Here is a 57671-nt window from a genome sequence, read left to right as displayed (position 1 = left end):
CTAGAGTCACAAGCATGGTTCTGCGCTAAAAGTGAGTCAGTCGTCACTTCGCTTCAGGTCAATTGGTCTCTAGACTTCATGGGCGAACCAACGTCGCATAGGGGTCACGACCGTATCGCTCAATCTGCTGACGCTCGAGCGAGCACTATAGGTGGATCATCCTAGCGCTTCCCATTGAGTCACAATCCTGATCCGGCTGGCCTGATCGAGCTGTCAATTCTCGAGAGCAACCGCATCAGATGCAGACCAGCAAAGTCGGACTCGCGCACCAGGTTCGGGCCGTGACTCGGCACGGCCCGAGACAACTTTGGCGGTGATATTCAGGCCATTATCGGTCTTAATCAAGAAGCGGGTCATACCGCCGATGAACGAAGTGGTTGTCACCTCGCCGGCCAGAAGATTGCTATCGTCTGCAACCGGCTCATCGATCCCGCAGATCAACACTTTCTCGGGGCGGACCATGATCGAGAACTCCGAGCCCGCGGTTTGTGGTCCACTGGTAACCAAAAGGGACTGGCTTCCAGCGATCACCAACCGACCGTCAGCGTTCATTCGTCCGCTAATCAAATTGGACTCGCCGATGAACTCAGCCACGAACCGCGTGCGCGGCTGAAAGTACAATTCGTCAGGCGCCCCCAGCTGAGCAATCTCGCCCATGCTCATCAGGCAGATGCGGTCGGACATGTTGAGCGCCTCTTCCTGATCGTGGGTAACGTAGATGAATGTAGTTTTCAAATCCTTGTGGAGGCGCTTGATCTGCCCTTGCATCTGCTCGCGTAGGTTCTTATCGAGGGCGCCCAGCGGCTCGTCCATCATGATGATTGCTGGTGAATAAACGATGCAGCGTGCGATACCTACCCGCTGCTGCTGACCACCGGATAACTGGCGGGGTTTTCGATTTTCAAAGCCGCGCAGCCCGACGCGCTCGAGCGCCTCTGTCACTTTGGCCATGATCGTTTTACTCATTTCCCGCCGCACGCGGAGCGGATAGGCAACATTATCGAATACAGTCATGTGTGGCATCAGGGCATAGTTCTGGAACACCATCCCGATTCCTCTCTCGCGGGGCGGCATCCTAGTAATATCCCGTCCATTCAATAGAATCACGCCGGTTGTTGGCGCAGTCGCACCTGCAATCAGGTTGAGCAGCGTGGTCTTGCCCGATCCTGATGGTCCGAGCAGGGTCAGGAATTCGCCTTTCCGTACGCTAAGATCCGTCGGATACAGTGCCGTCCCCGAACTGAAGGTCTTCGATATGCCCTTCAGCGCGATCGCGTGAACGATGTCATCGCCATGCGCGGCGCGGTCCTGCATGCGATTCACTCCTTTCGCAAAACGATATAGGTGACGGGCAGAGAGGGGGCCGTCCGCCTCGATCGTCTGGTCGCAAATGTGGTTGGACATCTTGAATCCTTGATCTGAGGCATCATGAGCAGTGACATCCTTCTGCTGGTCGATCGAACTTATGAAGTGCGCCGATCAAGCTTCGATTGGTGTCCATTTTTTCAATGAGATCGTTACAGTGCAAACGAGCAGAGAAATGGCCATCAGGAGAGTCGATACGGCGGCAATAACGGGCGACACTTCCCATTCCAGCGCGCTGTACATTTTTACCGGTAGAGTCACGGTGTTGCTGCCCGTGAGAAACCAGGAGATCACGATTTCGTCGAACGACAGCAGAAAAGCAAAAAGCGCAGCGCTCACAAGCGAGGGAATGAGTTGGGGCACAACGACCGTGAGAAACATTCGTATCGGTCCGGCCCCCATCAATTCGGCGCCGAACTCCAGATTGCGGTCGAGCTTAAGGACGCCCGCTATGATCATGAGCATGATGTAAGGCAACGTGACCATGATATGGCCAAGAATGAGAGATAGGGTCGTGGCGTCGATCCTCAGATACGAAAAATAGAGATAAAGTCCGAGACCTGAAACAATGGTCGGGACCACAAGCGGGCTCATGATGATGCCCGTGATCGCTCCTTTTCCAGCGAACTCGTGTCGTGCGATCCAGTAGCCCGCAGGTACCCCGACGAACATCGCCAACGCCGTGGATCCGAGGGCAACCTGGATACTTTCAAAAAGCGGCTCGAGCCAGGCGGGAGAGCTGAAGAATATCCTGAACAGTTCAAAGGAGTAACTCGCTGGTGGGAAAGTCAGCGCATTTGTCGGCCCGAATGCCATAGGTACAGTTACCAGCAGCGGAGCCAAAAGAAACAGATAGACGGCGGTCGCAAACACGGTACCGATTGCACGGTAGCGGCGCGTATGCGGGTCAAGAATGGTGCTAGACATGAGCGAATCCTACACTTTGCGTCGACGCCAGAGCGCCAGAGGGGCGGCAAGGATGAAAGCCATGCCGAGCAGTACTACGCTTATGGCCGCCGCTTTGGGCCAGTCCAATACCTGTCGGTTGTAAAAATCGACAAGGTTCGAGAGCATTTGATCCTGGGAGCCCCCCAGTAGCGCTGGAATTACAAAGGCGCCGAGAGACATCACGAAGATGCTCAACAGAGCTGCGACTACTCCAGGCAGACTCATGGGAACTGTGACCGTCCAGAATATCCGAGCGGGGCCGGCTCCCATGATAGAAGCCGCTCGGTAGATCGCAGGATCTATTGCGAGAAGGCTCGCAAGAACGGGCAGGACTACGAAGGGGATGAGAAAGTTCGTCATGCCGACGAGGACTCCGACCCGATTGAGCACCAGCGGCAACTGCACTTTCGTATCGAAAGTCCAACTGAGGACAGTGTTGATTATTCCTTCACGGCCCAAAATCACGTTGAAAGCGAAGCATTTCACGAGCACGCTTGTCCAGAACGGAAGGAGGACGAGTACCATCAGGATGGTACGACGCCTCGCAGGCTGACGAGCAAGGTGCAGCGCGACGACAAATCCCAAAAACAAGCTGAGAGAGGAAGCCGAGCAGGCGACCACAAGTGTCGTGCCCAGTGTTCGCAAAAATAAATTGCTTCCTAGAACTTCCCCGTAAGAAGCTAACGACAGAGCTCGCCCATCGACGCTTGTATAGAACACATACAGAAGCGGCGGCAGCACTATGCCGATCGCAACCAATACGGCTGGCGACATGAACTCTGCGTGCGCGCGGATGGTACGAATTCGATTCATGAGCCTCCTTGACAGTTCACCCGAAGGTACTTGATTGGCCACTTGGGGCTGCCGAGCCGCCCCAGGAAGCCGAGTCACTCCGGTCATAATCCACTCTTGGAAACGGCGCAGCACTGTCTCGTAATTGTTGGTCCAATAGCCGCTGTCAACCAAGAGGTTGTTCGAGTGTCACAAATCTGGCTGCCACTTACGCACCAAAGCAGACAACATGCCAGCAGCCTTCTTAGAGTTGGGCCCAAACTGATTCTCCAGCCGCGCTGAAACTTCCGGGCGGAGAAAGTAAGCAATGAGCTTCATTGCATTTTCCTTGTTTGGATAGCCTTGAGAACCGACAAAGCGCCCTCATAGAGCAGGTTTTGTTCGAAGGAAAATTCCAAGGGCACTCCGCCGCCCGCCTCAGTGGTGGCCTTGACGCGATTGCAATAGGTGGCGCTCGACTTCGCGTGTCTGCACGAGGGACATTGATTGAGGAGCCGCAACCGTCGAAGCAGCAACGCTCGATTTTATCCGATCAGGCGTCTTGAAGGCGCGACGCCCAAGGGATAGATATCCTCCGGAGCAACACTGTCCGCAAGAAGCGCCGATTCCAGCGTCCCGGAAGCGCTTTTCCTGAGCGCGCGACGACCCGGGAACTTCTCCAAGTCGAAAAATTCTGCGGAATTTGCCGGATGCTTACCAAGGTCGTATCTCTTTGGATCCCATTTTATTCCGCCAGCATACATATCCGGCGTGACGCCACCGACTTTCGGAGGAACGGCCAAATCGGCAAGATTGAAAATTGCATGATCCAGCGGCTCCCAAAAACCTGCTTATGCCCAATTGCAGCTTCTGAACCGTCCATATTGTGAACGCCCCCGCTTAACATCGCTGGGGCTTTTGACTTTCGAGAGTTCCGGCGTTGGCGCGATATTGACCTCGATTCCCGCTTCCTCCGGGAAGGAGTTGAATACCTGATTTTGCAGGAGCTCCTGAAGATCCAGCCTGACCGACGAATGTGACCGAACCGGACTTAACCGCCGCAGGCGACGACCTCACCACCATAGGCACAGCCACTCCGCCGGCCGCTCAGCAATTAACGAACGGCGCGAGATCTTCGAGGCGGACCTGATCATAGATACCCCCCTTATCGGCGTCCGCCCTTCGGCAGCGGACGATCCAGCAAAACAATATCGGCCCACCCGTGCGTCATTTCACTGATTTTGTGTCAATATCGCAGAATTCCTGCTCACCTGTATGTCTTCGAGCAGTGAAAGCCCCCCTTGCAGGCCTCATCAAACAGAAGGTGCACTTTTGGCTCACAGTTGTGCTCGAGATTCTGCTCGGGAGGGCATCACGAACATCGCCGGAGCCTGACTTTTCGTCTTTCCTCGTGCGTTCATGGGACCCACCACTTTCTTCTGGTGGTGCTCGTCGAACGAGCGCTGCGACCTGCTAGTCGCTGTCAACACAGATAAACTATGAACCGGTCAAACGGCGCGGTGAGCCCGCCGACACTAATCAGGATTGAAGTGGACGCCGCAAAATGTGTGCTGGTTCCCGCCCTGCCCACAAGCCGCGCCACCTTGGAGTGGGCATCGGCTGGCCTTCACGTGAGTGGCGGCCCTGCTCATCGCACGTTGCGTAGACTAAGGGCGCGCCTACCTTCTATTGATGCACCGGATCTGACGCCGGCACCGCCGACGCGAAAGGTAAGCTGTAGGAAGGTAACGCGAGACAGGGTACCTTCCCGGAAGGTTTGCGACCGTTCAAACTGCCCTGACAGATGACGCCGGTTTCGACATAGGCATTCTCGTGGGCGGACCGCTGCGGAAACCTAACTAGAGTTCGAACAGCTTCCGAGGCGTGCTCGTAAGCACTTCGGACCCGGTCTCAGTCACCCGGAATGATTCGCCGATGACGTAGCCGAAATCTTCGTCCACCCAGTTACCCAGCATCAGATGGAAGGTCATATTCGGCTTTAGCTCCGTCATGTCTCCGTCTCTGAGACTTGCGGTTTTCTCGAGCCAATTGATTCCGAGAGAGTAGCCACAGCGCGACTCCTTCGCGAGGCCGTGCTTCTCCATGGTACGATAGAAGGCATTTGCGACATCGCTGCAGGTTGCGCCGGGCCGAACCGTGGCAAGAGCAGCTTCGAGGCCAGCCACCTCCGCCTCGTGCATGCGACGCAAACGATCTGAGGGCTGGCCAATCGAGAATGTGCGCATGATTGCGGCACAGTAACCCAGACGCTTGCCGCCAAGTTCGAGATTGATCTGCGAGCCCTGACGAAAGACATCGTCGGTCCACCAAACATGCGCCGTAGAAGTCCGCGGCGAGGCACACAAATAGAAATGCTGCAGTCCGGTTCCTGCCTTGCCATTGGCGCCGCGAATGAGAGTGCCCACGATCTCCGCAGCGGCGTCGGCTTCGCGCATACCCGGACGGATCACTTCAACTGCCCGCGCGATTGCCGCGTCCGTGATTGCGGCAGCTTCCTTCATGATTGAAATTTCTAGGTCAGACTTAACGATGCGAACCCAAGCGACCAGGTTTGAGCAATCGAGGATTTTCGCATTCGGCAGCCGCGCCTTGAACTTCTCTATCGTCGGCGTCGGAAGAGCACTCTGCTCAATTCCCAAGCAGCGGTTTGAAACACCGAGTTCATTGATAGAATCAATAACCGCGTCGTAGCCGTCCTTGTCAGGATTGGCGACGAGGTTCTCCGGATAGCCAATGACGCTGCCGCGCTGAAGGAAGGTCTGATGGTGGGCCGCCGGCACATCCATCTTGCGCACGATAAAGGCCGGCTCCTCCTCGCGAAGCGAAACGATAAGCCCCTGCGGAATGGTGGTTGGCGCACCCCAGTGACCCGTCAGATATGTAAGGTTCGCGACATCAACCACGAAGAGCGTCTCGATGTCGAGCCGCGCCATCTCCGATTTGACTGCAGCGAGCCGCCGCAAATACTCGCTCTTGGGAAAGCTTTGCGGTCCCTTAGTGATTGCCATATGCTCGTCCTTGCTGGCAGTTTTGCTCCGGGTTCCCGAGCGGAGCGCCGGATTTCAGTTGATTCTGGTCATTTTCGGTCGTTCTTTTTCAGCTTGTTTCCCCTTCAGGCTTTTAAAATCTGCATGCGCGCCCCCGCCGCCGCCTGTTTTGTGCGCGCGACCGACGATCTCCGTCTTGGCGCGCTGGAACTATTCTACTCGCGCCGCAAAGCCGCGGTTGCCGGGATCGACGCAATGGCTCCGTGCAGGGATCGGATCGACTTACGATCACCAGCGAGGCGGTGGCGGGCTCGGGCTTGAGCATCCAGCGCCCCCTCAGAGGCGGCGATGCGGGCACCCGCATGTCGGGGACTGAAGGAGCCGAGCACTCACTAGGACACCTATTTCAATGAACTGCGCACGTTCGGTCACGACGAGAGTCGCGACCGACGCGATCAAAGTCAGCGAAATGCGCTCGCTTGGATCATCTCTGGCGCTTTGAACAGGCGAGCCCCTCGCCGGCCAGACACTCTTGACGATGAGGCGCAATGGGCAGGGTTTTGACGAGGGCTTCGTCTACAAACCTCGAAATCGCGCCAGACTCGCATTAGCTGTGTCGGCGTTAGGTCTCCAGCTCCATGATCTCGAGACGTGAAGCCGGCGTTGACCACGCAGCTTCTGCTAGGACTTCCGCCGTCAGACTGCCGGTTCAGCTCATTCTGGCTTGAACTCGCTGCTCTTCTTCACATTGTATCGTTCGCGGCGCTGCCGCCAAAGCTGCTCGCCAGCCGCTCCGCATCAGGCGCCGCAACACAAGACAGAGCACAACCTCCGTTCGTTTAGACCAAGCCGCGCCGATCTGTGGAATGCGCCACAACTCTTTTCCTTCCGCGGCCTCCGCGATTTTCGTCAAAGCGTCGGAACTGACACTGGAGAGTTTGCGCCGAGCGGCCGTTCCTTCGCGTCAAAACCGCGCGATTCTTGGTAATTTGCAGTATTTCTCCGAGCCCGGGCTGCTCTTCGGCTATATTGTGCGTAGAGCCACATCTACGATTACATGATCGCCCAAAATGTATGTGGCCCATGTTCTACCGTGTCGATCAATCGTACGGCGACGCAGCAGGGGCGCTGCATGAGAGCGATGGCGAGGATGTTCTCGAAGTTGTCAGGGTTCGTTCGGACGCGCCCGTACCCAAGTCCTTTCCGTAGAATCAATTCCAACAATTGAAGGGGGTAGCTACATGAGGAAGATCGCACCAGTGATCGAGGCAAAGGATGAGCCGGTGTTCATCCCGTGGACTGAGCGAGAGCTGAATTGGCGCGAGTCACCTATACCGTTTATCGAGAAGAATGGCTGGCATGGTGCGCTGATTAGCCCGAGCATTAACGGCACGAATTTCAGATTTTTTCCTTATTACCTGCCATTCGGTCAAGCTCGTCCCTTCCATATAACTGAGAATCTGGAGCTCATAATATTTGTACTCGAGGGTCAGATCGAGTTTGGCGTCGGCCCCAGCGAGGATCAACTACAATATTTTCAACTCGGGAAGTACGACACTCTGTTCGTTCCTCGTGGCCGGGGAGTTGACTACCGCAATAGCGGTCCATCGGATGCTCGATATATAATGGCCAACAGCCATGTCGGCGGATGGCCGACGGAATGCATCTACAACATTCCGGGCCAGAAAGAGCCGTTCGTTCGGAAGTTTTGAAATAATGTGAATTGACGAGTCGCATGCTCGACCCGGCGGGGCCGACAACGATACATCTAACAGCCCCGGAATAGGGCTAATTAAAGATATGGACCACATGATGACTGCATCAGATGAAACGCTGCTTTTTAAGAATTCTGAAATGGTATTTTCGCGAGGATATATTCATGCCGGAGGCCATTTCTCGGCGTGCAGATTGCTCACTTTAGCAAACAGCAACTCCCTCTGTTCTGGTGTTACCACCTATGACGGTTGCTCGATCGAGAGCACGATGAAATACGACGAGGTATTCATCGTTCTCGGTGGGAATGTTCGAATTCTTTGGGGCCCGGAGTATAGCCGTGCAGTTGAAGCCAAGTTTGGCGACGTGGTTTGGCTTCCCAAAGGCAATCGGGTCAAATACCAAGGAGAGAAGGGAATCATATTCTACGTTCTGTATCCGGTTGATTGGCGAACTCGGCCCGAAGACCCACAAACTGATGGTGCGGTCGGTGATGTGCGTCTTCTGAAGAGCAAGGATATGGTCTACGAGCAAATGTATCCTGAGAGCGGAGGATATGGGTCCAGATGCCGCCTCATCACTCCAGATATGAGCAAGACGATGGGCGCGTCGATGCATACTTACGATGCTTGCTCTATCGAGTGGACGACACATTACGATCAGGCAACCGTCGTTCTCGACGGTACTTTGCGGATCGTCACCGGCGAAAAGTTCAACCGTGTCATCGAAGCAAAGTTCGGCGACGTAATTCGGCTACCTAAGGGGACTCATTTCAAGTACGAAGGTGATAAGGCGAAGACGTTCACCGCCCTGTATCCGGTGGATTGGGCCGCGCGCGCCGAGAAGTGATCGGATCTCAGCTTCGATGACGGCTCTTCCAATCTAGAGCCATGTTAGTTTCTCAAGAAGGCCAAATCGGAGAGATTTGGCTTTTTTGTACTTTGGGTAACCTGGCTGACCGCGATGAAGAACGTCATAAGCTGGAGCGGGATCGGTTTTCGGGCCGGGATCGGAAACGTTGTTCTCACGATCTCGTCGATGCTGATCGCCCGTTCGTCAGGTGACTGAATGAAGCCGAGGATACGCGCGAGTGCGAATGGCGCCTGCGGCGGTGCTCGATGATCGACACTTGCCCACAATTAGCAAAGCGAATCGATCTGTGCGTTTCCGAGCAGCGGGATTTGAGCGCGATCGGGCGGATAGATCGCTCGACGGTGTTGTTGTTCGAGCTCGATGCGGCCATCGTCGATGAACCGCGTCATCCCTTCCCAGTGAGATAGTGCGAAGCGGATGGCTCGGCAAGCTTCCTCTTCTGACTGATCAAACCAAGCTTTGCATGCAGCCCAAGGCTCGAACCCGTCGACTAGCGGACGGCTTCTCTGTTGCTGACGGTTCGACGCTCGTCAGCATCACGACCGCGGTGTCTTTCTCGACAGCATAGACCGCGGCGATACGTTCGAGTGCTTCGCTGACGATGGCCGACGGACCGGGACAGCGAGTAAAAGTAGCGGCGTACATGCAACGAGCAGAACGCAAGGCGGACGTCGCCACGATCGGCCAGCCCGCGGTAGCCGGCATAGCCGTCGACCTGCAAGATGCTCTTGAAGCCGTCCAGATCCGCTTTGCGAAGCTGATCAAGATGATGCTGAACAAATCGCAAGGCTTGGCGACTATCGTGATCCGAGGTGCAAGGGAGATGACCAACAGAGGAGAACCGTAGTCAATCAGCATTTCTTGGCCGGTCCTACTCAGAACAATATAGAAGTTTGAGCAGATGTAGGGCCCAGCCCACAGCAGATGCTCCGTAATAGGCCGCAGGCCGCAGTCTGCTCTCACGCAAATTCAGCTTGTCATCGAAGTGGCTAATGCGACCCGACGTAAAAAGCTTGCCCATATTGGCGAGTGCCTCGAGCCTCGATCCAAACGTTTCGATATCTGAATGGATCTCGGTTATCGGCTCCCCGTGCGAGGGATAAGCAATCCCGACTTGCTCCTTTTTCAAGGCAAGAATCGACTGCAATATAAATTCTTCCGAGCAGATCGCCATAGTCATACTCCATGGCGTGAAGTTGATATTGCCGGCCGCCGGTTGTCATCAGATCGCCGGTAAAGGCGATCCGCTTGCCGTCCACTTCTACGATCAGGCTGATCTTGCCATAAGTGTGGCCCTTGGCCGGCAGGACATGGAGCTTGAATTCCTTCCATGCAAACACGCCGTAGTCTTCGAAAACCGCATCAGCCGGAAGATTTCGCCTAACGAGAAAGATGTATTCTGTAGTTGTCATACAGGCGCCGAGCTTGCCACTGAGCCTCGACATTATCGAACAGGTGACGTTCGTATTCGGGCATGGCAGTTGTTGCACCGACCCTTTGCACCACCGGCGCTCCTCAGCACTGATCCCTGTGATGGTGAGTGTGCTAGTCGGCACGTTCGACGCCGATAGCGGCGAGGTGGTGCAAGACAGCTCCATAGGAGACATTCTGCTCCGCTCTTTAGAACGTAAACGTTACGCGTATCGCGAAATTCCCAAAGGTTTTCGGAACGCCGCACCAAAGTCATTTGATTTTCTTCTAGGACTCAATTCTTGTTGGGCTCAGTGTTGATCCCCACATCCAAGCGTACGGCGCCGTCACTGTTCTGGTGATCGCTTCCGAATGATCTGGACGTGTTCCACGCGAGAACACTATCGTCTGACACTTCGGGTGGCTCAATTGACGAAGAATGAAGGGCGTGTCTCACTTTGTTTTTGCGGCCTGAGGTTGAAGAGAATTGAACCGCGTCATTGTTCTTGCCATCCAAGCTGGCTCGCGAATATCCGATCTTTCTCAACCATGCACAATATCCGATGCGCGATCATGAAAAGAGCCGTGCGACCACGCGCAAATTGCGCGTTGGGGGGACGTGGTCAAACGGAATCTACCAGATCTGGTGCCACTAAATCCGTTTCAACCTCTGAGCGCGCAACATCCTCCTTGCTTTTACCTTTGGCTCTGACGCTGAGCTCGCTGGAGCCGTCTGAGCCGGGAGCACAGTGCTGTTCGCGGATAAATGTGGCGGAAACTGAGATCGAGTATTGAACGGCGACCGAGAGGGCGACAATTGGACATGAAGCTTGGTCGTGCGCCGCGGCAAGCGCTCGGCTCCGGCGATTAGGAGGGGGACGGCAAGAGCAGGTGGTTCGTGGGATCGCCGGGCTTTTCAAGGCGGAATCTGTTGCGATCATTGGGACGCCTCAAAAGGGCGGCTTCGTCACAGACTTCTTGAAAACCCTCCCGAAGTCGGACAACGCGGGAAAGCTCGTAGCAGTGAACCCGCGGTACGAGCAGATTGAAGGCGTGCCATGTTTCCCGAGCTTGACGACGATTCCGCATCCGGTCGAGCATGCCGTCATAGGTATCGCCGGCCACGCCATCCCGTCGGTTCTTGATGATTGCGCTCTCGCCAACGTGGGCGCGATCCAGGTCAAATCGAGCGGCTTCGCCGATCAGGGGAGAGGATAGCGGAGCAAGCCTACCTCGCCGATTGGGCCGCGCGGATCGGTATTCCGGTTCTTGGTCCAAACTGTTACGGATTGCTGAACCCCGCGAACAGGCTCAACGAGCCGGGCGCGCCATTCCAGACCATGAAGGCTGGCGGTTTCAGTGCCGTGCTGCAGAGCGGGATGCTTGTCATGGGTCTGCTCCAGCCGCTGCTCGCACGGGGAATCGGTATGGCCCGCGTGGTCACCACAGGCAATGAAGCCTGTCTCGATGTCGTAGATTTCATCAATTACCTCGTCGCGAACGAGGATACACGCGTCATCGCTTGCTACTGCGAGCAGTTCAAATGCCCCCGAGAGTTTATGAAGGCCTGCTAGCACGCGGCCGATAAGGGCAAGCCGATCGTGATGATCAAAGTCGGTCGCTCAGAGGGGGCTCGTCGAGCGGCGTTTGCTCATACCGGTTCGCTAGTGGGGCGGACGTCGCGATCGATGCGGTGCCGACGAAGCTCGGCGTGATCCGGGTCGATACGATAGATGATTGATCGAGACAGCGGCGGCGCTATCCTCGACAAAGCGCTCACGTGGAGGGCGCCTAGCCTTGGCCTCCTTGTCTGGTGTCGCGAGCGGTATGCTATCGGATCTCGCCGAACGTTGCGGTATAGAGTTTGCCGCCCTTCCCGCTACAGCGAAGGCGCAGCTGGAAGGAATCGTTCCGGAGTTCGGGAGTGTCAACCCGCTTGACCTCGCGGGGCAGAGTTACGACACGCATGTGATCGATGAATCCCAAAAAAGTCCTACCATCAGCGCTTATGACGTGATCATCTGGGCGCACGGCTACCCGGGCCAATCGATATGCGTTCGTCGTTCGGGCAGGCGCTGAAGGGTGCCGTAGAGGCGGCGTCGGAGGTGCTCTTTCCAGTGATGAGCTTGGCTAGTGGCCATATCACTTCATCCATCGATGAACCGCAATTTGCAATGGTCGAGCCAAGGACCGATTTCGATGGCATTCCATTCTTGCAGGGGATGGGCGCTGTTTTAAAGGCGCTCTCATTGCTGATTGGATACTCGCAGTTCTTGCGCACGCGCAAGCCGAGCAATCGCCTCTCTGCGCCGTTGGGGTAAGCGAAGTGCCTCCTATGCAGAGGCGGTACGCGTCATGCGTGATGCCAAAAACGAGATCCTAACGGAATGTGAAGGAAAGCGCCTCCTTGATCTCTACGGCATCCCTGTTGCCCGCGAAGCGCTGGCGACTAGAGCGGATGAATCAGCGTTTGTCGCGCAGCAGCTCGGGTTGCCCGTGGCCATGAAGATCGTATCACCTACGAATGCACACAAAACAGATGTCGGTGGTGTCGTGTTGAACGTCTCCTCTTCCAACGAGGTTGCGGAGCTCTTCGACAGCATCATGGCTTCGGTTCGGTTGCGCTGTCCCGAAGCGGAGCTTGCACGCGTTCTTGTACAGCAGATGGCCAAGTCCGCACGAGATGATGCTCGGGGCCACTTTCGATCCTCAATTCGGCCCAGTTATCGCCTTTGGCTTGGATGGGATCTGGGTCGAGGCTCTGAAGGATATCCGAGTATTGCTGCCGCCCTTCGATGAGGCCGACATCCATGCAGCAATCGGGCAGCTGCGTGCGGCAAGCGTTCTGCGCGGCGCGCGCGGTGGAGCAAAGGCAGACCTGGACGTTTGGCCGATTGCATCGTTAAGTTCGGAGCGCTCTGCTGAGATCTTGCCGACGAGATCGATATAAACCCTATCATTCTTGCAGCGAACGGTGCAGAGCTTATCGCGGTTGATTGCCACACCACCAAGGAAATCTCGACAGATGGCAAATGAGCTCCATGTTCTGTTTTTGGCCCTATGCAATCCTCCAGGGTGTTCTTGCTCATCGCTCGGAGCAGTCCGACCAATGTAGAAAGCTCTAACTTCAGACGCGCCGCGATCCGCGTTTACATGCGATGATGAGCGTCTCCCACTGGAGTTCGGGTGACCACGCGGGCGGCGGATCGTACCCTGCGAGAGTAGAGTTATTCCGTCGCTATGATCGCGACCTGCTTCGATCCGCTCGGTGAGGGGCCTGATCGTCTCGGTAACGAGATCGACCTCGATGCAAGAAGCACCAGATCGGGGGAGATCGGATTCGTCTTCAAGGCCGTGAGGATACGGCGGCAAACGCTTTTCGCCAAAGTAGAATCGGCGATTAGCGCGGCGCGATCTGAAAGTAAGCATCGATCACATGCAAGTGAGGTCGAGACGAGCTGCACTAACAGGGAAGCGAATGAACGATGTGGTTAGCTATTTGGCAGACGACGCGTCGCGATTGTCACGATCAACAACCCGCCGGTCAATGTGCTTAGTCGCTCACTCCTGAGCGGCATCATTGAAGCGCTAGATCGTGCCGGCGATGATCGCGCCATCAGTACGGTCGTGCTCGCCGGGGGAGGTGCCAGCTTCAGCGTCGGTGCGGACATGCCGGAATGGGAAAGCTGTATACAAGGGGCCTGAGCTGGCCACCGTCAACCGACGCTACAGACACTCCCGAAGTCCATTGTAGCGCCGGTGTACCGCTGGGTCGTGGATGGCGGCTTCGAGCTAGCGCTTTTCTGCCGCGCCAGCGTGGCGTCTCATGATGCGCGATTGACTCCGCCCGAGGTGAAAATAGGCATTATTCCTGGCGACGGCGGCACGCAGCGTCTACCGCGCCTTACAGGTCCGGAAGCAGCACACTCGATATCACCGTCGCGGGCAAGCCAATCACCGCCGCTTGAGAAGCGGAATTAGGGGGCATCGATCGCATTTTTGAACTCGATCTTATCGCGGCGGTGCTAAACGCTATGCGCGTGAGCTCGTTTGCCGCGGTAACTTGCCCTCCTGGTGCGAGACTGTGACGAAAAGCTGGCGGCGACGCGTTCCGATCTATCGGCGGTCGAGGCCCGCGCGAAGGAGCTGACCAAGAGAGTGCGCGGGCTCGAAGCGCTCGCGAGAGCGCGCGATTTGCGTCGAGCTGGAGAACGAGTCCCAGGCCAAGGCACAACGTCATCTATTCTTCGCTGAACGGAGAGCTGCTAAGGGCGTGGGCGCGGGGAGAGTCCAGAAGCTCCGCGACATCAGCAAGGTCGCCGTGATCGGCGGCGGCATAATGGGCGGCGGCGTCGCCATGTCCTTCGCGAACGCAGGCATTCCCGTTACCATTCTCGAAGTCGAGCGCTGGATCGAGGCCTTGCTGTCATCCGTAGCAACTACGACGTCTCGGTCGGACGTGGTTCAATTGCTGCGGCAGCCCGTGATCAGCGCATGGCCCTTCTCAGCGGCACGACGCATTATGAGGACGTTCCGACCGCCGACATAATCATTGAGGCGGTTTTCGAGGACATCGCGCTGAAAAAGCGGGTGTTAGCGTCATTGACAAAATTGCGAAACCTGGCGCCATTCTAGCCACCGATACGTCCTTCCTGGACGTCAACGAGATTTCGGCTGTAACCAGTCGCCGAATCGACTTCGTTGACATGCATTTCTTTTCCCCAGCCAACGTCATGCGGCTGCTGAAAATCGTGCGCCGCGCGAAGACTGCGCCAAACGTGCTCGCTACCGCACTTTCCATTGGCAAGCAGATCGGCAAGGTGCCGGTCCTCGTCCGCGCCTGTTAAGGGTTTGTCGGCGATCGCATGCATGTCGCTCAACTCGCGCAGCTCGAAAATCTGTTCCTGGAAGGCGCGCTGCCTCAACAGGTTGACAAGGCCTATAACGACTTCGAGTTCCAATGGGCCCCTTTGTTGTGCACGACCTCTCCGGCAACGATCTCGACTGGCGCATTCGCAAGTCGGTCGGCAAGACGCTGTAATAGGAGACGCGCTGTGCGAGGCGGGACGCTTCGGGCTGAAGGGCGGAAAGGGTTTTCAAGCGGGCGTTCCTCCTGAAGAAACTCGCGCAATCCCGCGGCTCATTTGCAGGGATGCGGGGGCAACCGGTACCGCCCAGCAGCATGGTTCGCTTGTCCACCTTGCACGTTCGCGGCGAGCAAATGCACAATAAGGGACCTGGGGGCACGACGACACGCGTCCGTCGCGCTTGGCACCACGCTTGTTCTTAAATCTCCCATGATGGAGGTTTGTTGCCAGGTACACGTTCTCCTTGCTTCCGAGTCGTTGAGGCCCGATCTCTACGTTAGAAGCTGCTGCACGATTTCGGCGGCGTTCGGCTTTCGCGTCTCAAAGTATCTCCTAACCGTCTGATCCGATGGTGATGATCGCGGTCGTCGGAGGGAGCGATACGGTAGCATCCGGTTTGCTTGCTTGGTTGTATACGATCGTCGACCGTTCACCCGCGCGGATCGCGTGATTCCAGCGCGTTGGCGGCTTTTGCGCAGTATTCCTCAGCGATGGTGTTCGAGTTCGGGCAAAACCAGCAGCAAGCTCGGTTAAAGCTGAAGATAAGGATGAAAACTCGAGCTCCGTTGCAACGGGAATCGGTACCAAGGGGACTGAGCTATGACAATGTTCAGAAAGTGCGATTGGAGTTCACTGGAACCGTCAGTTTGGGGGCGGCGATCTGGCTTGCCCTTGAACTTCTCGACGTGCCTTTTCGCCTATCGCCAGGGGGCCGTTGAGGCGTATTCTAAGATGCGGAAAATCCAGAAGATCTGAGGCGGCGCACATGTTGGCCAGCTATATCAGTCGCAGAGTATTATCGGCCATCGCAGTGATGGTGATGGTCGGGATTATTGTATTCCTGCTGCTTCGGCTTGCGCCAGGAGACCCCGCTGGGGTCATCGCGGGCCCGAATGCCTCGCTTCAAATGGTCGAAGCCATTCGTGAGCGCTTGGGATTGAACGCCCCGCTGCCGATTCAGTTTCTGCATTGGGTGTGGGCTATGCTCACGGGCGATTTTGGCACATCGATCTTTGCCGACCGACCGGTTCTCGAGCTCATATCGCAGCGACTGGAGCCGACCATTTCGCTGGCAGTCCTGTCGATGATCCTTTCAGTAACAGCCGGTGTCTCGGTGGGCATCCTTGCTGCTTGGCGATCCGGCGGCTTCATCGACCGCACACTGACAATGTTCTCGGCGCTCGCCTACTCTGTACCTGGGTTCGTCACAAGCTATTTTCTTGTCTACTTTTTCGCAATCCAGGCGCACTGGCTTCCCGTCCAGGGCTATGCGCCAATTGCTCACGGCTTCGCGCCTTGGTTCTGGCGCTTGATCCTGCCCACGCTGGCATTGAGCCTTCCACACATTGCTTTCTTCGCCAGGATCACGCGGGCCAGTATGCTCGAGATTCTATCAGAGGACTTTATGCGAACGGCCGCCGCAAAGGGCGCTTCCACCTATGCCATGCTCTTTCATCATGCCTTGAAGAATGCTGGCGTTCCTATCCTGACCGTGCTCGGAATGAGCTTCGCCCACATGGTCGGAGGGGTCGTTATCACGGAAACGGTGTTCAACTTACCCGGCATGGGTCGCCTGATCGTCGAGGGGATCCAGGATCGCGACTATCCCCTAATTCAATGCGTGCTCATCCTGGTCTCAGGCTTGTACGTCCTCATAAACCTTGCTGTCGATCTCGCCTATACGCTGATCGATCCTCGCATCCGGTACTAATATGGCTCTCATCTCCGATACAGCTGCTTCCGCACCGATCGGCCGGTTGCGGCTATCCGAGCTTGCTCGAATACCAAGACGTCACCCTCTCGTCCTGATTGGCGGTACCTTGTTGGTGCTCCTAATCGTCATGGCGTTTGCCGCCCCGCTCGTTGCCGGCGATCCCTTGACCATGGATCCGCTCAAGCGGCTTCAGCCGCCTTCTGAATCAATGTGGTTCGGGCGCGACGATTTGGGCCGGGACGTGTTTGCACGAACAATCTTCGGTGCACGAATCTCTCTCTTGGTCGGGCTGCTATCGGCGGTGTGCGCGACCGTAGGCGGACTCGTGATAGGCATCGTCGCGGGCTACAACCGTAACCTCGACAGCGCTGTCATGCGGTTCATGGATGCATTGATGTCAATCCCGACGATGCTGCTAGCCATTACGCTCATTTCTGTAACGGGCGCCGGGATCGGCGTCCTCATTATTGCGATCGCGATAACTCAAACACCAAGCTTGGCAAGGCTGGTTCGCTCGGTGGTCCTGAGCGTTCGCGAGCGTCCTTATGTGGAGGCCGCGATCTGCGGGGGGGCCCGCGTGCCGAGAGTGCTCTGGCGGCATATTCTGCCCAGCACACTTCCGCCGCTCATGGTTCAAGGAGCCACTGTCTGTGCCAGCGCGATCCTGACCGAGGCCGCACTGAGCTTCCTCGGCGTGGGCGTTCCCCCCGACATTCCGAGCTGGGGCAACATGATTGCGAGTTCGCGTCTGTATCTCGCAATCACCCCGATGACGGTCTTCGCCCCAGGCATCTGCCTTGCCGTCACGGTTCTTGCCGTCAATCTACTCGGCGACGGCCTGCGAGACCTGTTTGATCCCCGCGCGCACCGGAGGCGCTGACATGCCGCTGCATGAAATGGCCAAGGATGGCGTGCTTCTCGATGTTCGAGACCTGGAAACACATTTTTTCGGCGAAGAGAGCGTGACCCGTGCTTTGGGCGGAATCAATTTCCAGGTCATGAAAGGCGAGACGCTCGGCGTCGTCGGCGAATCCGGTTGCGGGAAAAGTGTCACCGCGCTGTCGATCCTACGTCTGCTGCCGAAAACGGCCAAGACCGTGGGTGGCAAGATCCGCTTTCATGGACGTGATCTACTTGAGCTGTCTGACCGGGAGATGCGGCGGATCCGTGGTGACAGGATCGCCATGATCTTCCAGGAGCCGATGACCAGCCTCAACCCAGTCTATACGGTCGGGCACCAGATCGCTGAAGCTGTGCAGATTCACACGCAAGCGTCCCGCTCGGAGGCCATGGATAAGGCAGGAGAGATGCTCCGTCTCGTCCGCATTGGGGATCCCGAACGCCGTGTCAAGAACTATCCCCATGAGATGTCGGGTGGCATGCGACAGCGCGCTATGATCGCCATGGCCCTTGCCTGCTCGCCCGAACTACTGATTGCCGACGAGCCGACCACCGCGCTTGACGTGACCATCCAGGCGCAAATTCTGCGGCTGATTATAGATCTGAAGGAGCGCATGGGAACAGCTGTGGTATTCATAACCCACGATCTGGGCGTCGTCGCCGAGACTTGCCAGCGCGTGATCGTCATGTATGCCGGCAAGATCGTGGAGCACGCGGGCGTCAGGGAGCTGTTCGCGCGCCCCGCGCATCCCTACACCCAGGGTCTCATGCGATCAGTGCCGGATCGACGCCGCGGTCAAATGCGCCGACTTCCCGAAATTCCCGGGATCGTACCGAGCCTGCGCGAGCCAATTGTCGGCTGCAGCTTCGCGCCGCGTTGTCCGCTCGCGATAGGAATTTGCCACGAGAGAACGCCTACCCTTGGTGATCTTGCCCCCGGCCACGCCGCCGCTTGCTGGCGCGCAGAAGAGGTGGTGAGCGCATGAGTGGTCCTCTGCTGAAGGTCGAGAATCTGACCAAGCACTACGGGCTGGGTGGACGTTTTCTGAAGAACACCGCCGGTTTGGTGCGAGCAGTGGAGGATGTGTCATTTTCCGTTGAGGCCGGCGAGACGCTCTGTATCGTCGGCGAGTCCGGCTGCGGTAAATCAACCGTGGGGCGGCTGCTGATGCGGCTTGTTGCACCGACAGGCGGGCGAGTGATGATCGATGGGACCGACATTGCGGGCCTCAAGAAGGGCGCGCTACGTGCATGGCGCCTCCGGATGCAGATGGTCTTCCAGGATCCATATTCGTCTTTGAATCCCCGCTTGACCGCAGAGCAGATCATCACCGAGCCGGTCGAGAATTTTGAGCGTCTCGACCGCAGGCAGCGCAATGCCCTTGCCGCTGACCTTCTTCGAAGGGTTGGAATGTCACCGGAGATGATGCACAGGCTTCCGTCCGAAATGTCCGGCGGTCAAAGGCAGCGGCTTGGCATTGCGCGTGCGCTGGCGCTCCGGCCGTCACTCATCATCGCCGATGAAGCGGTCTCGGCGCTTGATGTTTCGGTTAGAGCGCAGATCCTTAATTTGCTGATGGATCTGCAACAAGAGATGGGCATCGCGTTCATCTTCATCTCGCACGACCTCAGCGTCGTGGAGCACATTGGGCATCGTGTAGCTGTCATGTATCTGGGGCGGATCGTCGAACTCGCTTCTTGCGAGCCGCTCTTTACTAGACCCGTCCATCCATATACTGAGGCGCTTATCGCGGCGGCTCCGGTCGCAGATCCCACCCGGGTTCGACCAGAAGTGCAGCTAGAGGGCGAGGTGCCTAGCCCCGTGAACCCGCCGAGCGGCTGTGCATTTCACCCGCGCTGCCCGCTGGCGGTTGAGCGCTGCCGCCTCGAAGTGCCGCGCTTGGCGCCCATGGAGGACGGTCGAATAGTCGCCTGTCATGTACGGGCTCCGGCGACCAACCCGAGCGCCCAACCGATTGAGCTGGCCAACCCTTTACTCGCTGCCTCAAATTGAGGCGGACTACGACGCGAAGGAAGCAAGCGCGTGAGATGGTCTTGAGGCGCATCTTGAACGACGGCAGAAATCTGTAGTAGCAACCGCCGGCCGAACGCGCCTTTACCCGTTATGAAAGCCTTGCACGCATGAGAGTTCGGCTGAGCGGGGCCGCCGCATGGAACAAGGAAAATGCTGATCATGACGGGCCCCGCGTTGCGCGACATAGCCAGCTTCATGCTGCCGCCTGACCATGTCAAATGCGCGTGTCTTCCCGCATCTACCGTGAGTGGTGTGTATTCGGATCGGCACAGGTTGTGTTGTTCCTGCGCTTTGGGATAGCAAGACGAGCCAATCGATTTCCACGAACACGTGCTGAATGGTAACTTCAGTAAAACGAGAAGCAGTGTAGGTCATCTAACCAGATGATCGGGCGACGCGCTAGGTTACGGTGCGATCATGCGGTTTGTTGTAAGCATCCAGGCTCGCGGAATCGCCGTACTGACTGATCGCAGTTTCGGGGCCAATGGGCGTATGGACGACAAGGTTGTGGGCACTCTCGAATTTGAGGGAACGCAACCTCGGCTTGATGTGCGGTGCGCCACCAGCATCCGACAGCCACGAGCCCGTGTGGTGATTGCTACGCATCTCGTCCGCATCGACTAGCTGCGCAAATGCTGAGCTGCTTCTAAGGGGAGCACGACGAGCGGAAGGAGCGTCTAGTATTTCTCATCGATATCCGAGCACCGGAGACGGGACGCGGCTCATCATGCGCGACAAGGATGCGGTCGACCACCGAAAGATGACGCGAGTAGTCGATCGGGACCGTCCAGCTTCAATGAGCGCCCTTGCCCGACCACCAGCCGTTATGTCGCTCGCTCTAGCAGCCAAAACGTTGGCGTCGAGAGTTTGGTATGATGAACGCTGAGCTGCTCCTGGCAGTCATCCCTGAAACCGGCCGGTCGTCTATCAGGTCGTCAAAGAATGATTTCGGCGCGAGCGGCAAAGAAGCTAGTTAATTCGTTGGTCGTGTGGTGGTTGCGTGCGGCAGTGTCTCGAGGTCCGTCGCCCAAACGCGAACTTGCATGATTGCAGCGTGCCTGCTGCTGTTGTGCAGGATTTCTAAGAATGGACGGGTAAATTCGCGCAAAATCTGCGCCGAGCGTGGTCAAAGCTGAAACCATGGGGAGAAACTGCGGCTTTCCAAGGTCGCTGGCTATGCGGACAAAAGAAACCGAGTGCGATACCACAAGGGGACAGAAAGATGACGATCACGCGACGTAAACTCTTCAAAGCGAGTTTGGCCGCCGGAGCGGCATGCTCGATGCCAGCAATTCTGAGGGCGCAAACCGCACCCACGGCTGCACGGACAGCGCGCATGGTTCTGGCATATCCTCTCGTGGCGTACGATCCGGTATTTACGACGTCTGACACGACGCAAGATCATGCCTTCGCTATCTACGACACGCTCTTCGCGTTGGACTCCAATCAAGTGCCGCAGCCGCAGATGGTCGGAAATTGGGGTCTTTCCAGCGACAAGAAGACCTACAAGTTCGAGCTCCGCGATGGCTTGGCGTGGCACGATGGCTCGCGCGTGACCGCTGCAGACTGCGTGGCTTCGATCCGCCGGTGGGCTCAACGGAGTCCTTCCGGACGCGTTATGATGGACAGAGCAAGAGACATCTCGAGAACAGACGACAAGACCTTCGCGATCACGCTAAAGGAACCGCTGGGAATTCTCATCGACATTCTGGCGACCCAAGCGGGGTCGCCATTGTTTATCATGCGCGAGAAGGATGCAAATCGGTCCCCGACCGAGCAAGTAATCGAGAACATCGGGTCTGGGCCGTTCAAATTTAATGGAGCTCTCGCTCGACCGGGCTCAAGCTTCACATACGATCGGAACGCGAATTATGTTCCACGCAAGGAGCCGCCGAGCGGATCCGCGGGAGCGAAGGAGGTCAAGGTTGATCGCATCGTGTGGGACATCATGCCGGATCAGCAGACAGCCATGGGAGCCTTGCAAGCCGGTGAGATTGATTTCATCGAAAATCCGCCAGTCGATCTTTTCCCCGCCATCGAGAGCGACCCTAACCTGGCACTTCAGGTTTTGAACACGGCTGGTAGTATCTGGTTTCTGCGCATGAACTTCCTACAAAAGCCGTTCGACAACGTCAAGGCGCGGCGGGCGATGCTTCACCTGATCGATCAGGAAGCATTCATGCGCGCCGCAGTCGGTAATCCAAAATTCACTGGCCCGAACACGTCTATGTTTGGGGCGGTATCGATCTATGCCAACGACGAAAACACTGGCTGGTACACGAAGAACGGTGATCCGGAAGCAGCCAAGCGGCTCTTCAGGGAAGCTGGCTATAGCGGCGAGAAGGTCGTCATCATCACTTCAAACAGCAACAGCATCTCCCCCCTGCTGACGCAAACCCTGCAAAAGATCGGGGTGAACGCCGAGCTGGCCATGAGCGACCGAGCCGGGATCGTCAAGCGCCGGGCAAACAAGGGGCCTGTTCAGGACGGTGGCTGGAATATCTTTATGGGACCGTGGGGCGCAGGCGATTTCGATGATCCGATTGGCTGCGATCTGCTCGTGGCAAATGGCGAAAAAGCTTGGATTGGCTGGCCGAAGGATGACACGTTTGAAAGTCTTCGAAACAAATGGCCGGAAACTAATTCTCCTGAGGAGCGCAAGGCGCTCGCGCGCCAAATGCAAAAGGCGTGGTGGGACTTCGTTGGAATGGTCTACTTGGGCCGCTCTATGTTGCCGGCCGCGCATCGGAAATCGCTATCGGGTCTAATTCCGGATCCAACGACCTATATCAAGATGTGGAACATGCAGAAAGTCTGAGCGACGCGCGGGCTGGTTAGTTGCTAGTCGCTGTTGTCGTAAAGCACACGCGTAGCTTCACTTAGCTGACGGCGAGTCGCTCTGGTCCCACAAAAGACGGTCCCCGCGGCGCGTTTGCCGAGCTCGGTTCTCTTGTGCCGAGCACTGGGCTAGCGACTTAACTCATTTACGGAAAACCTTCGTCTTTTCGCAAGTAAATGCACAATTTAAGGAACTAAGCGGATTATGAAGGGAGTTCGAACTTACAAGTCAGATAGCATTGCGAGAGTAGGAGCAAACGCATGAACGACAAGGGGGTGTCCAAGGGTATGTTCGACTTCGACGGAAAGCGCTATCTGAACGATCGCCTGTCGGATCCAAATGAACTCCGCTGGATGCACGGCGCGCCCCCGCCAGAAGACAAGCGCATCACGTTTGAGAGCGACACTTTCATGGATTTCCCGCAGATCCGGTGGTCCTTGTCGCACATGCGCGAGCTTTGGCCAACCGCCAGCGTGTGGCACGGCGGGAAGGTGCCATCGCCACTAGAGCACAGTGATAAAGCTGCCGACATCGACGCGCTGACCTTCGCGGACATGAACGGCCGCACCCGCCGATTCGACGAGGCGCTGTTTGATACCTATGTCGATGGCCTCTTGGTGCTGCATCGCGGTAAAGTGGTGTACGAACGCTACGTCGGCGCACTCTCCCACGAGCTACCCCATGCGTGTATGTCGATGACGAAGTCATACGCCGGTATCCTTGTTGCTTCGTTGGCGCAGGAAGGGGTGCTCGACGAGAGTAGATTGATCCCGCACTACATTCCAGAGTTGGCCGGCACTGCATGGGGCGACGCCACGTTGCGCCAAGTGATGGACATGGAGACAGGTGTGGCCTACACGGAAAGCGACTCCGGCGAAGGTGCCGCGGCGACAATGTATTCGCGAGCTACAGGCTGGCAACCACGACCAGCTGGTTATTCTGGGCCGCAGACGATGTGCGACTACTTGCGTACGGTGCGTAAGGCGGGCTCGCACGGCAAGATCTTCGCCTACAAGAGCATCAATACGGGCGTACTTGGCTGGATCATGGGGCGCGTGACGGGGCGTTCCTTCGCCCAGCTTCTGCATGAGCGCCTGTGGGCGCCGCTCGGTTGCGAGCAGGACGGCCACGTCCTCGTCGACTGCGTCGGCATGCCAGTCGCAGGCGGTGGTCTCAGCGCGACCCTTCGTGACCTCGCGCGTTTTGGTGAGTTGATGCGGCGCGAAGGCGAATGGAATGGCAGGCAGCTCATTTCGGCGGCGGCCGTCCATGAGGTCCAGCGCGGGGGCGCCCCCGAGAAGTTTGCGAAGGCGGGTATAAGGCATCTGCCCGGCTATTCTTATCGAAGTCAGTGGTGGGTGACCCATAACGAGCTGGACGCTTTCGAAGCTCGGGGCATTCACGGCCAGCGCCTCTATGTCGCGCCGAAGGCAGAAATGGTCATCGCGCGCTTCGCCTCTCACCCGGTGGCTGGGAGCGCGGTCAGCGACGCCGTCGTTTTGCCCCAGATGCTAAAACTGGGGCAAGTGCTTCGCACTTGACCGTTAGCAACGAGCGACCTCGATCCGGTGGTGTTTACTCCTCGAGAGGATCTCAATGCCATCGACAGCCTAGGCGAGCCGTTAGGCAGGATGGAGTGTTGGACAGATTATAGCTCGTTGTCGGATCATACTTTGTAGGTGGATCTCGCGAATGAATGTCTGCTATATTGAATGTGTGGCAGGCCTCTCGTCTTTGCGTCTATCAGATCGGGTGTCGGAGTATACGCTCACTAGTTCCGCAGAAACTGCGTTGCTCTTTACACGCGAGCGCCGGGGTCGGAAGCAGTGCACGCAGACCAAGTCTTGGGACCTGGGCCGCGCCTCTGGAACACGAAAGTTCGCGAATGGTGCAGAAATTCCGCAGCTTCGAAAAAGATCAGGTCAAATACTGCGCAGACGTTTCGTTCGTATGTTTGCGCAATCCGACGCCTGCTTAGCGGTCGGCAGAGAGGGAAAACGACATGAACAGGTCCTTACCAAGAGTCTCACGCCGCTCCTTCCTTGCTGTAACGGCCGGCACACTTGCGGCGCCCATGGTGGTTCGACCCGCGCGTGCCGCGACCAATTCAGTCAAGTTCGTCTCTTACGGTGGAAGCTATCAAGACGCCTTAGCAAGGTACGTGATGAAGCCGTTCGCCGAAGAAACGGGAATTAAGGTCGGCTTCGTTCCTGCACCGGAGCTCGCGAAAATCAAGGCCCAATTGCTTACAGGTAACGTCGATTGGGACATCTTTACCGGCCCGCGCTCGAGAATCATTTTTGGATCAAAGCAGGGATTTTGGCAAAAACTCGATCTTTCCTTGTTTGACGTCGATGATCTTGCCATCGCACCACAAAGCGATAACATCGCCTCCGTCACCTATTCCACCGGAATAACATGGGATCCGGAGAAATATGGACCGGGACAGCATCCGGTGAATTTCGTCGAATATTTCGATATTAAAAAATTCCCAGGACGTCGTATCCTGCGCAATTCCCCTGATCTTGTCCTGGAGCTGGCTCTATTGAGCGCCGGCGTGTTGCCTGAGAACATGTATCCTTTGGATTTGAATCGCGCGTTCGAAGCGCTCGACAAGATGAAATCAAGCGCCGTCAGAGTGGATGCGACGCCTCAAGCAGTCTCGCTTGTGCAGAACGGTGAAGTTGATTTCAGCTACACTTATTCAAATCGGGTCAAGGCAACGACTGAGTCGGGGGGCGGAAAGCCATTGGCCTATTCCTTCGAACAGAATCTGATCTCTTCCGAGGGCGTGGCAGTGCTCAAAGACGCACCGAACAAGGAAAGCGCAATGAAGCTCATCGCATATTACTTGCGTCCAGATGTTCAGGCAAAGATAGTGAATGAGACTGCTGTTGGTCCGGTGTCCAAAAATGCTCAAAAAATGTTGTCGGCTGAAGCTCAGAAATGGCAGTCGAGTTTAAGCAATACGAACAACCTTCTCATCAACGATACCTACTGGGCCGATAACTTTGAGGGCGTTTCCCGCCGTTTCAAGGAATGGATGCTTGGCTGATCGCTGCTACTTGAGGCCGATCCGTCCGAGTAATCACAAGTGGGTGCGCAACTTACCCCATCGTGCGTATCGGGCTTCTCTGAATGGCACTATTTCCATTGATCATCTGTGTTTATCCCCTCGCGTGTCAGCCGGGCTGGAACATGCGCTCCTCGTCAGCGAAGCCAGCTTCGGATGCTGGAGCTCGAGGCACCAACTTAGAGGCCGAAGCCAACATCGCCTAAGGCACACGACGTGATTGTCGGGGATTGCGACCAATCGGGTTAGACTCTTTCCAACACCGCCGTCCGCGGTGCACGTCGCGGCCGCGGGGCTACCGGGAATAGCCGGGTCGACTACGCAGCCCGGTGAGCCATGAACGCTCCGATTTCGGCTCGGAATATTAGGGGCGAGGATGGTGGTGCTTTCGCTCCACTGATCCCGAAGCTATGCGAAGATTTCTCTCTCGATGAACCCAGACTTTCAGGAAGAACTTCTGTGCCAAAGCAAGGAGATTTGCTGGATATATGCACACCCGGACAGGGTTCAGCGTTTTTCGTCCTTGCGGCAGGATAGACCTTTAGCTGTAGGTGCGAAATGGCTGACATAGAACACCGTTTCGCCCGCTATGATGTGGAAAAGAGATGATTGAACGAATTGCAGTCGTGGGTGCGGGCCTAATGGGACATGGAATTGTGCAGCTTTTCGCAAGACATGGGTACCCGGTAGCGCTTTGCGACATGAGCGCCGATGCATTGGTCAAAGCGCGGCATGAGATCGAGGGAATCTTCCATCTTCTCGGGCAGGACAGCACCGATGCTGGCGCGGTGAGTTTTTCGACCGACTTGCGAGAGAGTGTGACTGGTGCGGATGTGATCATTGAGGCGGCGCCGGAGAACTCGGCGCTTAAGCAGGAGATCTTCCGGTCGTTAGACGTTTATTCCAAGCCTGAAGCACTCTTGGCTTCTAACACCTCGGTCATTCCGATTACGACGATTGCGCAGCCAGTTCGGGATAAGGGGCGAGTGCTAGGTACCCATTTCTGGAATCCGCCCTATCTGATTCCCCTTGTAGAGGTCGTTGAAACTGCCGCAACCCGCCGGGCTGCTTCCGATCGAATGATGGCTCTGCTTGCAAGAGTTGGCCAAGAACCTGTCCGCGTGCTGAAGGACATACCCGGGTTTATCGGCAACCGGCTTCAGCACGCGCTCAAACGCGAGGCAATCGCTCTCGTCGCAAATGGCGTGTGCGACGCAGAAACCGTGGATCGCGTCATCAAGCTCGGCTTCGGTGCACGACTGGGTGTGCTTGGCACCCTCGAACAATCCGACATGGTCGGCCTGAACTTGACGCTGGACATACATCGCAATGTCATGCTCGACTTGGACATCACGCGGGGGCCCCATCCCTATCTCGAAAAGCTCGTCTCCGATGGACATCTCGGCATGAAAACTGGAAAGGGCTTCTATGAATGGACGGACGAGAAAGCAGAAGCGGTACGTCAGCGGCTTAGAACCTTTCTCGCGCATCAGCTTCAGCGCAAAGTTGACGAAGAGCGTGAAACCGTGGCGCCGTTCGCTCACAGCGCTTTCGACGAAGGTCGCGGGACAGGCACCTAGCTTCCTCAAAGAGTTGGAAAAGCCTCGATATGCGTACAAAGGATCAGGGGCAGACCCTCGGTCTGTCGGATCGGCGCTTAACGGTGTGGGCTAGACTAGTCGAACAGACCGACAGGCCCCGCAGCTGTCCTTTAATTGTCGATTGTTGTCAAGCTTCCTTTTTGAACTCTCCAACGGCATGTCGGTAGCGCTCGTGCCGTCGGAGCTGGTCAGGTTGCGGAGACGGCGCGAGCGCGGCTGAGGCATTGGGTAAGCCTATGGTTGACCTGTCGATGCCATCGCTGGGGTCATGATCCGTTCCAAGGTCGCGCAGCGCCTCATGATGATGTCCGGGTCGGGCGCCTCAACGTGTACAGCGGAGTGCGGACGAGCTGCCACCAGCCGATTGACCGAGGTCGCCACAGCCACCGTCCCAGCGGGACATCGCCAGCCCGGCGCTCCGGGCTGGGAGCTCGCAAGATATGATCAGGTCGGGCAGCCTTTGCGTGGCCCCAGTCGAACGATGTTCCGTGAATCCAGACGAAATGGAGGATCACGGCGATCTTCCGGGCGATGGCGACCTTCGCCTTGTTCATGCCGATCCGCTTGGCAAGCTTCAGTCCCCAGGCTTTGAGGGAGGACCATTTCTTCGTTCGATAAAGCAGAACAGTCGCTGCCTCGAACACGTACGCTTGGAGAAGCCTGTCGCCGAGTGTGATATCTTGCCATTGATGTCAGCTTCGCCAGATTGGTTGCGCCGAGGTGTAAGATCCAGATAGGCGCCGACGCTCGCTGCTCATCGGAAGCGCGGCGGGGCATCGATCGTATGGCCGAACGTCCCGACACCAAGAACCGTCATCAGGCGACGCGTCGTCTCATCCGACCTCGCCAGCTAACGGACTTCATCGTCGACTTGGTTTGCTGGTTGCAGATCTTTCATGGATGCACAGAAGCGGATTGATTACGCCGAGGAGCCGATGACCTTCGCTCAACAGCTCACGACAGGTTGCGGAACTGCAGGCTATCGCGCGTAGAAACAGTAACCGGTATTCTTTGATTAGGCTCCGAACCTGGTTCTCGATATCACGAGGGATGGCTACGAGTCGGGATCTTGCGACGAGCAGCGCGCGGGCCTTCTGACCCTCCTCGCTCTTGACTTTGACTTTTCGATACCAGCCCACTCGTACCAGTTCGGCTAGGCCTCGCGCGTCATTGCGTGCGCTTGCCGAGCATCGATGCAGACCACTGAAAGACCGACCCTACGGAGTTCATGCCAAAGCCAACTCGCCATCGCGCCTATTTCGAATCCGATACGCTCGGCATGAGGCGCATGTTTGCGAAGCAGGCTGGTCAAGGCGCCCAGATCAGAGTTAACGTTCCTCTCGAAGATTGCTTCCCAATCTCGCCGACCACACACAGCGGTTTCCCTGTTGCGAGACGTCCAGCCCGACGTATTGCTTCATCATAGCTGCTCCGAATCGGCTGATCGCGAGAGCTCCACGAAGCGTAGTCAAATTGTCCCGCGAGCGCCGACCGCAATTATTCCTCGAGTTCAAAATATGAACACCGATTAAACCAAAGCCTTCCACAACAGTGAGCGCCCCGCTTTTGGGAGTTCCAAAACATATTTTGGTTGGCCGAGGTCGGTACAGGGCGGATCGCCGTCGTCGTGCCTAATATTAGACAAGGTGTATCGTCCTTGGTGGCTATCCACGCACACCTCAGCTACCCGCCTAATCGCTCCTTGATATGCGTCATGCGTTTGATCCGCGTCGAGGAGCTTGGCAATGGCGAGAGCCAAGCTACCGGCCCGAAGGGTTTTTGGTTGTCTACTTGCAAATCGACGCAGTCGCAGGTGATGACCCCTTGCAGCGAGCGGCCTATTAGAATCTGGTCGCCGTCGATGCCGACGCGATTGTCGCCGAAGCGTCAACGAATGATTCGGCCTGCGACCAGCACGTTTGGCGCTTAGGGGACTCGTGGTTTGGATTGTACTCGGTGAGCGACCAGAAGCGCTCTGCTCAGCCGGCGCGACGCGAGATTCTGGCTCGCTTGCCATTTTTCTGCAGTATTACCTCGCAAAGGGGGCGAATTCGAGCAAAGCCAGCGGCCGAGTTTGATTATTGGTAACGATGGGGATGACCCGCTGGTTGCGCAGTAGTGGCTGTTCAACTCTGCCTGACAGCGAAGGCAACCGAAACGATACCAGGGGGATGAAATATGGCAGTATCTCGACGCGAACTCCTCAAGGCGAGCTTGGCGACTGGAGCGGCATTCTCGATGCCGAGGACCCTGCGAGCGAAAAATGCTCCGAATGCCGCTCGAACAGTCCGCCTAGTTATGGCGAGCCCTCTTGTCGCTTTCGATCCGTTTTTCACAACATCCACTGCGACGCAAACCCATGGCTCGGCAATCTACGACACGCTCTTTGCGATGGACTCGAAGGGCGTGCCGCAGCCACAGATGGTCGGAAAGTGGGGGGTCTCCAGCGACAAAAAGACTTACACGTTCGAACTGCGTGACGGACTCGCCTGGCACGATGGCACGCAGGTTGGCGCAGCCGACTGCGTGGCTTCGATCCGCCGGTGGGCTCAGGTCAGCACTGCCGGAAAGTTGATGATGGCTCGGGCCGAAGACATCTCGAAAAAGGACGACAAGACCTTCACCATCCTCCTCAAGGAGCCGCTGGGACTTCTTATCGATATTTTGGCATCAGAGAACGGCTTGCCGCTTTTTATCATGCGTGAGAAAGATGCGAATCGCCCCTCGACCGAACAAGTAACCGCGAATATTGGATCGGGGCCCTTCAAGTTCAATGAGGCGCTCGCCCGGCCTGGCTCGAGCTTCACATACGATCGCAACAATAGCTACGTACCCCGTAAAGAGCGATCGGATGGATTCGCTGGCGCGAAGATCGTCAAGGTAGATCGTGTGGTGTGGGACATTATGCCAGACCAGCAGACCGCGATTGGAGCCTTGCAGGCTGGCGAGATCGATTTCCTTGAAAATCCGCCAGTTGACCTTTTCCCGCTAATCGAGAGCAACCCGGATCTGGCGCTTCAGGTCCTGAACCGACTTGGTTCGGTTTGGTTTCTACGCATGAACTTCTTGCAAAAACCCTTCGACAACGTCAAGGCGCGACAGGCAATGCTTCATCTCATCGGTCAGGATGCATTCATGCGTGCCGAGATCGGTAACCCAAAATACACTGGCGCGTGCACTTCACTGTTCGGGACCGGCTCGGTCTATTCCAACGATGAAAACACCGCTTGGTACAAGAAGAACGGTGACCCGGAAGCAGCCAGGAGACTTTTCAAGGAGGCTGGTTATGCCGGCGAAAAGGTCGTGATCTTAACAGCGGGCGGTAACATCGCTCCGTTGCTAACGCAAACTCTGCAAAGGATCGGCATCAATGCCGAGCTTGCCATGAGCGATCGGGCCGGACTAGTCAAGCGACGGGCAAACAAGGGGCCCGTTCAGGATGGTGGCTGGAGCATTTTCACCGGACCCTGGGGTACAAGCAGCATTCAGGACCCGATGGTCTGCGATCTTACCGCGGCCAACGGCGAGAAGGCATGGATCGGCTGGCCGAAAAACGACGAATACGAAGCTCTCCGCGCGGAGTGGCCCGCCACCGCAACGGTCGAAGATCGCAAAGTCTTGGCCCGCAAGATGCAACGAGTGTGGTGGGATTTTGTCGGCAGCGTCTGGTTGGGCCAGTCCGCGCTGCCAATCGCACGTGTGAAGACCCTCGAGGGCTTGATCGACTATAGCGAAGGGTACTTCAAAATGTGGAATATTCAAAAGACCTGAGACGGAAGCACATCGCGACGTTGCGCCCAAGGAGGAGGAGTACGTTCGTTTTGTGATCGGGACTCAGCAAACTGTACCGACAAACTGCCGGCCAATTCGGCCGCTACAGGAGCTGTTATCAGTTCTGGCGCGAGGCCTCAATTTGTGCGCGGGCATCGGTCGCCGATCGCCGTCAGAGATGTGGAAGTCTCTCGCGTAGTCTCCAGGGGCACCTGGTCGGTTATCAGAGAGGCCCATGCATCCTGACGGCTCCCATCTATAACGTGGAGTGTCCAATTTCAGCGCTGTCTAAGAAGCGGCGGTCTGGAAATGGCCGACGAGCGCTCAAGAAGCCCAATTTGCGCATGTGAAAGTCACCCTAACACCGGTAGCAAGTCCCTCCTTCAATGGCGCAAACGCACACACATACCATGGGCGGGGCCAAGGCCGAGCTGGCTTCGACTAGAGAGCGATATTGTTGAGCTGCCCTGGCAAATCGCCGGGCCAAACGAAACTCCTTTACTCTTTTAAGCGCTGGGGTAGTCGTCGGCGCGGCTCGGCTCGCGCCTGACTGCCCTGGCGCCATTTTGATAAGTGCTTCTAAGAGCCTGCAAGCGAAAGCGCAGCAAAAGGCTCGTCGTCGCACGTCGAAGGGTAATCATCGTGCTCCGGCAGACGTCGTCATAATCTCTACGGTCAGCCTCCGCGCTTAATCCTCGTGATCTCGCAAAGAAACGCGCAATTTCGTAGGTGCCGGAGCAAATATTAAATTATTTCGGCTTTTCAAGCCAAGTATCAGGAACACTAGGCGCGACCGCAAGATATGGATTACGGAGTTCTCATGAGCATGCTCGAATTTGATGGTAGGCGCTATCCCGATGGCCGCGCATCCGATCCAGGGGAGCTTGAGTGGATGCACGGTGCGCCGCCACCGGATGGTAAGCGCATCACGTTCGAGAGCGACACCTTTATGGATTTCCCGCAGATCCGTTGGTCGCTGTCGCACATGCGCGAGCTTTGGCCAACCGTCAACGTGTGGCGAGGGCGAACCGGGCCGTCACCGCTGCACCGCGGCGACACGGTCGCTGACATCGACGCGCTCACCTTCGTCGATAGCAACGGATGCACCCGCTGCTTCGGTGAGGCGCTGTTCGATACGTATACTGATGGCATTTTAGTTCTGCATCGCGGGCGGGTCGTGTATGAACGCTATTTCGGCTCTCTAGAACCGCAGTTGCCGCATGCATCCCAGTCGATGACGAAATCGTATGCCGGCACCCTCACCGCGGCGTTGGTCTATGAAGGCGTGCTCGACGATACCACGACGATACCGCGCTATCTGCCGGAGCTGAGCGGTTCCGCGTGGCACGACGCCACGCTACGTCAGGTAATGGATATGGAGACGGGTGTCCTTTATACGGACGACCAATTCGATGCGAGCTCCGACGAAAAGGCCTATGAATACGCGACGGGCTGGCGGCCGCCGCCGGTCGGCTACGCCGGGCCGCGGACCATGTGCGACTACCTGCGCACTGTCCGCAAGGGTAGCGCGCATGGCGAGCGTTTCGCGTACAGGAGCGTCAATACAAGCGTTCTGGGCTGGATCATGGGACGCGTGACTGGTCGTTCCTTTGCCCAGCTACTGCAGCAGCGACTGTGGGCGCCGCTCGGCTGCGAAGAGGACGGTTACGTCAGCATAGACGCCGCGGGCATGCCGATCGCTGGCGGAGGTTTGCACCTTACTCTGCGCGATCTCGCGCGCTTCGGGGAGTTGATGAGGCAAGAAGGCGACTGGAACGGCCGTCAGCTGATTCCGGCTGCGTTTGTCCATGAAGTACATCGCGGCGGCGATCGCGCGAAGTTCAAAGAGGCGGGCATAAAGCACCTGCCTGGTTATTCGTATCGGAGCCAGTGGTGGGTAACGCACAACGAGTTGGACGCCTTCGAAGCGCGGGGTATACACGGCCAGCGCCTCTATATCGCGCCCAAGGCAGAGATGGTCGTCGCGCGCTTCGCTTCGCACCCTTTGGCGAAAAGCGCCGCGAGCGATCCGATCATTATGCCGCAAATGCTCCAACTTGGGCGGATGCTCCGCGCATAATCGCAAGCGGCGAGCGGCCTCACTCCCATGGACTACGTTTGGCGAAACGATACCATGCACTTCAGCGACGGCCTAGACAAGTCGTCGGTTGCGGTGATCGTTGCCGTCGACGCTACTGGTACAGTGTCCGTTGCTCCATCGCGCCACTTGCGCGGAAAACACGAGATCTTCAAGGAGGGGCGCTACTGCCAAGCTGACACCGGGAACAAGTTTGAGCTCGCGTCTAAACCCGCGGGCAAACGCAGGAGCTTACTACCACGGCCATTGGACCAGCTAACGATCGCGATCGAGGGTTTTGCGTCCGAAGCGCATCGCGCTTGCTGTTGCCCTCGACTTTTGAAGCGCACGTCCGCCTCCGCGAGATCGAGCTCGGCACAAACGTGAGCTGCCAGGCAATCCGCGCAGGCCGTAGCTAGTCGGTCAAGCCGCGTACAAAGCAGGCGATCAACCTTCGGCAAGGCCAGCGAAAACTGTGGCCCAGTGCGGCCAACGCGAGACAATTAACATCACCGTAGCCAGTGGCGCTGGAGACCCCCCTCAGGGCACAAGCGAACACAACAACGATCGATTTTAGCTAGCCGTGAGTGAGTAGTCAGCTCGAACGCCATGATATCGTCGCCATCGTCATGGTCGATAATTCGTCAGTGAACGTACTGAGCCGTCAGGGACAAAAAAGATACTCTCAAATCCATCAGACATGCGACCAGAAATCCTGACATCAAAGAAATCTTGCTTGGCTGTGCTGGTCGCAGCTTCTTGCGGGGGGCAGATATTGCCGAGTTTGATGAGCCATCGCGGGAGTCTGAATGGCTTGAATGGGTCGAGGGGCTAGCGAGCATAGAAAAGTCGCCGAAGCCAATCGTCGCGGGGCAATTCATGATGTAGCACTCGGCTGTGGGCTCGAGCTGGCGCGGGCCTGCTATTTCCGTGTCGCGACGCAAGATGCCAAGCTGGGCCTGGCCGAAGTCAAGTTCGGCCTCTTGCCTGGCGGCGGCGGGGCCCAGCAGCTCCCACGTGTGGTGGGACCTGAGCTACCGTAAGAATGATCTTAGGAGGTGCCCCAGTTCTCGCTTCCGAGGCACTGAAGACTGGCTTGATCGACGAGATTGTCGAAACCGCCGAAGCCGGCGGTACAGCGTTCCTGCGCAAGGTGCTTGTCGACAAGCGACCCTTACGCAAGTTGCGCGAAGATGATTCGAAGTTGGCTGCAGCAAGGATCGACCGGGCGATCCTTACGATTGCGGTCGCTTCAACGACGAAACGGGTGCGTCGCCTGGAAGCGCCTTTCGCCGCCGCGATCGCATGCGCGATAGACCTCCTGTTCGAGGAACGGCGGAAAAAGGAGTATACGCTTTCCTCAAACTGAGAGGAAGCGATAAGTCCAAGGCACTGCTATGCGGTCTTTGCCGAGCGCGACGCGGCCAAGATCGCGGATGTCCCCAAAACGACCATCACGCGTGGTCGAATCCGTGGCGATCCTCGGCGCAGGCACAAGGGGCGGCGGTATCGCAATGTCTTTCGCCAATGCGGGGATACACGTGACACTGATCGAGAAGGGCAGGGAGCAGCTCAAGCGTGGCATGGCCGCGGTGCGTAAGAACTGGGAGGCGACCGTGCTCGCGGCGGATCTCGGCCGATACACCTGCCAAACGCATGGTTCTGATCCAAGCTATGGTGGGCATCGAAAATGTTAGAGGCGCTGACCTCATCATAGAGGCGGCCTTTGAATCCATGGCACTTAAGATAGATGTCCGTCGACAGCTCTGCGAGTGTAAGAAAGCCCGGCGCGGTACTTGCCTCAGATACCCCCTGTCTAAGCATCGATGAGATTGCCAATCACACATCGCGTCCGGAGGGACACATTGGGGATGCATTTTTTCGCCGGCGAACGTTATGAAGTTGTGCAAAACGTTCGCAGTGCGCGAACAACGCCCGAGGCGCTCGTGACCGGTCTCGGTAGCGCGCAGGATCAGCAAAGTGCCAGTGGTGGTCGGAGTTTGCGACGGATTGGTCGGCAATCGAATGTTTGAACAAGATTACAAGCAGAGGGCGCCCTGTCCCAGCAGATTGATGCGGTAGTGCTCAAGTTTGGCATGCCGATGGGTTCGTTCGCTGTGAGCGATCTAGCGGGGTTGGATCAGCTTGCAATGGCCCAAGGCGCAGGGCATCACGATCTGAAATCGAGAATGCGTTGTGCAAGGCCGGTCGATTTGGTCAAAAGACCGGCAAGGGCTGGTACAAGTATGATACCGGATCGCGCACGCCAATTCCAGAACCCGAGGTGGAGAGGCTAATCGCCAAAAACACTGAAAAAACTCGGACCCAAGCGTCGCGCAATTTGCGATGATGAGAGTCTGGAGCGCCTGAGCTATCCAACGCCTTGCCCCACGGGCTTAATCCAGTTTTAAGTTCGTTCTGGCCCCGCGCGAGGACCAGAGCATGAAGCGCAGCCGCTTTTCGGAAGAGCAGATCAACGGGATTTTGAAGGAGCACGAGGCTGGCGTTTCAGTTGCCGATCTGTGCCGGAAGCACGGTGGCAGTGACGCCAGTATCTACAAATGGAAAGCTAAGTTTGGCGGGATGGAGGTCTCATAGGCCAAGCGGCTGAAGACGCTGGAGGATGAGAACAAGCGGCTGGAGCGGCTGCTGGCCGACGCCATGCTGGACAACGCGGCGTTGAAGGACTTGTTGGGAAAGAAGTGGTGACGCCGCGGAAAGCTGTCGCGCATCTCATGGAGGCCCACGGGATGAGCGAATGGCGTGCGTGTAAGTAAAGCCATCGGCTATTGCCGCATGACCGTCAGATACCAGACGACCCGGGCGGATGAAGCCGCCCTGCGTCAACGCATGAGGGCGATGGCCCAGGAGCGCCGTCGCTTCGGCTATCGGCGCCTCCATGTTTTGCTCAAGCGAGAGGGCTATCTGGTCAACCACGAGAAGCTCTTCCGGCTCTACCGGGAGGAGAAGCTCGCAGTGCGGCGCCGTGGCGGCCGCAAGCGAGCAATTGGGACCGGGGCCCTGATGATGGTGCCGATGGCCCCCAACGATCGCTGGTCGCTTGACTTCGTATCGGACCAGCTCACCGATGGCCGCCGCTTCCGCATCCTGACCGTGGTCGACGACTGCACCACGAGGCGCACATGAGTGCGTCGCGCGGTCCCCGGCCATACCCGCGAGTGTCTGGCGCTGGTGGCTGACATCTCGCTCTCCGGCACCCGGGTGGCGCGGGAACTGCGCCGGCTACTGATTGAGCGCAGCAAGCCGAAAATGGTGGTCAGCGACAACGGCAGCGAGCTCGCCAGCAACGCCATCCTGACCTGGGCCGATCAGAGCCGCGTCGCATGGCACTACATCGCCCCGGGTAAGCCCATTCAGAACGCCTTCATCGAGAGCTTCAGGCTGGCTGCGGGATGAACTGTTGAATGAGACGATGTTCACGTCGCTGGCCTAGGCCCGCATCGCGCTCGGATGTTGGCGGGCCGATTACAACGATGAACGACCACACTCGCAGCTCGGATGGAAGACGCCCTCCGAGTTCGCCAGCAAATGCCACCCGCGACGGGATCTGGCGCTGCGTATCTCGAGGGCTCCGCGCCAGCTCCCGTCGCTACCACCGCCCAACCCGGCAAATCCACACGCCAGGGCGAACTCAGGACTGGATAAAACTTGGGGGCAAGGTCACCATGATCAACGAAGATGCGCGCATTCTCGAAGAAGGCATCGCAGCTCGTCCTAGCGATATTGAGGTGGTTTGGCTAAATGGTTTTGGGAGGCTCGGTCTATCGCGGCGGTCCGATGTATTGGGCTAACGAAGTCGGCCTTAGTCTTATTGCCGACAGGCTCGCTTATTAAGCTAAACGAACCGGCGATCGATCGCTCGAACCGGCACCACTGTTAGAGCGGCTCGCGGCGGAGAAAGGATTTCGCTACACTTGCAGCGGACGGCAAACACGGGCGGATGGCTCGATAGGCCACGAAGGAAATTTTGAGAGAGCTGATCTCCTGGAATCCTGCTAAGCGCAGAACCTGCGAGAGGCAGGCGAGCAGCTGATGATGGCGCTATTGTGCTCCGGCTGCTTGTCCGTTGGGAGGAGCTGGAGCAGGCAGCGTTTAAAACGAACTCGTCTCCGCGGCACAAGATCACGCCCGTCCCGTAGTTGCGCAGCGCTTCGCTCTGCACTTCGGTAAAGTCGGCCGTTGCCCGTTGATCGAAAGGATCTGTACAGATTCGTCGCGTAGTGCGGCCTGCTCAGCCGCGTGCCAGGCAGAGAGTGCGCGCTCTGCTGCAGCAATGCGAGCAGCACGCGCGATCGGTCCCTACTCTCTTCCCTCGGGCGCGTTGCGGTTCGAAGTGCAAAGCCGGCTGGCCGCCGAATGAGCTGCCACAAGGCGTGATCTCGCCTAGTGTGTAAGTCTCGCCATCGCGCCGTTCGATGGCCAAGCACCCGTTGTTGGCTCAGGTTTGCAAGCTTGGTTAACGCGCAGCATGAAATAGATAAAAATGCGCGCTCGATGCAGAAATTCCCCACAACGAGACCGATATTGGTGATTTTCTGCTCGTTGCCTCAGTAGTATTTTCGTAATGAAGGAGATGAATGAAGGCCGACAACCCTCTAGCTTATAGCGATAGATGGGCGCGGTTCGATCTCCGTACGAAATTCTTGAGCGGATGGTGAAGAATTCGCGCCGGAGGGGGAATCGGATGCTATGCGCTGAGCCGCCCCATATTGGGGATAATCTCGTCTCCACACGATCAGGAGCCGCGATGTTCCTTGACAATGTCCCCGACGATCGCGACGGCGTAAGCCGGAACAACTGGGTTGCGAGATGGACAAGCATCGGAGATGCTCAGTGCCAGCTTGGGGACCTAAACGTCGAAAAGAAGCGCCTTGATGAGGCGATCGAAGCTTGGCTGTGCGCGCTGACCGCCTTCGAAGTTGCCAGACGATTAGGTGAAGAAGAAGATCCACAAAACCTCGACGTCTCCGCCAAAGTCGAAGCTGGCATTCAGAGGTTCGGGGCACCTCTTGAGCGCAAGCTGGAGCGAATACAAGTCTGCTGTGATGTCGTCGAGCTGTCGGCCTATTACTTGCCTGCCGGCAGCCCGGAGCTACCTGCGCCGGCAGTTATTTGCATTAGCAGAGATCAGGAAACTGCGGTGACCCTCCTAGGAAGGCTCTTGCCGGCGGTGATCGGGCGGCGCATCTCAATCCTCGTTGTCTCTCACGATGAGGTTTCAAATCATTGGCGCGGCCAGTCGGAAATTTCCCTATCTTGCTGCCTGGACTATCTTTCAGCTCGGCCGGATGTCGATGCCGCCCGGATCGGCGTGTATGGAGAAGGGTTGTCGGCGGTTCTGGCTACGACGTTTGCTGTATCTGACGGGCGGGTTGCCGCGGCGGTTTGCGACGGCGGACTTTGGGATTGGGCGCGTACCCGAGCGTCTGTCGGCTGGATGACGATGACTGATGACGTCCTGGATGAGGGGATGATCTCTGCACTTCGCTCGCGATTAGTCCGGCAGGTGAGATGCCCGGTTCTCGTGGTAGCCGGTGGGCGCGGTACGGTCAGCATCTCGGAGGCGATCGAACTTCAAGCGGACTGTACAGCGGCGCGCATTGATCTGGAATTGGCCATTCCACATATGATACGGACTGCAGTTGGAGAGATCGAGAACTTCGTGCGCTCCGATGATTGCATCCTCGGATGGCTGGAGAGCAAACTAGAAACAATTCGCCCGAGAAATTATGCTTGCCCAATGGCTCAGTAAAAACCTTCGCCGGCGCTATTGATCTCCGGACTACTCCAACACGTTACCAACTCGACGTGTGCTCCGGAGCGCCAGAAGGCCGCAAACGATAAAGAACTTTGGCGACTAGTTTCTCCGGGCGAGCCCTTCCGCGCTACAATATGCCCAAGCTCAGTTTCTGAGCGGCCAACCGACTATTCTTGGCAATCGAGATCAGTCGTTGATTCAGGTACCGAAGAGATTCCTCGTCAAGCTCGGCAAAGATAGTCGAATTAACGGCTGTTCTCGTGATCGACAGAGCCGTAATTCCTGCGCGCGCTTTTTCGGTCAGCGACATCTGCAAGAATCTTCCGTCATCAGGTGAGGGGAGGCGTGCCAAAAGTTCCAGACTCTCGAGTTTCTTAGTTTGATTGGTGACGAAGGCGGGGTGAATCCTCAGCTTGTTCGCAACGGCGATTCCTGAAACGCCGCGACCTTCATCGAGTTCGTCTATCGCCATCAAAATCAGCCACTGAGGCTCCGATATGCCCAGCATCTGGCCCCATCCCTTATGTATTTCCTCAAGGTGTGAGTGGAGTTCGACGATGTTCCAGAAGAAATCGCGCACGGCTCTTTCCGAATGTTCTTTTTCGGCCATGACAGTTTTCCGCCACTTCAAGTGCTGGTTCGACACAAAAGATCGCGAACTTAGTAACCTCTCGTGGGAGCTCGAAAAAGAGTAGCACGTACACAACTGCTATTCAAAAATGTCAATTGACAAATGCAATTAAGTAGTCGATGGTTCCACCACAATCGCAATGCCTCTTGGCCAGCGGTTTATGCGAAATCTCCACAGTTGGAGCCTCCAGGATGCCCCCTGGGGGCTCTTTTTGTATTCTCCCTCGGGAGCGGGTGTTCAAGTAGGGGCGTATGTTGCCATATTGCAACATTGACGCACCAAATATAATTGATGATATTAATTTATTGCAACAATCATTCGTCAAATTTATAAGGCGGGAGACTCGAGGGGTGCCTCGGAGTCGGTCCGTCAAGCTCAGCCCGTTCAAGGGCGACGGCGGATTTTTGAAGGACGGAAACGGCGTTTCCAACTTGGAGGTTTATCGATGAACTTGACAACGAGCTTTTTTCTCGGCTCCGCCGCGGTGCTTGTGGGGGGGGGGGCGCAAGCGGCCGATCTCCCTTTGAAGGCGAAGGTGATCGAGTACGTAAAGGTCTGTTCGTTGTACGGTGCTGGTTTCTACTACATCCCGGGCACGGACACTTGCGCCAGGCTGGGCGGCTATCTGCGTACGGATCTCCAACTCGGCAGTAACTCTGACGGTGGCTTCGCGACCGGAGGTGTTGCTGGTGCGCATAATCGCCTGAGCAATTACTACTTGTCGCGTTCTCGTGGTGCGCTCACGATGGATACGCGCACCGCGACAGAGTACGGCATGGTTCGCGCCTACTTCTACGGGGTGTATACTTGGACCGACGGGGGCTACGGCGGCGCCGGCGCGGGTGCTGCGGGTGGTGCAACCGCCTATGACTCGGGGTCCAACGTTCCTGGAGCTGGTGTGCTCGGTGTCTTCGACGCCTTCATCCAGTTCGCGGGATTCACCTTTGGTAAGGCGCAGTCGCAGTTCTCGGCGCCGTGGGCCGAATACCCTGGCAACATGATGGAGCTTCCGGGTGGCGGTGGCTGGGAGCGTGTGAACCAGCTCACCTATACCTCCGATTTCGGTCAGGGGATGACGGCTGCTTTCTCGGTTCAGGACCAGGTCCAAAATTACACGACCAACGTTTGGAACGTGAATGGCGCAACAACGGCGGGGCTTGCTACCGGTGCATACGGAGCAAATGATATTGGCGGTTCACGGGCGCCTGACCTCGTTGCAATGGTTCGTGTTGACCAGGCATGGGGTCTCGTCCAGGCATCGTTAGCGGCTCACAACAATCATGCCGGCTACTATGGAGCTTCAGAGGTCACTGGGCACCCGGGCGATAAATGGGGGGGGGCTGGTCAGTTGGCGTTGTCCATCAAGAACATTCCGACGGGAGCGGGTGACAGCATCAACCTGCAGGGTGTGTATACGTACGGTGCAAGCCGCTACAACTTCCAGAGCTATTTGCCGTCTGCCTTCGCGATGTACGGCGGCGGCGGCGGCGTGCCGGGAGCTTACCAAACCATCGGGCTTGCTGGTCTTTCCGATTCCGTTTTCGTTGCTGGTGCTGGCCAAGAATTGACCACGACCTATGGTCTCAATGGCGCTTTTAATCACAACTGGGATCCGCACTGGTTCACCAGCATCTATGGCGCCTACGCGGCTGTGCGCTACAACGGCACCGCAAAGAGCTACATCTGCGGTGCGTTCGTCGGCACGTTGGCCCTGTCCAGCGGTCTTGCCGGCTGTAACCCGGACTTCAACTACGCAACCGTCGGCATTTACAGTGGCTGGACCCCAGTTAAGAACCTGACGTTCTCGGCCGACCTCTCCTATACCATGCTCGATCAGAAATATGCGAGCGGAAGCACCGTGACGCTGCCCCTGCAGGCGTCCATCGCGAAGCCAGCCGGTACTTACGAACTGAAGGACCAGGGCACCCTCACGCTACTGCTCCGCGCTCAACGAAACTTCTGAGTTTCCTGTCAAACCAGTAGAAGGAGATACAATCAGGCTCTTTGCATGAACGTTTAACCTCCAAGAAGGCCTCCGGCATGCCCGCCGGAGGCCATTCTGCGCCGAGATTGTGCTTTCGAGGAAAGTAGACTTTCGCATCTTGCCATGTTGCTACGAAATCAATCTTGAATGACCAAGAACCAACTTTCATTTTCGGTGGTGTGACCGCGTCGCAGTCATGATGTATGAAAACCCGAGCCTCGCCGCTTATGGTGTCCAGCGGCGCGGAGCTTTGGCACGAGACCGGGAGGCGAGCACGAGTCTACTTGTCGTCATCCGATGATTGGTTCTCAAAGTGAGACCTCTTTCACCGAGGCGACTGGAGTGTCTGCTTAAAATTTCCCAAGAGCGCGTCAGCGCGCGCCGCGCCAAGGCTATGAGGGGGTGTGCTGAGGCGAGACTGATTGACGACTTGCGTCGCGGGTGGGGGCGGTCCGCCGGGTTTACCGCGTGTTCTGCCCAATACTTCGATCTAACGCTGTAGATACAGCCGGTCCGCAATGTCGCAGCCAAATTGATCTCTAGGGGGGGCATTTTGCGGAAATCCTTCAACTTCGGCCGATATTTGCCGTCATCATGCGTCGATGAAGTTTTAAATCTCAAACTATGAAGTAGGGCATAGGACCAGCAGCTCTGCGCCTGGGTCCTCGCTCAGTCACCGAAGGTGGGAGCGCGACCTGAATGATTGAGACTGAAGCGCTAGCGGTCAACCGAAGAAGTAGTTTCGTCGTGACCGAGTGCGGGAATGCCGTATTGATGCCGGCTGTCAATGTTGCTCGCAACTATGTTCGGGGTCAGCGCCGCGATCGTGCCCTTTCGGTCGGCCCGACGATCGATTGCTTTGCAGCTGCTTGCGAACGGTTCTTCCGTGGAGCGTCTTGGGACTTGCTCCAGTTCGGAGCATTGATTCCGACCTTTGCCGTTCACCAGGGTTTTCAAGATGCGTACCGTGAACTGTGATGACGCCGTTTCATGTAGGCGGGCGTTTGCATTGTGCTGTACATTCGGAGTGCTCGGGCTGTCGATCTAAAGATCGGTCGCGGCGGTGTGCGATGCTCGTTGAACGTCGTGTTTTGTTAGGTCTGGAATCGTCGGTTATCGCCCGACTAGGCGAGATCTTTGATTGAGAAATTGTCCAAGTCGGATTGTTCAGCGCCCGTCTTCAACTCGTTTCGCATCAGAAGCGTTGCGGCCTCAAGCTAACTCGCCGGCCTTTGATGACTTACTTCCAGGGAAGGCGAAACTCATCCGTTACGAAATGTGGAGACAATGACGCATGACACTACCCTCGCACGCGCAAGTCATCGTGGTCGGCGGCGGAATCATCGGGACGAGCATAGCCTATCATCTAACCAAGGCGCGGTGGCGGGATGTTGTCATTCTTGAGCGGGGCCAACTAACCTGTGGCACGACTTGGCATGCCGCAGGTCTCGTGGGCCAGCTGCGCTCCTCGCTCATAATGACTAATCTGAGCAGATACGGAGTCGAACTATTCAGCGCGCTTAAGGAGGAAACCGGTCAAGACACTGGCTTTCGTCAAACCGGAAGTCTGATGCTGGCGCGCACGCCCGAAAGGTTGACGGAGATTGCCCGCCGAATCGCGCTCGTTGATCACTTCCAACTAGAGGCTCAAATGGTAACCCCCGATGAAATCGGGCGATCCCATCCGTTGGTCGACGTCAAGAGATTGGTGGGCGGAGCGTACATTCCCGGCGACGGAACGACGAACCCGATTGACACCACGCAGGCCTTGGCGAAGGGTGCACGCCAAGGCGGTGCCAAAATCTTCGAAGGCGTCACGGTCACAGGTTTCCAGATCAAAAACGGATCGATCCGAGGAGTTCTTACCGACAAGGGCAACATCGGGTGCGAAGTAGCTGTTCTGTGCGCGGGTGCTTGGTCTCGTGAACTAGGTAAGTCCATCGGACTGAAGATCCCGCTCTATGCCGCCGAACATATGTACGTCGTCACCGAGACACACAAGAATATCACGCCGAACCTTCCTGTGCTTCGCGACGGAGATGGCTTTGTTTACGTCAAGGAAGACGCGGGCAAACTGCTAGTCGGTACCTTCGAGCCGCGGGCTAAACCCCTGCCGATGTCAAAGCTCCCCAGTAACTTCCATTTCGGCGAGCTGAGCCCTGACTGGGACCATTTCGAGCGGTCGCTGTCGCACGCATTGGAGCTCATCCCGCTCCTAGCAGACCTGGGCATTCGTCATTTCCTTAACGGGCCCGAGAGCTTTACGCCTGACAACCGCTTCATTCTCGGCGAAGCACCAAACGTGGCAAATCTCTATGTCGCTGCAGGATTTAACTCCCAAGGTATCGTCATGTCCGCCGGCGTAGGCAAGGCGATGTCCGAGTGGATAGTCCAGGGCGAGCCGACGATGGATCTGTCCGACCTCGACGTTGCGCGCTTCAACGATTTTGAGATCAATGAGAGATTTCTTCACGACCGAATCTCCGAGAGTGTGGGGCGGCTCCAAGCCATTCACTGGCCCAACCGACAGTTCGAAACCGCGCGGCCGGTCCGTGAAACTCCGCTCCACTCACGTCTGCAAAAGAAGGGCGCAGTTTTCGGCAGTGCAGCCGGTTGGGAGCGAGCCAACTGGTATGCTCGCGACGGCGTGAAGTCCCAATACGAATATTCGTTTGGGCGTCAGAATTGGTTTGAATGCGTGGCGGGCGAACATCGCGCGGCCCGGGAAGATGTCGCCATATTCGACCTGTCCTCGTTTGGAAAGACCTTCATCGAAGGGCCTGACGCCGAAGCGGAGCTGCAGCGGATATGCGCAAACAATATGTCGGTGGCTCTGGGAAACCTAGTGTACACGCAGATGCTAAACAGTCGCGGCGGCATCGTCGCGGACGTCACTTTCACCCGCTTGTCCGAAAAGCGCTACATGATGGTTACCAGTGCCCCGGCGCAACCCACCGACATTAATTGGATCCGAAAAAATCTACGGCCGGACTCCCGCGTTGTCGTAACGGATGTCACGTCCGGTTTTGCCGTGCTGTCCGTCATGGGGCCAAAGTCACGAAACTTGATGCGAAGGGTTTCGCCCGCCGACTTTTCGAACGAGGCCTTCCCATTCCGATCCTCGCGGCAGATCGAGATCGGGTACGCAATCGCGACAGCGCAGCGCGTAACGTATGTTGGAGAGCTGGGTTGGGAGATTTATCTTCCTACCGAGTTCGTTGGACCGGTATTCGATCTTCTGGTCAAGGAGGGAGAAGATCTCGGACTACGGCTAGCCGGCGGTCACGCTATTGAATCGCTCCGCATTGAGAAAGGCTACCGGCATTTCGGCCACGACATCACGCCGACCGATAGTCCCTTGGAAGCCGGTCTCGGTTTTGCTGTCTCATTGCGGAAGCATGAGGATTTCATCGGTCGGAAAGCGCTCGAGAAGCTGAAAGCCGAAGGGCTTCGGCGCCGACTTGCATTTTTCCGCCTAACTGACCCCGAACCCATTCTGCTCCATGACGAGCCGATTTACCGAAACGGCATTTATGTCGGACGGACTACATCGGCTGCCTATGGCCATACGCTCGGTTGTTCGGTCGCAATGGGTTATGTCGCGGATGTCGTGGAGGCCTGGCCTGATTGGCTTAGCAATGGTCAGTTCGAGATCGATCTGGCAGGTGTCAAGCACGCTGCAATCGCATCGACGCGCCCATTCTATGATCCCGACAATACGCGCGTCAAAGCGTGATGGGCCGGGTCGGCCACGGAAAATCAGCACGCAGCGGATCGATGCAAGGTGAACAAAGTCGCCTGGCGAGCGCATGAGCAAGCCGTTGCGCTTTCGGTGCTGCCACTTGAAGTAAGCAGCCCCGGGAATAGAAATCTGAAGCGAGAGCTTGAGCCCGGTATTGCCTCATCATTCGAAGGCGTGCCGCGCTCATGGTGCAAATATAGGACGAATTCGCATATGAAGGTTCTTGTCCCGGTCAAACGAGTAGTCGATTCCAACGTGAAGATCCGAGACAAGCCGGATGGCTCTGGCGTTGATCTTGCGAACGTCAAGATGTCGCTGAATCCGTTCGATGAGATCTCGGTCGAAGAGGCGCTGCGGCTGAAGGAAGGCGGCCGAGCAAAGGAAGTTGTAGTCGTCTCGATAGGTCCGGCCAAATCCAAGGACACGTTGAGAACGGCCCTTGCCATGGGTGCGGACCGGGTAATTCTGGTCGAGACGGAAGATGCAATCGAGCCGCTCGCGGTAGCCAAGATTCTGAAGGGCAGCGCTGACGCCGAAAAGCCCGGCCTTATCATCGTTGGCAACGGCCAGATGCTTGCGGCTCTTCTACGTTGCGCCCAGGCGACCTTCGCTTCAAAGTGTGAAATGGGGGATGGCAGGGCGACAGTCACGCGCGAGATTGATGGCGGACTGCAGATGATCGAGGTTGCGCTGCCCGCGGTGGTAACGACGGATCTGCGCCTGAACGAGCCGCGCTATGCCTCGCTGCCCAAAATCATGAAGGCCAAGAAGCGGCTGATTGACAAGAAAAGCCAAGCCGACTTTGGGGGCGAGACCACTCCACGGTTGAAGGTGCCTGAAGACCGAAGAACCGGCCGGTCGCAAGGCGGGCGTCAAAGTCGGTTCGGTCGCCGAGCTTGTCTCCAGGCTGAAGACCGAAGCCGGCGTTCTTTAGTTCGTAGGTGTCAACCAGGGAGTTACCGTGGCTATTCTTCTTCTAGCTGATCACGACAACCGGCCCCTTTCTGACCGGACCGCCAAGGCGCGGTCAGCGGGCAGCAAAATCGGTCCCGATTTGCACGTGCTTGTAGCGGGCAAGAGTGCGAAAGCCGCGGCTGACCAGGCATCCAAGCTTTCGGTTGTTGCCAAGGGTCTTCTTGCTGAACGCGACGATTTGCGCATAACCTTGCAGAGCCATTGGCCGCTCTCATCATATCGCTCGCGGACAGCTACGACACCATCATTTCGGCTGCGAGCGGCGTCGGCAAGAGTATCATGCCGCGAGCGGCTGCGCTTCTCGATGTGGCGCAGGTTTCCGAAGTCATCCAGGTGGTTTCTGCCGATACTTTCAAGCGTTCGATATGCCGGAAATGCCATCCAGACAGTGCAGACGAGCAAACCCAAGAAGGTTATTACCGTGCGGACCGCCTCCTTCGCCGCTGCCCGGGCTGACGGTTCGGCACCGGTCGAGGAGATCTCAGTAAAGGCCAATTCAGGTCTCTCGACCTTCGTTGCCGATGTCACGGCTGCCTCCGAGCGTCCAGAGCTGACCTCCGCCAAGATAGTCATCTCGGGCGGCAGAGCGCTGGGCTCATCGGAGAAGTTTAAGGAAGTGATCCTGCCGGTTGCTGACAAGCTCGGAGCCGCCGTCGGCGCGTCGCGGCTGTCGATGCCGGCTATGCGCCTAACGACAGGCAAGTCGGTCAAACGAGCAAGATTGTGGCTCCTGAGCTCTACATCGCCTGCGGCATCTCAGGTGCCATCCGGCATCTGCCTGGCATGAAGGAATCAAAGGTCATCGTCGCCATCAACAAGCACGAGCAAGCGCCGATCTTTCAAATCGCAGACTACGGGCTCGTCGGCGAGCTCTTCGAGATAATGCCCGAGTCGGAGAAGGCCCTTTAGATCCCAAACATACTTAGGCCCAGCAAATGAATAAGTTTACTCTCACCGTTACATGCGACAGTCGTCGTGGAATCGTTGCTGCGATCTCTGGCTACCTTGCAGGACAGGGTTGCAACATCGTGGATTCATCGCAGTTCGACGATCTCGACACCGGCAGGTTCTTCATGCGGGTGAGCTTCATCTCAGAAGATAGGGTTGACCAAGCCGCATTGATCGAAGGGTTCAAGCCGATCATCGCCAAATTCGGCATGGACGCCAAGATCCATGACGCAACCAAGCGCATGAGGATCTTGCTGATGGTTTCGCGCTTCGGGCACTGTCTTAACGACTTGCTTTACCGCTGGAAGACCGGTGCGCTGCCAGTCGACATCGTTGGCGTAGTCTCCAACCATTTCGACCACCAGAAAGTCGTTCTTAATCATGATATCCCCTTCCACCACATAAGAGTCACGAAGGAAAATAAGCCGCAGGCCGAAGCCCAGCTGATGGACGTGGTCGGGCAGACTGGCACTGATCTGATCGTGCTTGCCCGCTACATGCAGGTTCTGTCGGATCAGCTTTGCATGCGACTGTCAGGGCAGATCATCAATATCCATCACTCCTTCCTGCCGAGCTTCAAGGGAGCTCATCCGTATAGGCAGGCTTATAAGCGTGGTGTGAAGCTGATCGGTGCTACGGCGCACTATGTCACTGCAGATTTGGACGAAGGCCCGATCATCGAGCAGGACACCGCTCGCATCACGCACGCTCAGAGCCCCGAGGACTACGTCTCCCTCGGCCGCGACGTCGAAAGTCAGGTTCTGGCTCGCGCCGTGCACGCGCATATCCATCACCGAATCTTCATCAACGGCAGCCGCACTGTCGTCTTTCCTGCGAGCCCAGGCAGCTTCGCCTCAGAGCGCGTGGGATGACGGGCATGGCTCACATCATTGACGGCAAACAGCAGCGGCATCGGTCATCGAAGTGGTGAAGGGGGCGGGCCCTCGCGCTGGACCGGGAAAAGGGGGTGAAGACGGGGACTGGCGGTGGTGATCGTCGGCGATGATCCGGCAAGCCGCACCTATGTTGGTGCCAGAGCCGTATGGCCGGGGAATGCGGCTTTACGTCGATAGAGCGCACACTGTCCGCTGAGACTACGCAGGAAGAACTGATCTCCCTCGTGCAGTCATTGAATGACGATCCCTCGATCCATGGCATTCTGATGCAGCTGCTTTTGCCAAAGCCGTTGAAGTCGAATCCAATCATTCAATTGATCCTGTCCGAAAAGGATGTGGATGGCCTTCACGTGGTCAATGCTGGTAAGCTTGCCACGGGCGATCTGGAACTGGCCTCGTGTCCTACACGCCGGCACGCGCGATAGTCTTTGTACGCCGCACACATGGCAATGACCTGTCGGGCTTGAATACCGTTGTAATTGGCCGTTCGAACCTGTTCGGCAAGCCGATGGCGCTGCTCCTGCTCAATGCGAATGCAACAGTGACGATGACGCATTCGCGCACGAAGAGCCTCCCCGAAGTGTGTCGCAAGGCCGATATTCTCGTCGCTGCGGTCAGCCGTCCGGAGATAATCAAAGCGGATTGGATAAAACCAGGAGCAACCGTGATCGATGTCGGTATTAACCCGGATTTCTGCACCAGGAATGGGCGATAGAAGAACGCGTCTCGTCGGCGATGTTGCTTTCAAAGAATGCGCAAAAGTTGCTGGTGCGATCACGCCGGTCCCGGGCGGCGTTGGGCCGATTACCGTCGCCATGCTGATGGCCAATACGATCGTTGCTGCGTGTCGGGCAAACGGCGTCGCGCCATCTAATTTCTAAGATGTAGAAGTAACGAGCTTTCTAACGGAGTGGGCATTCGAGGTCGACCGCCTGCAACCTCATGGATTGTTCGTCGGCGCGCGACTAGCCTGCTTCGGTCGCCTTAACTTCTGGCGGAGGACATTGGAAGACCGTTTACATGGCGACGCATGGGGCATTTACGAAGCAGAGCAGGGGGGCGAACGGGCCTGCGCTGAAAGGGCACGCGAAGATCCCGATCCCTCCCCCATCGGATTTGCGATGCTCGAAGCACCGCGCGCGCAGTCGCGTGATGAGGCCGGACGTGCGTTGCGGTGGGTGGAGAAAGGCGCCGGAGAAGCGCGCATGCGAACCCGTCGAAGTGGGGTGGGACGACGCGCTGGACCTTGCTGCCGTCGCAACGAAGAAGCTCATCATCGAATACGGTAACTAATCCGTGTTCGGCGGCAGCTACGGCTGGGGGCAGCGCGGACCCTTTCCATCGTTTTCCGAATTGCTTGTGCGGTTATGTGCGCCAAGTCGATCCGTACAGCCTGGGTGCGGCCAGAGCCGTGATGCCGCACATCGTCGGCCACATGGATAAGCTGAAGGCGCCCCAACCAGCTGGAACATGCTTGAGCAGGATTGCGAAGCTATACCTCGCGTTCGCCGGCTCGCCGTTGAATCCGGGTCTCGTCGGTAAGCACATGGTGAAAATGGGCCTGGAGAAAATGCGGGCCGCCGGCACGCGACTCATCAACATAAGCCCAGAGAACACGAGTCTCGAGACCGGCGGTGAGGTCGAGTGGATCCCGATCCGCCCGAATACCGACACCGCGATGCTACTCGCGATCGCGCAAACGCTTTACACCGAGGGCCTTCACGACGAGGTCTTTATGGCGAAGTATTGCGTCGGTTTCGACAGGTTCCTCCTGTACCTGCTCGGCGTGAGCGACGGCGTGGCGAAAACGCCAGAGTGGGCTGAGAGCATCACGGCCGTATCGGCGGAACGCATCCGTCGGCTAGCGCGCGGGCTTACGCGCGCGCGCGTTCGATCATCACCATGGGCGTTGCAACGTGCGCACCATGGCGAGCAGCCGCCGTGGGCCTGATCACAGTCGCATCGATGCTCGGGCAGATCGGGCCTGCCGGGTGTTCGCTTTCGGCCATGGCACCGCGAACTCGGTTGGCAACGTGAGCCCACGCGTTTCGCGGCCCAGTTGGCCCTAAGGCGCGAATCCCATCAAGTCTTTCATTCCGGTCGCTCGTATCGCCGACATGCTGCTGCACCTTCGACTACAACGGTCGGAAGCTGAAATAGCCGGACATCCAGCTCATCTACTGGGTAGGCGGGAATCCGTTCCACCATCATCAGGACCTGAACCGGCTGCTGCGCGTCTGGCGGAAGCGCGAAAAGCGATTATCGTCAACGAGCAATTTTGGACGCCTGCCACGAAGACCGCGGACATCGTGTTTCCGATCACGACCACTCTGGAACGCGAGGACATCGGCCTTTCGGCACATGAACGCCACGCCGTGGCGATGGGCAGGGTGATTGATGCCGTCGGCGAAGCACGAAATGACTTTGAAGTGTATTGCGCACTATCTGAACGGCTCGGCACGAAGCTCGCGTTCACCGAGGGCAAGTCCGAAGTGCAATGAAAGCGCGAGCTCTACGAGCAGTTCCGCCATAAACATCCGCGCCTCGAATTCCATGACTTCGAGTCTTTCCTGAAATTGGGAATGCTTGATCTGCTCAAGGGAGAGTCATCACACGTAATGTTTGCGGGCTACCGCGCGGATCCGGTGGCAAATCCGCTGGAAACGAAGCGGGCGCATTGAGATCTTCCGTGAGACGATTGCGTCCTTCCGCTACGACGACTGCCCCGGCCACCCGACATGGATAGAGCCGGCGGAGTGGCTTGGCTTGGCGAAGGTCGAGAAGTTTCCATTGCACATGATCTCGGACCAATCCTTTACCAAGCTGCACAGCCAGTTAGATCACAGTGCAATTAGCAAAGCGAACAAGAGACACGGCCGCGAGCCTGTGCTGATCCTCGTGCGAAGATGCCTTAGCGCGAGGCATCGAGGAAGCTGACGTCGTGCGCGTGTTCAACGATCGCGGCACCTGCCTCGCGGGCCCGCGTGTCGCACCGCATCCGTGCCGGTGTGGTGAAGATTTCGACCGGAGCGTGGTTCGACCCATTAGAATGGGACGACGGTAAGCCGTTCGAGAAGCACGGTAATACCCGAACGCGCTGACCATGGACATCGGTACGTCGAGCCTGTCGCAAGGATGCGCGACGCATACCTGTGTGCTGCAAGTCGATAAGCACACGGGCGAGTTGCCACCGTTTAGCGCGCACGAACTGGCGCCGTTGATGTCGCGCGAGGATGGCTGCATCTTGCTTACGATGGAGAGCCCAGCGTCCGCAAATTGCTTTGCGAGACAGAGGGGGCGACCTCGGCGACTACCGCTAGACCGTCCAAGCGAATGGCTTTGCTCACGCGCTTAGTGACCACGTCATGACGTTCGGTGCGTTGCCAAAATCGACTGAAGAGACAGTCGTCACTTGGAAGATGTTCGTTCACAAGGATGCGCAGGAAGGCGTTGACTTCTCCATCGATGAATTTACCTCGCTTTGGGCCAATACCAACCAGGAAGACAAGGAACTTTCTGAGATCAGGGGACGTAAATGGCAAGGGCTACCGGTCGACCAGGTCCCTACTCCCAGAAGATGGAAAAGAATTGCATGTGTTGTTGACTGGTATTACGTGAGGCCCGAAAGCACCTTGATCGTACCGCGGCTAATAGGCGCGTCTTGGCATAAACGACGATCTCACAGCCAGCCATAGAGCTGAGATGGCCCAGAGTCGACTAGAAGTGAAGCGGGCACGCGCCGCTGAGCTCTGCATGCATCCCCTTCCATTTCTGAAGAGAGCGGCCAGCTCGATAAGAGCAATGCTAGTCTTCTTCACATCGCCCCTGCGTGGTCCTCCATTCAATTCTGAAGAGCGACAATGACGATCGAGCGTTTTGAAGCCGGCCCGTGTAAGAGCCGGGTTGTCGTGCACGGCGAGACTGTTTATCTTGCAGGCGTCGTCGGGAAAGATGCCGCCGGCGAGAGCGTGAGCAGACAGACCCAGGAGATAATGTCGATCATCGATAGCCGGCTCGCCATGGCGGGTACTAGCGAATGGAAGCTGTTGTGAGCGACGATATACATTGCGGATATAAATACCTTAGAGAGATGGGACGCTGTCTGGGATACCTGGAAATCGAAGGACGATACCGCCGGCGCGAGCGACTGTAGAAGCGAAACTTGCAGGATCGCAATACAGCGTCGAGATCGTAGTGACTGCGGCGAAATAGCCCCAGGCGCCTTAGAGCAGAAAATCGGTGCTTTTTGCGTAAGAATGCCAAGCCTCACAATCGCTCGTGCGATACGCCGGGCGGGCCTTTTGACATGACGCCTCGGCTTGTCCCATTGCTGCCGCAGAACAACTCCATCGCTGTCTGCCATTACTGCGCGGTGCAGTCATCAACGCACCCAGAGCTATGATGTGGGCCTGGTCGATGACTACGGTGCTATTACGTCCTGGGTCCATTGAGGATCCCACGTGCCTCCACCAGTTGGTTAATACTGATACGAGTGGTCGGTGTCGGCCATTTGACCAACGAATGTACGGCGGAACCTGAATAATCCCACTTGGAACCAAAGCACTACAACGCAGAAGACGGGTTCCCCAGTGCCCCTTGAATGCAGACTTTCTGCGTCCACGCCACAAATGCGAATATTACCACCTCCTACACCTATGAGGTGACACTCTGGTGTGCGCTCTGCGATGTTCTTGATTATTGACTTTGGAACGTTCGAGTGAGCCTGGCCAATCGATCATGTTCCTTATCTTGGAGACTGGAACCCATGAAATCGCGAAGCACTCCTCACTATTCTGTTGCCTGTGGCTGGAACGCGCTGCTGCCCGCGCGGGCCGTTCGCGTGGAAGCGCCTTCCAAACGGAAATATGACGCAATTGTTGTTGGGGCGGGCTTTACTGGCCTCGCCATTGCTCGCCGATTTGCCGAGTTGCAGCCGACCAAGGAGATTCTTGTGCTCGATGCCGCCGAAATCGGCGAGGGATTGTCGGGGCGGAACTCAGGCATCTTGGCTCCGACAGTCATCCAACCGCGCGCCAATGCTTTCGGTTCGGCCGAGGAGGATGCAGCTCGAAAGTCGCGAATTGTTCTTGCAGGGCTCGATTGGCTGCGAGATGTCGTGAAGAACAACGACATCCGGTGCGATTGGATCGAGGATGCACCTCGAATTGTGGCCGCCGCCACCAAACAAGGAGTGGATAAAGTGCGCACATCGCTCGCTTCATTAACCAAGCGAGCTCTCCGCTATCGGGAGCGAGACCGCGAAGACCTTCTTGTGCTTATCGGTACGCGCTACTATGAATACGGCTGCGAGGGCTTTACTCACGCCCTGATTCAGCCCGCTGCGCTCATTCGCGGACTCGCCGACACGCTTCCCGCCAATGTCACGTTGTTGGAACGCACGGCAGCTGAGGCAATTGAGGGGAGCGGTCTCTTTCAGGTGGTGACAAAGCGCGGAAATTTCGTCGGCGAGAAGGTCTTCGTGGCGAACAACGCGCACGCCAGGTCACTGGATATCGCGCTCTATCGAATGGTCGTGGTCCATACTTATGGAGCGCTAACTCCCGAGTTGGACGATACTGAACTCGACCTTTTGGGTCGTTTGCCTGAGTGGGCGATACTCCCGCCTACCGCCATGGGAACAACCATGAGAAAATGGAAGCGGCGCATCCTCATTCGCAGTGGTCACTCTTACGAGCGCGAGACGAGCATTGACAAGGTTCGTTCGCTTTTGTCCAGCCTGTATCGGAATCGATATCCAACGATGCCCTCCTATGAGTTCGAGCACGTTTGGGGCGGCGGTGTCGGTATTACCTCGAACCGCGAGAATTATTTTGGGGAGTTGAGGCGAGGTTTGTTTGTTTCGGCTGGATGTCAGGGCGCGGGCGTCTTGCGAGGAAGCATTCATGGAAAACTCTTGGCGGAACTGGCATGTGAATCTCAATCGTCTCTGCTGGCGGACCGCATGAAGTTGAGTGGCCCGAAATGGATTCCTCCAGAGCCGCTGCGGGGAATGGGAGCCGTGGCCCAGATGGCCTGGCAACACTGGCAAGCCGGGCGCGAGTTTTAGAGAGAGGCAAACGGAATCGATGTCGCCAAAGGACCCCGTGCCATTCGCAGGACCAACAGCGCACGCGCTCCTAGGCCGCTAGAGGGCTTCGGATCGCAATTCGCGCACCCAGGATCGCAGCTAGACATCACGGCGCGCCGATCAAATCTGCAGTGGTCGCACGTCCTGCCCTCAACCACGTGTCTCCGAAAGGGGCACCCGCGCGAAGTTGTTGAAACGATATCGGAGCCCGATTTATTACATTCGTTCGTCACGCCACTAGATGCCAACTCGGAGGGACGGCCCGGTGCCTCGATCGTCCTAATGGCGTTCTTATCAGTACGAGCGAACACAAGAAACGGCGGTGGGCGGTTGTGCCGCCCTGAACACCCTATGAGATAAGTTATTGCGGTGCGTCGAGGTTAGTAATCGCAGTTTGCAGTTTCTCAACGCTGTGCGGTGTGCCGCAAGCGAAAGCGTTTGAGATCGCATCGCTCGACACGTGCCGAGAATTGCTCACCGGGCGAACACGAACCGTTAGGTCTTCTCGCTCGACAGTGATCATCAGAGCCGGGATGATCGTGAACGCCGATTGCAGCTTTGAAAGTACCATTTCCCTTCCTTGCCGAACGTTAGGACCAGGATGTGGTCGATGAAATGCTGCATTTCAACGCAGAAAAGAGCAAAATCTGCGCCGAAAATCGCATAATGTGTAGATCTGCGTCAGTCGCTGCGATCTTTGATCGGAAAGAGACGGAGTGGCCAATATCTGTCGGTTAATAGTTCTGAGCAGGGCGGGGACAGGCGGTCGCACGATGTCGAAGTCTGAATTGAACAAGCTTGAGTTGCCCGGGATGGCGTCGCCTCTTGTTGAGACGTTCAGGCACGGGGCGTCGCGTCGCCGAGTGATGAGGTGCCTCATCGGTAGCGGCTTGAGGGCGGCCACGGCCGGTAAAGTCGCAACGCTCGCTGAGGCTGCTCACGCGCAGACGCCGCGTGGCGAAGGCAAAATCGAGGTCGCATCGCATACGAACTCGAACGCTGAAACACTCGACCGGCGAGGGCGACAACTGCCAAGGACCTCTTGCCCGTCGCGATGTTCTTCAATGGGTTGAGGCGGATTGACGAGATTCTGAGTCCGCAACTGGATCTCGCCGAAGAGATCGCGCAGAGTGGCGGTGCAACTAGGTGGAATATCAAGTTGCGCCGAGATGTGCGGTTCCACGATGGTTCGCCGCTTACCTCTGCTGACGTCGTCTCTTCGTTTAGGCGCCTTATGGATCCAAAGCTCGCCTCCAGCGCGCACGTTCTAGCCGCAGCCATCGAGGAGGTCGCCGCGACCGATATGGCGCTGCTGCAGGATTCTGCGCGCCAGATCCGGGCTAAACTTCGACCTGCAGCAGGTGCCGATGGATGGATACTTTGCGAACTACTGGATGAAACGTCTGGTGTTTTTCAGCGGTCTCCTTCGCCGCCGATCTCGTTTTCAGCCTCCACCTCCACTCGAAGGCGCCTTGGAACGAGAGTGGATGGCGCAATCAACGTTTCGATCAACTCTTGCAGCAGGCCCGCGGCGAGGCCGATGTCTCTAAGCGGGAGATGTACGGGGAGATGCAGCGCCTTGTGCATGAGAGCTCGGGGATTTGCATTCCGGTGTTCCGCAGCTATTTCGATGCACATGAGGCCAATGTTAAAGGGCTGCGACCGATCTCGCTCGGACCTCTGATGGGCTACAACTTCGCCGAGAGCGTTTGCGTCGAGCAGTGAGCGTCTCGATGGCATCGGATGAGGCGCTCCGTGAGAGGGTGAGCAGCAATTTCGCAAGAGCGATTTTGAATAGTGTTCTGATGCTGCTCATTGCAAGCAGGACCGCGACCGCGATCTTGACGCTCCTGTTTGTATCTTGTGGTCTTCGTTGGCACCGAGATCCTGCCGAGCGATGTTGCCCAGGCGGTGCTTGGACAGGGTGCGACGCCTGAGCCGGTCGCAGGCATACGCGACACGCTGCACCTTGATCAGCCTGCATATGTGCGCTACTTCGAAAGGCTCGGCCGGCTGCTCTCGGGCGACCCCGGCCGCTCTCTCGCCAACGGCCTACCGATCGCTGCGATCATCGCGAACCGGTTGCCCAACTCTCCGATGCTCGCAACGGTGACCACCGCAGTCTGCTTGCCGTTCGCACTCACGCTCGGCATCCTCTGCGCAATTTGGCGCGGTACTCTGTTCACCGTGCTGCGAATCTGCTAACAATGTCGATTGTCTCCGTGCCCGAGTTCTTCATTTGCCACACTTGCAGTGATCGTCTTCGCGGTGAGTCTGCGCCGGTTTCCGGCGCTGTCGGATGGTGCCGGGTTCGACCCCGCTCGACCGATTCTCCCGCCGCTTCGCACTCCCTTTCTTGACGCTGTCTTGCGTGATGATTGCGCAGATGATGCGTATGACACGCGATGCCGTGATTGACGCGCTGCGCTCGCCCTATGTGGAAATGGTTGTGCTCAAGGGCGCCGGGCCGACGTGCGTCGTGCTCTGTCATGTCCTACCGAACGCAGTCGGCCCAATCGCCAACGAGGTAGCGCTCAGCCTCTCACACCTTTTAAGCGGACGATAATCGTCGAACTCATCTTCAACTATCTGGGTCTTGCCCGCCTTTTGGTCGACGCGGTGTCGACTCGTGACATGCCCCTCACTCAAGCCCGTGTAATGAGTTTCTGCTCAGCCTATCTCTTCCTGATGATGCTGGCTGACATTGCCGGCATCCTCTCGAACCCAAGGCTTCGTCATCGATGAGCGTTGATCAGACGCGCGCGATTATTGGAACGCCGGACCTGCGGCGGCGCCGGGTACGTTTGCCCATTGCTGCCATCGTTGGCATCGTTATCGTGATCTTCTGGGTGGTGGTTGCGGTAATTGGGCCCTACATCACCCCGCACGATCGGGGTTGGCTTGTCGACAGTGACATGTTCAGGCCGACCAGCTGGACGTTGCCGCTCGGGGGGATCATCTTGGTCCCGATGTGCTCAGTCGCATCCTCGTCGGCGCGCGCTACTCGATCGGAGTCGCGGCGGCTGCATCCTTGTTTGCTATCGTATTGGGTGGTACGCTTGGCATGCTGGCGGCGGTCTCACGCGGATCTGTCGACATGGTGCTGAGCCGCTTCTTCGATGCACTTATTTCAATCCAGAGCAAGATATCGGCGCTCGTGGTTGTTGCCGCACTCGGCTCCTCAATCCCAGTACTGATCGGCACCATCGTGATCTTCACCCCTGGTGCCTTCCGCATTAGGCGTGCGCTTGCGATCAATGTGAACGCGCTCGATTTCGTCGAGGTTGCCTGCGCTCGGGGAGAGAATGCCGCATACGTCATGCGGGAGGCGATTTTGCCAAATATCATGGGGCCGTGTCCTGATCGACTTTGGTGTCCACTTTGTATTTGCGGTACTGCTCCTGTCGAGCTTCTCGTTTCTAGGTCTCGGAATTCAGCCGCTC

36 protein-coding genes and 16 pseudogenes (1 of these 52 running past the window's edge) are annotated in these 57671 nt (G+C 57.2%); 43 read left to right on the top strand and 9 right to left on the bottom strand.

Translation table 11 applies throughout. From position 1 onward, the window contains the following. Positions 1-213: 213 nt before the first annotated feature. The 5 genes from NLM27_RS26340 to NLM27_RS26325 all read right to left on the bottom strand — a co-directional run bounded on the left by NLM27_RS26340 (position 214) and on the right by NLM27_RS26325 (position 6113). The gene (locus NLM27_RS26340) at positions 214-1404 is read right to left on the bottom strand and encodes an ABC transporter ATP-binding protein (protein ID WP_254146072.1); all 1191 of its coding nucleotides are present in this window, start codon (positions 1402-1404) and stop codon (positions 214-216) included. 75 nt (positions 1405-1479) lie between these two features. After that, positions 1480-2292, bottom strand: coding sequence for an ABC transporter permease (locus NLM27_RS26335; protein WP_254146071.1), 813 nt, complete (start codon positions 2290-2292; stop codon positions 1480-1482). A 9-nt stretch (positions 2293-2301) separates the two neighbouring features. Then, positions 2302-3126 carry an ABC transporter permease gene (locus NLM27_RS26330; RefSeq protein WP_254146070.1) on the bottom strand — a complete coding sequence of 275 codons (825 nt, stop codon included), beginning with the start codon at positions 3124-3126 and terminating at the stop codon, positions 2302-2304. A gap of 168 nt (positions 3127-3294) precedes the next feature. Continuing rightward, positions 3295-3423 carry a hypothetical protein gene (locus tag NLM27_RS43630; protein WP_256570026.1) on the bottom strand — a complete coding sequence of 43 codons (129 nt, stop codon included), beginning with the start codon at positions 3421-3423 and terminating at the stop codon, positions 3295-3297. Positions 3424-4943: 1520 nt separating this feature from the next. Further along, entirely contained in the window at positions 4944-6113 is a 1170-nt protein-coding gene (locus NLM27_RS26325; RefSeq protein WP_254146069.1) for a Xaa-Pro peptidase family protein, read from the bottom strand. A gap of 1220 nt (positions 6114-7333) precedes the next feature. Between NLM27_RS26325 and NLM27_RS26320 the strand changes: the two genes are divergently transcribed. From NLM27_RS26320 to NLM27_RS44125, 3 genes are all read left to right on the top strand, one after another. Next, positions 7334-7804, top strand: coding sequence for a cupin domain-containing protein (locus tag NLM27_RS26320; RefSeq protein ID WP_254146068.1), 471 nt, complete (start codon positions 7334-7336; stop codon positions 7802-7804). 97 nt (positions 7805-7901) lie between these two features. Further along, positions 7902-8654 (top strand): hypothetical protein, encoded by a 753-nt coding sequence (locus tag NLM27_RS26315; protein ID WP_254146067.1) that lies wholly within the window; start codon positions 7902-7904, stop codon positions 8652-8654. 269 nt (positions 8655-8923) lie between these two features. After that, positions 8924-9085: a hypothetical protein gene (locus tag NLM27_RS44125; RefSeq protein ID WP_375142276.1), complete on the top strand. Its 162-nt coding sequence runs from the start codon at positions 8924-8926 to the stop codon at positions 9083-9085. A gap of 3 nt (positions 9086-9088) precedes the next feature. On the opposite strand, the pseudogene NLM27_RS44120 reads toward NLM27_RS44125, so the two are convergent. The 3 genes and pseudogenes from NLM27_RS44120 to NLM27_RS26305 all read right to left on the bottom strand — a co-directional run. Beyond that, positions 9089-9136, bottom strand: a pseudogene (locus NLM27_RS44120) (hypothetical protein); the annotation flags it as partial. 32 nt (positions 9137-9168) lie between these two features. Beyond that, positions 9169-9399: a transposase gene (locus NLM27_RS44115; RefSeq protein ID WP_375142326.1), complete on the bottom strand. Its 231-nt coding sequence runs from the start codon at positions 9397-9399 to the stop codon at positions 9169-9171. 268 nt (positions 9400-9667) lie between these two features. Continuing rightward, positions 9668-10090 carry an MBL fold metallo-hydrolase gene (locus tag NLM27_RS26305; RefSeq protein WP_254146066.1) on the bottom strand — a complete coding sequence of 141 codons (423 nt, stop codon included), beginning with the start codon at positions 10088-10090 and terminating at the stop codon, positions 9668-9670. A gap of 889 nt (positions 10091-10979) precedes the next feature. Here NLM27_RS26305 and NLM27_RS26300 point away from each other — a divergent pair. The 24 genes and pseudogenes from NLM27_RS26300 (at position 10980) to NLM27_RS26195 (ending at position 38958) form a co-directional block, all read left to right on the top strand. Further along, on the top strand, positions 10980-11306 hold the full coding sequence (locus NLM27_RS26300) for a CoA-binding protein (protein ID WP_254146065.1): 327 nt from the start codon (positions 10980-10982) through the stop codon (positions 11304-11306). 122 nt (positions 11307-11428) lie between these two features. After that, positions 11429-11803: pseudogene (locus tag NLM27_RS26295) on the top strand (hypothetical protein). Positions 11804-12139: 336 nt separating this feature from the next. Next, positions 12140-12409 (top strand): hypothetical protein, encoded by a 270-nt coding sequence (locus tag NLM27_RS26290; protein WP_254146064.1) that lies wholly within the window; start codon positions 12140-12142, stop codon positions 12407-12409. 34 nt (positions 12410-12443) lie between these two features. Beyond that, positions 12444-12887, top strand: coding sequence for an acetate--CoA ligase family protein (locus NLM27_RS26285; RefSeq protein WP_254146063.1), 444 nt, complete (start codon positions 12444-12446; stop codon positions 12885-12887). Then, a complete protein-coding gene (locus NLM27_RS44110; RefSeq protein ID WP_375142275.1) occupies positions 12772-13038 on the top strand; it encodes an acetate--CoA ligase family protein in 267 nt (88 codons plus the stop codon). The genes NLM27_RS26285 and NLM27_RS44110 overlap by 116 nt, the downstream gene beginning before the upstream one ends. 569 nt (positions 13039-13607) lie before the next feature. Next, a pseudogene (locus NLM27_RS44105) lies at positions 13608-14069 on the top strand (enoyl-CoA hydratase/isomerase family protein). A 358-nt stretch (positions 14070-14427) separates the two neighbouring features. Next, positions 14428-14935 (top strand): annotated as a pseudogene (locus NLM27_RS44100) (3-hydroxyacyl-CoA dehydrogenase family protein). A 1009-nt stretch (positions 14936-15944) separates the two neighbouring features. Next, positions 15945-16886 carry an ABC transporter permease gene (locus NLM27_RS26270; RefSeq protein ID WP_254148928.1) on the top strand — a complete coding sequence of 314 codons (942 nt, stop codon included), beginning with the start codon at positions 15945-15947 and terminating at the stop codon, positions 16884-16886. 1 nt (position 16887) lies between these two features. Next, positions 16888-17769 carry an ABC transporter permease gene (locus NLM27_RS26265; RefSeq protein ID WP_254146061.1) on the top strand — a complete coding sequence of 294 codons (882 nt, stop codon included), beginning with the start codon at positions 16888-16890 and terminating at the stop codon, positions 17767-17769. A 1-nt stretch (position 17770) separates the two neighbouring features. Then, a complete protein-coding gene (locus tag NLM27_RS26260) occupies positions 17771-18775 on the top strand; it encodes an ABC transporter ATP-binding protein (protein ID WP_254146060.1) in 1005 nt (334 codons plus the stop codon). Beyond that, the gene (locus NLM27_RS26255; RefSeq protein WP_254146059.1) at positions 18772-19803 is read left to right on the top strand and encodes an ABC transporter ATP-binding protein; all 1032 of its coding nucleotides are present in this window, start codon (positions 18772-18774) and stop codon (positions 19801-19803) included. The genes NLM27_RS26260 and NLM27_RS26255 overlap by 4 nt, the downstream gene beginning before the upstream one ends. Positions 19804-21046: 1243 nt before the next feature. Continuing rightward, complete coding sequence (locus NLM27_RS26250) at positions 21047-22642, top strand: ABC transporter substrate-binding protein (RefSeq protein WP_254146058.1); 1596 nt, start codon at positions 21047-21049, stop codon at positions 22640-22642. A 281-nt stretch (positions 22643-22923) separates the two neighbouring features. Next, positions 22924-24204 carry a serine hydrolase gene (locus NLM27_RS26245; RefSeq protein ID WP_254146057.1) on the top strand — a complete coding sequence of 427 codons (1281 nt, stop codon included), beginning with the start codon at positions 22924-22926 and terminating at the stop codon, positions 24202-24204. A 461-nt stretch (positions 24205-24665) separates the two neighbouring features. Continuing rightward, on the top strand, positions 24666-25718 hold the full coding sequence (locus tag NLM27_RS26240; RefSeq protein WP_254146056.1) for an ABC transporter substrate-binding protein: 1053 nt from the start codon (positions 24666-24668) through the stop codon (positions 25716-25718). Positions 25719-26341: 623 nt separating this feature from the next. Further along, positions 26342-27316, top strand: coding sequence for a 3-hydroxyacyl-CoA dehydrogenase family protein (locus NLM27_RS26235; protein ID WP_254146055.1), 975 nt, complete (start codon positions 26342-26344; stop codon positions 27314-27316). A 2199-nt stretch (positions 27317-29515) separates the two neighbouring features. Further along, a complete protein-coding gene (locus NLM27_RS26230) occupies positions 29516-31108 on the top strand; it encodes an ABC transporter substrate-binding protein (RefSeq protein WP_254146054.1) in 1593 nt (530 codons plus the stop codon). Between the two features lie 820 nt (positions 31109-31928). After that, entirely contained in the window at positions 31929-33188 is a 1260-nt protein-coding gene (locus NLM27_RS26225) for a serine hydrolase (RefSeq protein WP_254146053.1), read from the top strand. An 815-nt stretch (positions 33189-34003) separates the two neighbouring features. After that, complete coding sequence (locus tag NLM27_RS26220; protein ID WP_254146052.1) at positions 34004-34228, top strand: enoyl-CoA hydratase-related protein; 225 nt, start codon at positions 34004-34006, stop codon at positions 34226-34228. Positions 34229-34281: 53 nt separating this feature from the next. Beyond that, on the top strand, positions 34282-34554 hold the full coding sequence (locus tag NLM27_RS26215) for a hypothetical protein (protein ID WP_254146051.1): 273 nt from the start codon (positions 34282-34284) through the stop codon (positions 34552-34554). A 28-nt stretch (positions 34555-34582) separates the two neighbouring features. After that, positions 34583-35015: pseudogene (locus NLM27_RS26210) on the top strand (3-hydroxyacyl-CoA dehydrogenase NAD-binding domain-containing protein). A gap of 221 nt (positions 35016-35236) precedes the next feature. After that, positions 35237-35482, top strand: a pseudogene (locus tag NLM27_RS44095) (3-hydroxyacyl-CoA dehydrogenase family protein); the annotation flags it as partial. Positions 35483-35627: 145 nt separating this feature from the next. Next, positions 35628-36851: pseudogene (locus tag NLM27_RS26205) on the top strand (IS3 family transposase). Positions 36852-36871: 20 nt separating this feature from the next. Further along, a pseudogene (locus NLM27_RS26200) lies at positions 36872-37158 on the top strand (3-hydroxyacyl-CoA dehydrogenase family protein); the annotation flags it as partial. Between the two features lie 795 nt (positions 37159-37953). Beyond that, the gene (locus tag NLM27_RS26195; protein WP_254146050.1) at positions 37954-38958 is read left to right on the top strand and encodes a S9 family peptidase; all 1005 of its coding nucleotides are present in this window, start codon (positions 37954-37956) and stop codon (positions 38956-38958) included. Between the two features lie 133 nt (positions 38959-39091). Here the strand turns inward: NLM27_RS26195 and NLM27_RS26190 are convergent, their stop codons facing one another. Next, positions 39092-39574: a MarR family winged helix-turn-helix transcriptional regulator gene (locus NLM27_RS26190; protein ID WP_254146049.1), complete on the bottom strand. Its 483-nt coding sequence runs from the start codon at positions 39572-39574 to the stop codon at positions 39092-39094. A gap of 466 nt (positions 39575-40040) precedes the next feature. On the opposite strand from NLM27_RS26190, the gene NLM27_RS26185 reads away from it, so the two are divergent. The 16 genes and pseudogenes from NLM27_RS26185 to NLM27_RS44080 all read left to right on the top strand — a co-directional run. Continuing rightward, positions 40041-41558: a porin gene (locus tag NLM27_RS26185; protein ID WP_254146048.1), complete on the top strand. Its 1518-nt coding sequence runs from the start codon at positions 40041-40043 to the stop codon at positions 41556-41558. 720 nt (positions 41559-42278) lie between these two features. Continuing rightward, a complete protein-coding gene (locus NLM27_RS26180; protein WP_254146047.1) occupies positions 42279-42557 on the top strand; it encodes a hypothetical protein in 279 nt (92 codons plus the stop codon). A 316-nt stretch (positions 42558-42873) separates the two neighbouring features. Beyond that, positions 42874-45315 (top strand): FAD-dependent oxidoreductase, encoded by a 2442-nt coding sequence (locus NLM27_RS26175; protein WP_254146046.1) that lies wholly within the window; start codon positions 42874-42876, stop codon positions 45313-45315. Positions 45316-45534: 219 nt separating this feature from the next. Continuing rightward, positions 45535-46255 (top strand): annotated as a pseudogene (locus tag NLM27_RS26170) (electron transfer flavoprotein subunit beta/FixA family protein). A 27-nt stretch (positions 46256-46282) separates the two neighbouring features. Continuing rightward, positions 46283-47205 (top strand): annotated as a pseudogene (locus NLM27_RS26165) (electron transfer flavoprotein subunit alpha/FixB family protein). 26 nt (positions 47206-47231) lie between these two features. Beyond that, entirely contained in the window at positions 47232-48116 is an 885-nt protein-coding gene (purU, locus tag NLM27_RS26160; protein ID WP_254146045.1) for a formyltetrahydrofolate deformylase, read from the top strand. Between the two features lie 5 nt (positions 48117-48121). Beyond that, a pseudogene (gene folD, locus NLM27_RS26155) lies at positions 48122-49021 on the top strand (bifunctional methylenetetrahydrofolate dehydrogenase/methenyltetrahydrofolate cyclohydrolase FolD). Between the two features lie 533 nt (positions 49022-49554). Continuing rightward, positions 49555-50091 (top strand): molybdopterin-dependent oxidoreductase, encoded by a 537-nt coding sequence (locus NLM27_RS26150; protein ID WP_254146044.1) that lies wholly within the window; start codon positions 49555-49557, stop codon positions 50089-50091. A gap of 166 nt (positions 50092-50257) precedes the next feature. Next, entirely contained in the window at positions 50258-50641 is a 384-nt protein-coding gene (locus NLM27_RS26145) for a molybdopterin-dependent oxidoreductase (protein WP_254146043.1), read from the top strand. An 855-nt stretch (positions 50642-51496) separates the two neighbouring features. After that, positions 51497-51835: pseudogene (locus NLM27_RS44090) on the top strand (hypothetical protein); the annotation flags it as partial. Between the two features lie 165 nt (positions 51836-52000). Beyond that, positions 52001-52352 (top strand): annotated as a pseudogene (locus NLM27_RS26140) (RidA family protein). A 553-nt stretch (positions 52353-52905) separates the two neighbouring features. Further along, a complete protein-coding gene (locus NLM27_RS26135; protein WP_254146042.1) occupies positions 52906-54207 on the top strand; it encodes an FAD-binding oxidoreductase in 1302 nt (433 codons plus the stop codon). Between the two features lie 1075 nt (positions 54208-55282). Next, positions 55283-55519, top strand: a pseudogene (locus tag NLM27_RS44085) (ABC transporter substrate-binding protein); the annotation flags it as partial. Positions 55520-55743: 224 nt separating this feature from the next. Next, a complete protein-coding gene (locus NLM27_RS26130) occupies positions 55744-55953 on the top strand; it encodes a hypothetical protein (RefSeq protein ID WP_254146041.1) in 210 nt (69 codons plus the stop codon). A 65-nt stretch (positions 55954-56018) separates the two neighbouring features. Then, positions 56019-56973, top strand: a pseudogene (locus NLM27_RS26125) (ABC transporter permease). Beyond that, positions 56970-57671: pseudogene (locus NLM27_RS44080) on the top strand (ABC transporter permease); it runs 161 nt beyond the window's last position. Before NLM27_RS26125 ends, NLM27_RS44080 begins: the two co-directional pseudogenes overlap by 4 nt.

It is taken from the genome of Bradyrhizobium sp. CCGB12 (assembly GCF_024199845.1).
Classification (GTDB): domain Bacteria; phylum Pseudomonadota; class Alphaproteobacteria; order Rhizobiales; family Xanthobacteraceae; genus Bradyrhizobium.
This window is presented reverse-complemented; position numbering and strand designations above follow the sequence as displayed.

Coding starts and splice junctions, on each gene's coding strand:
- NLM27_RS26240 (WP_254146056.1), top strand. CDS start 24,666: ATGAACAGGTCCTTACCAAGAGTCTCACGCCGCTCCTTCCTTGCTGTA.
- NLM27_RS26265 (WP_254146061.1), top strand. CDS start 16,888: ATGGCTCTCATCTCCGATACAGCTGCTTCCGCACCGATCGGCCGGTTG.
- NLM27_RS26255 (WP_254146059.1), top strand. CDS start 18,772: ATGAGTGGTCCTCTGCTGAAGGTCGAGAATCTGACCAAGCACTACGGG.
- NLM27_RS26320 (WP_254146068.1), top strand. CDS start 7,334: ATGAGGAAGATCGCACCAGTGATCGAGGCAAAGGATGAGCCGGTGTTC.
- NLM27_RS26190 (WP_254146049.1), bottom strand. CDS start 39,574: ATGGCCGAAAAAGAACATTCGGAAAGAGCCGTGCGCGATTTCTTCTGG.
- NLM27_RS26195 (WP_254146050.1), top strand. CDS start 37,954: ATGTTCCTTGACAATGTCCCCGACGATCGCGACGGCGTAAGCCGGAAC.
- NLM27_RS26185 (WP_254146048.1), top strand. CDS start 40,041: ATGAACTTGACAACGAGCTTTTTTCTCGGCTCCGCCGCGGTGCTTGTG.
- NLM27_RS26175 (WP_254146046.1), top strand. CDS start 42,874: ATGACACTACCCTCGCACGCGCAAGTCATCGTGGTCGGCGGCGGAATC.
- NLM27_RS26290 (WP_254146064.1), top strand. CDS start 12,140: ATGCGTTCGTCGTTCGGGCAGGCGCTGAAGGGTGCCGTAGAGGCGGCG.
- NLM27_RS26260 (WP_254146060.1), top strand. CDS start 17,771: ATGCCGCTGCATGAAATGGCCAAGGATGGCGTGCTTCTCGATGTTCGA.
- NLM27_RS26145 (WP_254146043.1), top strand. CDS start 50,258: ATGCTGCTGCACCTTCGACTACAACGGTCGGAAGCTGAAATAGCCGGA.
- NLM27_RS26305 (WP_254146066.1), bottom strand. CDS start 10,090: ATGACAACTACAGAATACATCTTTCTCGTTAGGCGAAATCTTCCGGCT.
- NLM27_RS26285 (WP_254146063.1), top strand. CDS start 12,444: ATGCGTGATGCCAAAAACGAGATCCTAACGGAATGTGAAGGAAAGCGC.
- NLM27_RS26150 (WP_254146044.1), top strand. CDS start 49,555: ATGCCGCACATCGTCGGCCACATGGATAAGCTGAAGGCGCCCCAACCA.
- NLM27_RS44125 (WP_375142276.1), top strand. CDS start 8,924: ATGATCGACACTTGCCCACAATTAGCAAAGCGAATCGATCTGTGCGTT.
- NLM27_RS44110 (WP_375142275.1), top strand. CDS start 12,772: ATGATGCTCGGGGCCACTTTCGATCCTCAATTCGGCCCAGTTATCGCC.
- NLM27_RS43630 (WP_256570026.1), bottom strand. CDS start 3,423: ATGAAGCTCATTGCTTACTTTCTCCGCCCGGAAGTTTCAGCGCGGCTG.
- NLM27_RS26250 (WP_254146058.1), top strand. CDS start 21,047: ATGACGATCACGCGACGTAAACTCTTCAAAGCGAGTTTGGCCGCCGGA.
- NLM27_RS26225 (WP_254146053.1), top strand. CDS start 31,929: ATGAGCATGCTCGAATTTGATGGTAGGCGCTATCCCGATGGCCGCGCA.
- NLM27_RS26220 (WP_254146052.1), top strand. CDS start 34,004: ATGGGTCGAGGGGCTAGCGAGCATAGAAAAGTCGCCGAAGCCAATCGT.
- NLM27_RS26180 (WP_254146047.1), top strand. CDS start 42,279: ATGATTGAGACTGAAGCGCTAGCGGTCAACCGAAGAAGTAGTTTCGTC.
- NLM27_RS26340 (WP_254146072.1), bottom strand. CDS start 1,404: ATGTCCAACCACATTTGCGACCAGACGATCGAGGCGGACGGCCCCCTC.
- NLM27_RS26135 (WP_254146042.1), top strand. CDS start 52,906: ATGAAATCGCGAAGCACTCCTCACTATTCTGTTGCCTGTGGCTGGAAC.
- NLM27_RS26330 (WP_254146070.1), bottom strand. CDS start 3,126: ATGAATCGAATTCGTACCATCCGCGCGCACGCAGAGTTCATGTCGCCA.
- NLM27_RS26230 (WP_254146054.1), top strand. CDS start 29,516: ATGGCAGTATCTCGACGCGAACTCCTCAAGGCGAGCTTGGCGACTGGA.
- NLM27_RS26325 (WP_254146069.1), bottom strand. CDS start 6,113: ATGGCAATCACTAAGGGACCGCAAAGCTTTCCCAAGAGCGAGTATTTG.
- purU (WP_254146045.1), top strand. CDS start 47,232: ATGAATAAGTTTACTCTCACCGTTACATGCGACAGTCGTCGTGGAATC.
- NLM27_RS26315 (WP_254146067.1), top strand. CDS start 7,902: ATGATGACTGCATCAGATGAAACGCTGCTTTTTAAGAATTCTGAAATG.
- NLM27_RS26335 (WP_254146071.1), bottom strand. CDS start 2,292: ATGTCTAGCACCATTCTTGACCCGCATACGCGCCGCTACCGTGCAATC.
- NLM27_RS26235 (WP_254146055.1), top strand. CDS start 26,342: ATGATTGAACGAATTGCAGTCGTGGGTGCGGGCCTAATGGGACATGGA.
- NLM27_RS26245 (WP_254146057.1), top strand. CDS start 22,924: ATGAACGACAAGGGGGTGTCCAAGGGTATGTTCGACTTCGACGGAAAG.